Here is a 55,790-nt window from a genome sequence, read left to right as displayed (position 1 = left end):
TAGCCTGGCAGGGCTTCGGGCGCTGGGTTTTCCGCACTTGTAATCGTATCCCCTACACGGGTGTCTCCGACGTTTTTGATTGCGGCCGTCAGGAATCCGACGTCGCCGACAGTCAGTTCGTCAACCGGAACAGCCTTCGGTGTGAAAACGCCGACTTCAGTGACTTCAAATTCTTTTCCCGTCGCCATCATCTTAATTTTTTGACCGGCTTTTACGGTACCTTGGACGACTCTGATATAGGCGACGACCCCGCGGTATGCGTCATACAGAGAGTCAAAGATCAGAGCCTGAAGCGGCGCTTCCGGATCTCCGCTTGGTGCGGGAACCTTTTCAACGATCTGCTCCAATATTTCTTCAATTCCGATGCCTGCTTTTGCTGAAGCAAGGACGGCGTCTGAAGCGTCAAGACCGATGACATCCTCGACTTCCTGGCGGACGCGTTCGGGTTCTGCGCTCGGAAGGTCGATTTTATTAATGACCGGCAGAATTTCAAGGTCGTTGTCAAGCGCAAGGTAAACGTTTGCCAGCGTTTGCGCCTCGATTCCCTGTGCGGCGTCGACGACGAGAATCGCGCCTTCGCATGCGGCAAGGCTTCTCGAAACCTCATACGTAAAATCGACGTGTCCCGGGGTATCGATCAGATGAAAAATATATTCCTCTCCGTCCTTTGCCTGATATTTCAGCTGTACGGAGTTCAGTTTAATGGTGATTCCTCTTTCACGTTCCAAATCCATCGAGTCGAGGAGCTGTTCTTTCATTTCCCTTTGAGTGATTGCCGCCGTTTTTTCCAGGATTCGATCCGCAAGCGTTGACTTGCCGTGGTCGATATGGGCGATAATAGAGAAATTTCGGATTCTCGACTGCCTTTGTAATCGTTTTTCTTTATCTGTCACACTAATCACTCCTACTATGAAACGCAATATGCGCTAGCTTAGATTATATCAATAGGGTTGTGAAGATTCAATGCTAAGTCACATATGCTTTCTAAACCCGAAAAAGAAAAAACGAGTCCTCCATCCGGCTCGTTTTTTCTTTTACTTATTCCGTTTTTTTCTTTATCCAGTCATACAATGAACGGGCTGTGTTTGTGACCGAATCGGCCAGGGCGCGGCCTGCCGAGGAAAAGAGGTTGAAAGCTTCCAGATGTTCCAGCTCTTTTTGTTTTTCCTCCAAATCGATTTGATGGCCGAGGACTGACGCCTCTTTCGCATCCCCTTCAGATATGCTGAGCGCCGCTTTTAAATCAGGGTCCTGATACCCTTTCATTTCAATCATTCCGTTGTTCGCCTGCTGCATGCCGAGAAGGACGCCGAAAAACATGACAGCGCAAGCCAATATGCATTTTCCCATAAAAGAAGCCACTTCCATCACCTGTCCTATTGTTTTTTCTTATCGTCTTCACCGGTGTCTGCATCAACTTTTTCAGCATTCCAATACATCTCGCTGAATACATCCGCCATCGCTTCTGCAGCCCGCTCCAGCTCTTCGCGGTTATTATCTACGCCGCCAAATTCGATTAAGACGGATCTTTCGTTTAAATCCTGATTATATATGCCATTATCCCCGGCAGCTCCCTTAGATATAACACCGCGGCTCAATCCGGGATATTTTTTTTCCAGCCGTTCATGCAGTTCTTTTGCCAGCTTTAAGTTCGATTCGAAATTAGAGCTCTTCTTGCCGAGCACAAATGCAACACGTGCATAGCTTTTTCCTTTGACAGTTGCGGTTGTCGCTTTCTTCCGCTGCGAATCCCTGTGAATATCGATAAAATACTGTAAATCTTTGTTTTGAGCCATCGCCTCTTTAACGACCGGCCTTGATTCATCATAGGAACGGGCATAAGCCCAGCCTTTTTTCCGCAAATTCGCCTGAAAGTCGGTTTTATCAACCATTGCCCCGACACCCTGCGACTTCATCGCATTTGCGAGCATATCGCTGACAAGCGTAACATTTGCTTTCGAATGAAGCGCCCGATTAGGTTCCGTCTCACCTTTTAAAAAGGGGAGATACGATTCCGTATTGTGCGTATTGTAGATAAATACGACTTTTCGGCCGCCCGTCGATTGTTCAGGGGGTTTTTCCTCCCCTGTTTTCTTTTTCTGCTTCCCTTCAAGCTCTGCAAGATTCGCTTCTCTCTCCTCTTTTAAGACCTCTGTCGGCGGCGGAGATTCTGACGGCATATTTGTGTAATCCGTCCCTTGCCCTGCAATGAGGATTTCCGAGTCAAAATGAGAGAAGCCCGGAAGCTCCCGTCCGAGAAAACTTCGCGGATCTTTCAAATTAATGCTGGTCGCCAGTTTCAAGACGATGGGAGAAAGCTCAAAACGTTTATTCGGTTCCGGCAATTCTGATGCAAAGTAGTGGTTTTCCATTCCCAAAATGAGCCCAAAGGTCTCGCCCGCCAGTTCATCAGTCACCCGGTACAACGATGAAGACGGCCTCAACTCAGGACGCAGCGATGTCAGCACGCCTGATAAAATAAAAACGAGCAGCAGGCTGACGATAAATAAGAATACTGTCTTAACCGCGTTTCTTCCATTTACAGCCAGCACAAACTGACGATTCCTGCCCCTTTTTCTCATCGCAAATCCCTCCAGAGCTTGTCTAGTAAATAGACTATGTACAAGATAGAGGAAGTAGAACAAGTTTCGGCAATGCTATAAGCACGAAAAAAAGCGGCCTGGTCAGCCGCCTTGATCTTAGTGGTTATACATTCCTTTATTGTCTTGCGAGACATTTTCATGAAGCGCTGTGTTCAGACCGTTCGCAATCACATTTGCCATATCATCGATAAAGGTATCGACCTCTTTAGGGGTCACCATTAAGTTATGGCCGAGCGGAGCGAGGACTTCATGGATCAGCTGCCTTTTTTCATCCTCTGCGAGGCCTCCGACTATACCGAGAAACGATTTGCGGTGCTCCTCATCGGGAAGGTCTTCTTCGGTGAGGACCTTTCTTTTCCCAAAGCTCATCCCCGCGGGAACGAGTGACCTGGACGGACTGTCATCTCTCATCTCTCTCCCAAAATGCTTCAGCATATAATCAATCGTATCACTCGTGATTGTGACGGCATCGACCACCGTCGGAACACCGATGGCGATGACCGGAATGCCAAGCGTATCCTTGCTTAATTCTTTTCTTTTATTCCCCACCCCAGACCCGGGGTGTATCCCGCTGTCTGAAATTTGAATGGTAGAATTCACACGCTCGATCCCCCTTGATGCCAGCGCATCAATGGCAATGACAAAGTCGGGCTTTGAGCGATCGATTACCCCTTGGATAATGTCGCTCGTTTCAATCCCGGTCAAGCCCATGACTCCCGGGGAAAGCGCGCTCACCGGACGGTAGCCATCCTCTACATTTTCGGGCTGCAGCTGAAAAAGGTGCCTCGTCACGAGAAGGTTCTCCGTCACTAGTGGGCCGAGCGAGTCGGGCGTGACATTCCAGTTGCCAAGCCCTACAATTAAGCAGCTGGCATCCCGCGGAATGTTCAAATAATCGAGAAATGCGGAAAATTCCTTCGCGAACACATTGACGACTTTTTCCTGCAAGACGGAATCCTGCTGCCTGATCCCTTGTGTTTCAAAGGTTAAATAGCGGCCGGCTTTTTTCCCCGACAGCTTCGCTCCTTCTTCATCAATGTCCATCGTCTGAATTTTGATCCCGTCTTTTTCGTATTCTTTGACTGTAAACCCTTTCAGCTCTTTCTTTGGAGAAGCTTCCTTTTCCTCTGCCAGATCCCTCGCTTCCACGGCTAAGTCTGTCCGGACTGCATATTGACTTAAATCAAGCTTCTTTTTCTCCATATTTGCATTCCCTCCAAAAACATAACTGGTGTTAGTGTGCCCACAAGGTCTGCAAACATTCCCACGAAGCGGCGCTTTCAAATAAAAATACTTTACATTTATATTGCAATCTAAGGGTGTGTTTGATAGAATACAATTTGTTCTATTGTTGAGATCTAACCTATAGAAAAGGAACAGAGGTTATGTCTTAGGAGGTGAAACACATTGCCAAACATTAAATCAGCGATCAAACGCACAAAAACAAACAACGAGCGCCGCGCGCACAACGCAACAATCAAATCTTCAATGCGTACTGCTATGAAACAAGTTGAAACTTTCGTAAGCAACAACGAAGCAGACAAAGCGAAAGCAGCTCTTTCTGCAGCAGCAAAGAAAATCGATAAAGCAGCTAAAAAAGGTCTTGTCCACAAAAACACCGCAGCTCGTTACAAATCAAACCTAGCGAAAAAAGTGAACGGACTTTCTGCATAATAGAAAGCTTGGCCATGCCAAGCTTTTTTGCTTGCCGTCATAAAAAACGGCTCTCTTAAATGAGAAGCCGTCAGACCGCAAAAATAGCGCGATTCAGGTCTGTGCCGACAGAGAGGAGCTTTCATGTCAGCCATGCTCCACTCGCACGGAGCTATTTTTTGAATGAGGCTGTCTTCGGACAGCTGTTTTCATTCAAACATATAATTATTGATTTTTATACAAAATGAGGGAACTTCCGAAAAAGGAAGTTCCCTTGCTATGTACAAGAATAATCATTCATGGAGTTTAACTTTTAAAAGATAACCCTTTTTCCTTCAAAGCCCCCCGTAATTTAGGCAAAGATGCCGGGCCCATACCGTGAAATTGCAAAATCTCTTTTTCGCTGTATTTTGACAGATCCTGCAAAGAAGTTATTCCATTGTGTTCCAAAGCTCGTCTGGCTGGCGCAGAGAGCAATGAAAGAAATCCGTTGTCAGGTTTGCGCTGTTGCTCACAAATCGGGCAAACAGGACAATCACTGCTTTTATCATACTCATGCCCTTTGCTGCAAGTCCTTAAATTCTTTGTCACTTTTACATGTCTCCCTTTCTCAATTATTTATTTTCACCCTTTTTACAGCCTGCAGACCTTCAATGTTTTCGGTTTTATCTTTCCTGCCCTTTCTCATTCCTCTTCATCACTTAATTTTTTCACAAAGTCGAGATGTTTATATCCCCAGCTGCACATATCGGTCAACACCGGCGCCAATGTTTTTCCGTGCCCGGTTAAACTATATTCGACCTTCGGAGGGATTTCCTGATAAACTTGCCGTTTGACGAGACCATCATGTTCGAGCTCCCGAAGCTGGTTGGTCAGCATCCCCTGTGTAACACCAGGGAGCATCCGCCTCAGCTCTCCGAAGCGTTTGGTGCCTTCATGAAGTAATACGAACAGGATCAGCGGCTTCCATTTTCCTCCTATGGCCGCCAAAGTTATGATTATACCTTCCGTCGTCTTCATTTCCTGTACTTTTGACTTCATCTTTGTCAACTCCCGATTCGGATTCGTGATATCAGTTACGTTACCATATCATTCTGATTCGCGGTAGTACTCTTATTTTACACACATAGTACGGTTTATCGTACTACCATAAAAAGTTCTTTCACCGCAATCGTACGATTTAAAGGACTTTGTACGAAAAAAAAGCGTACTTTGCAATGCCAAAAATATTCGTAATAATTGGGACGAACAAAAGTTCAAGGAAAACAACAAACAGTAAAGGAAGATCTTTATGAAAATAATGGTAATTGCGGCACATCCAAATCTGAGGGAGTCCAAATGGAACAGGGCACTAATGAACGAATTGAAAAATCATCCTGATGTCTTGATTCGTGATCTGTATCAGGAGTATCAAAATTGGAGTATCGATGTTGAAAAAGAACAGCGATTATTACTTGAATATGACCGGATCGTTTTTCAGTTCCCATTTTATTGGTTCAGCTGTCCGCCTCTTTTGAAAAAATGGTTTGATGATGTGCTGACATACGGCTGGGCGCACGGCCCCGGAGGCGAAAACTTGAAAGGCAAAGAATTCATGATTGCTACGACAACAGGCGGAGCGGAAGAGGAATATCGCGTTGGGGGCCGCAATATGTTCACTGTAAAAGAGTATTTACGGCCGATTGAGGGTACTATTATCCGATGTCACGGCACGTTTCTTCCGGCTTTTGCATCCCACAATCCTAATGACAATATCCTCAAAGCCGAAGCGAAGCAATATGCAAAGCATGTTCTATCACCTAAGGATGAAGCTTGCCGATTATGGAGGTAAACTGAAAAAGAAATAAGAACAACTGAAAAGACTGTCGAGGTTTTCTCGACAGTCTAACGGCTCTCTAATTTTAAGAGAGCCGTTTTTTCAATCGGACTGCAAAAGCTTGAGCAAAAACAGCTCAAGCAGGAGCTGCTTGTCTTTTTTGCCTGTCTTCATTTCATAATCCATAACGGCGAGATGCTCGATGATGCTTTTCAGCTCTTCTTCAGAAAACAGCCTCGCCTGGTCGATCGCGAGCTTCACCCTGAACGGGTGAACTTTGAGGTTTGAGGCGATTTGCTTTTGCCCGTACCCCTGCTGCGAAAAGTATTTTGTCTGCATCAAAAGCCTGAACTGGTTTGCGATCAGCGCCATCATTTTGATCGGTTCTTCATTTTGCTTTAACAGATCATAGAAAATCTGCAGCGCTTCTGTACGCTTCCGGTTCACAACCTTGTTGATCAATTCGAAAATGTTCTGCTCGAGACCTCTGGCAACGAGCTTTTTGACGTCTTCAAGCGTGATCGAATCCCGATCACCAATATATGTACTAAGCTTTTTCACCTCTCGGGCAATGGCCGACAGGCTGGCATTACACAGGATGACAAGCTCTTCCGCCGCTTCTCGTTCTATGAGCTTCCCCTCTGATTTTGCAAGCCCCGCGATAAAATCAGCCGTTTCCCGGCCGTTCAGTTCTTTTGCTTCAACCATTTGGGCGTGTTTTTTCAAGAGCTTGGTCAGCTTTTTCCTCTCATCAAGCTTTTCATAAGGAGCGAGCAGCACAAAAACGGAATAAGGCGCCGGCTGCGCAATATAATCCTCCAGGCTCCCGAGGTTATGCTCCGTTTTATCTTTCTTTTTTTCAGCTGTTAAAAAAGACGGGTTTTTCGCAACTACAAGACGCTTCTCCCCCATAAACGGAAAAGTTTCAGCATCTTCAACAGCAAGGTCTAATGCCTCTTCTTCCAAATCAAATACGGAAAGGTTGAAATCCTTCGTCTCTTCATCAACAACGGCTTGTCTGATCCTTTGAACCGTCTCCTGCAGAAGATACGTTTCTTTCCCGTATAAACAATAAACAGGATGAATATCGCCTTTTTTTAAGCTTTTCCAAATATCAAATACCGTCATCTGCACTTTCCCCTCTTTCATCCTTCCTTTCTATCCTAAAGCGTGTTTTGCAATTAGTAAAGAGAGAAGCGGAGTCACCCGCTCTCTCATTTATAATAAACGCCTTCCATAAACCCCCGGGTTAGTTTATAGAAGACGATGTTCATAAATTTTAGAAAACGGTTGCATGAAGCTCCTAGATTTTTGCAAAGAATTGAATTATACTGGATATCAATAGGAGGGGTAAATTGTGAATGAATTTGAAAAAGACGTGCAAAGCAAACGTAACGATCTTGTAGATTCAGGTGTCGGTTTCATCGTGTCTTTTGGCTTTTTCGCTACAATGTTTATTATCGCTACTGTTATACATCTGGCCGCTTAATCAAGCCAAGTCATGGACACCGCTTACTCTCCGTCAGGCAAGCGGCTTTTTGACGACTGCTGTTTTTCAGCAGTCTTTTTTTCTTGCGGGGAATGTACTTTATCATATGGGGGATGAAGCAAAAACGTTCCGTTCCCATCTCGAAATAGGTACTGAATCGAACCGTGCTGATCCGTTCTGAACACCTTCACATGGTGGCGGTTTAAGATATCCAGCACTTCCCTGTGGGGATGGCCGTAGCGGTTGTGCTCTCCCGCCGAAATGATGGCTGTTTTCGGCTCAATTTGCTTAATCAGATCTTCCCCCGTAGAACCTTTGCTTCCATGGTGACCGACTTTCAGAATATCCGCTTTAAGATTCGGATACACTTTCATGAACTCATTTTCACCTTCTTTCTCCAAATCGCCCGTTAACAGCCATGAAAATTCGCCCGCTTTCATCCACAATACGAGGGAACCGTTGTTTTTGCTGTTTTTGTCCGCCTCTTTCGGTGAAAGAACATAAAATTCAAGATTGCCAATATGAAGGATGTCACCTCTTTTGGCTACATGCACCTTGACGCCTTCTTTCAAGGCAAGGCGAAGCAGCTTTTCATCAGACGGTTCGGCTGCGAAGCCTTTCGGCACGATCAATTGCTTGACTTTATGTTTTTGGATCAGCACTTGAGCTTCACCAATATGATCCTGATCAGCATGAGTCAAAATTAAAGCATTGAGTTTCTTGACTCCTTTGGATGCCAGAAATGGCATTAATACGCTCTCTCCCAGGGAAAAATCCTTTTTCCGCTTTCTCCACTGCTCTTTCCGAAAGGATACGGTTCCTCCCGTATCAATGAAGACGGTGCCATTCTGACCGGGAGCGCTGACATACATGCTGTCACCTTGGCCGATATCAAGCATCGTGACCTCTCCTTCTCCTGCAAACTGAGGAAGACATAAGTGAATCGCAAACACAGCGGCAAGGAAGCCGGACGAAATCATAACTGCACGAAACGATATCTCTTTTTCAAGAAACAGCAAAAACAGAAAAATAGCTGCGAAGTAGAAAAACAACAAAATATCCGGCGGTTTAACCGCAGAAAAAACGAAAACATCTGCGGCAGACACCACTTTAACAGCCTGATGGCTCCACATAAGCAGACGGTCCAGCACACAGGCTGCCGCCTCCCCCAGGGGACGAAAACATATGAAAGCCAACAGACTTCCGAAAGACAGCGGCATGATGATAAAAATATAGAGAGGTATGAAAAGCAGATTCATCACTGTGCTGAGAAATGAAAACTCTTGAAAATGAATAAGCAGAATTGGAAGGGAAGCGAGCTGAGCCAAAAATGACCCCAATAGCAGCTGAGAGATTCGGCTTTTCGGTTTGATCAATATTTCTTTTGAAAGAATGAAAACGAAGGATACGGCAAAAGAAAGCTGAAATCCGGCTTGAAATAGCAGATAAGGATGATACAACAGCAGTCCGAGGCAGGCGATGCTGATCACATCGGCGCTTTTGAAGTTCTTATTAGACAGTGATGCCAGCAAATAGATTTCAGACATGAGAACCGCCCTCACTACCGATGGGGCGCCTCCGGTCAAAACTGCCGCAACGGGCAGCCCGAAAACGAGCAGCCATTTGGCGCATTCCCTCGTCAAACCGAAGCGAATAAATACGTGGAACAGAGCGGCCGACAACAGACCGACATGAAGCCCGGAAATCGCTAAAAGGTGAATGATCCCAAGGCGCTGATAGCCGTCCAGCACATCTTGTTCAATGAGAAACCGGTCACCGAAAGTAAGCGCTCTTACAATACCGGCAGCCGGGTTCGCCATATTTTCTTCTGTAAAATCAAGGCCCGCTTTTCGGATGTTCAATAGAAATGGCATAAGACCGCCGCCCGGCTTGCAGTTTTCAATAGACTGAACTGCAAATATCCAGTGAATCCCTTTTTGATACAAGGATTCTTTTTGATCAAAAGTTCCAGGAACCGTCTCTTTTTTCGGCGCTTTTAATTCACCTTGCATGACACAGATGCTTCCCGGCTGAAGAGCGGAGAGCGCCCGTTTTTCTTGCAGAGACCGGATCGTATAGCCCGCTTTCAAAGCTTCCCCCTTATCTGTTTCGGCTGTGAAAGAAAGCCGGTCTCCGTCTATTATGGGGATATCCCGAACAGAAGCGAACGTGTGAAATTTGCCTTCATGATAAATCGTTGTATTGAAATGATCGATCATGCAAAAAGAAGTGAAATATAAAATACAAATCGCTGCACATATGATGAAAAGGAGTATTTGTTTCTTGAAGAAACAGAGGATGAAGAACAGAAAAAAACCGACGGTGAGGAAGAGATAAAGAGAAGAGTGAGCGGAAGCGATTCCGGCTGCCGCTGAAATCGCTCCGCACGGGAAGATGCGATGTTTATCCATTGGATTACACGTAGCTTGTAAACAATTTGTTGGCCTCTGCGTGTATTTTCCTGATTTCCTCTTCCTCAAGACCTTTCTCAGCCAGCTGCTTGATCAGATCGGCCACAAACGATAACTTTTCCTGGTTTTTCAAGTCGATAATCATCTCATCGAGCTCTACCTGCTCCACTTTAACAGAAGCCTGATCGAAAAGTTCAACCGCGTAAGGATGGTTTTTGTAATCCTTCGCATAGTATATCGTTTTTATACCTGCCTGAATGATCGATTTACAGCATTGAATACACGGAAAATGCGTGACATATATTTCAGCACCTTCGGTCGGAACGCCGAATTTTGCACACTGAAGAATCGCGTTCATCTCGGCGTGAATCGTTCTGATGCAATGCCCGTCCACCATATAGCAGCCTTCATCCGCACAGTGAACACCTCCAGCGATCGATCCGTTGTAGCCTCCTGCGATAATTCGTTTATCCCTGACAATCGTCGCCCCTACAGCAAGCCTTGTACACGTGCTGCGAAGCGCCAGCAAATGGCTTTGCGCCATAAAATATTGATCCCAAGAAATCCGTTCCACTTGTTTTCCCTCCAAAAATACGATGTCGACTTCCCTAAGTTTACATATGTTTATCCACAAACGTCAATTTACTTTACTGTGATTGAAGATTTTATTCTTTCAAAAGACTTTTCTCCAATTCCCGAAACGTTTGTTATGTCTTCAATCGTCTGAAACATTCCGTTTTCCTCGCGGTATTCGATTACCGCTTCCGCTTTTGAAGGACCGATCCCGGGAATCGTCTGAAGCTCCTCAGAGGAAGCCGTATTGATATTGACGATATCACCTGAGCTGCCGTCTGCTCTTGAGTCCGCTTCCGAAAAAGAGCCAGCAGCCTCTTCCCCTTCAAATGGAATGTAAAGAACCATACCGTCCCGCAAAACGGCTGCCAGATTAATTTGCTTTTCGTCCGCTTTTTTCTCGGTGCCGCCTGCTTTTTTCAATGCATCGTGCACCCTGTCTCCCTCCTTCATTTGATAGACGCCCGGATTTTTCACAGCGCCTTTCAAATCGATGATAACCTCCTCTCTCCCCGCGTTTTTTTCCCGCTTCACCTCCTCTTTCTTCTCAAAAGTCTGTGCAGAAGCCTCTTCAGGAATGGAGAGGCCTGATGAAGTTTCACGCTTTCCGCTTAACAGCATGAAGGCAGCGCTGATGATCAAGACGAGTGCCACGCTTCCCGCCGCATGCCATTTATATTGTTTTAGCCAATCTGTCAAACTGCTCACCTGCTTTCATACATATTTTGACTGAAGTTTTCATATCGTTTAAAAGATACAGGTTCAAAGGAGGGGAGAACGATTGAATATCGGCTTTATCGGGACAGGAAATATGGGGACCATTTTAATTGAGGCGTTGATTGAATCCAGAGCGGTCATTCCCTCATCTTTAACTATTACTAACCGAACGATCGACAAAGCGTTAAACATAAAAAAACGATTCCCAGACATTCAGGTTGCAGAACGGCCGGAAGAAGTGATTACGGAAAGTGATGCCGTGTTTATCTGTGTCAAGCCGCTGGATATTTATCCTTTGCTAAAACGGCTCTCACCCGTCTTCACCCGCGATCAGATTGTGGTCACCATTACGAGTCCGGTGCAGGTCGAACAGCTGGAAGCCGTCGTCTCCTGCCAGGCGGCAAGAGTGATCCCGAGCATTACGAACAGAGCGTTGTCCGGCGTGTCATTATTGACTTACGGAGAAAGCTGCACAGCTGAGGCAAAAGAAAAATTGACGGCTTTAGTGAGCAAGATCTCAATCCCTCTTGAAATCGAAAGCGGGATTACGAGGGTCGCCTCAGACATTGTCAGCTGCGGCCCCGCCTTTATCAGTTATTTGGTTCAGGAGTTTATTCAGGCCGCTGTCGAAGAAACCTCCGTATCAAAAGAAGACGCGATTTTAATGACGACAGAAATGCTGGTAGGTTTGGGAAGGCTGCTCGAAACAGGGCATTACACATTGCCCGCCCTGCAGGAAAAGGTGTGCGTTAAAGGCGGTGTAACCGGTGAGGGAATTAAGGCGCTGGAAAGCGGTGTTCAGGATATGTTCCGCCAGATGTTCCGAAACACCCATTTGAAGTATGAAGAAGATATCGCTCTAGTCAAGAAGCAATTTTCCGTTTGATTCATTGTTTCACGAATGCGCTGAAATTTTCAACAAAGGAAAAATGCATTATGAAAAACCATCGTTACGATTAAACGATGGTTTTTGTTTTTTTCGCTGTATAAAAATGACGTTCCGACTCTGCGCCAGGCTCCAATTTTGAAAAATCGGCAGTCACGCACTGCACCTCAAATCCGGCTTGCCGCAATAAGCTGATATACTTTTCCGTCTGGAAAGTCCGCTGTTCATGCGATTCATCAAACCTTTCGTATACGCCTCCGCTTTCTACGAAAAAGGTCAAATCGTGAACAGCTGAATGAGGCTCATCCCCCGCATAGCTTTGCCAAATGACGCTCACTTCTTCATCCTGATCGGCATACGTACTTCCCGGAAAAATGACATCCATTTTGTAAATGGAATGAACATCAAACAGAAGAAGGCCGCCTTCTTTTAATAGAGAGAAAACGTTTTTAAAAGTATTGAAAACGTCTTTTTCGCCCTTTAGATAATTCAGCGAGTCACAGCAGATCACAACCGCGTCAAATTTTTGCCCGTGCCCGGCAAGCTCGCGCATATCCTGCTGAAAGAACTGAATGTCGAGCTGCCGGACGGCTGCTTTGTACTGAGCCTGCGCGAGCATATCTTCGCTGATATCGATTCCTGTGACATCGTAGCCTTTTTCAGCCAAGCGGACCGATATTTCACCCGTTCCGCACGCCAGATCAAGTATCCGTATACGTTCTTTTTGCTGTGCACCGATCGTTTTTTCAATCCAGCTGACCCACTCATCGTAAGGGGCGTGAGACATCAGCTTGTCATAAATACCGGAAAATCCTTTATAGATCATTCATTAACTCCGAACGAAAGGTCTTCAGTCGGCGCGTCTCCCCACAGCTTTTCAAGGTTGTAATAGCCTCGTTCCTCTTTGTGGAAAACGTGGACAACTACATCGCCCAAATCGATTAAAACCCATCTGGCTTCGTCAAAGCCCTCCATTTTCTTCACATCGATTCCATTTTCTTCAGCCTGATCCTTAATTTCCCGGGCAATGGCCTGAACCTGTTTGTCAGAATTCCCGTGGCAAATCAGAAAATAATCAGCCACGAGGGAAATCCCCTGCATATTTAAGGCGATAATTTCTTCCGCCCGTTTATCATCGCAGGCCTCTGCGGCAATTTTTAAAATTGAAGCTTGATCCATTCAGTAATTCCTCCTAATGTCTATCGTTTACTAAAGCATTATATGTGGCGACCGTTTCCGGATAAACGGCCTGATTTTTTGAAATTAAAAAGGTAATCGTATTTTTCAACGCCTGGATAAGGGCCGAATCCAAATCTTCTTCAGCGAGAGTCCGAACCTCTTCAACCCCTGGAAAACGGCGGCCCGGCTCAATATAATCCGCTACATAAATCACTTTCTCAAGAAGAGCCATATTCGGCCTTCCGGACGTATGGAATCGAATGGCTGACAGGATGTCTTCATCCGTAATTCCAACCTCTGTTTTGACAAGCGTTGCTCCTGCCGGCGCATGCCAAAGTTCATGATGAAAATCGAGCACTTCAAGCGGCCCGCCCCCGTTGAGGATGATTTGTTTCATTTCCTCTTTCGGGCGAAATTTGGCATAGTCATGAAATATCGCGGCGATTTCGGCTTTTTTCACATCTGCGCCAAACCGTTCGGCAAGTTTGACAGCCGTCTCCATTACGCCGACCGTATGGATGTAGCGTTGTTCTGTCAGCTGTTCTTGCACGCAGGCTAAGGCTTCCTCACGTTTCATATAGATGATTCTCCTTCACATAGACCTTCACTTCGTCAGGAATTAAATAATCTGTCGGCTGCTGATTTTTAATGCGGTCCCTAAGTAAAGATGATGACACTTCAAAAATAGGCACATCGACAAAAACGAGCGGATACGGCGTCTCAATTTGAAAGCCGGGCCGCTTCACTCCGACAAATTGAATCATGTTGACAAGCTTGTCAATGTTTGACCATTTCGGCAGGTATTCCACCATATCCGCGCCGATAATAAAGTAAAACTTATCGTTTGGATATCGGTCTTTCAGCAGGCGAATGGTATCAAATGTATAAGAAGGGCCTTCCCTTTCGAGTTCGATCGTCTCCAATTTAAATTGCTCTTTCCCCGAAATGGCGAGCTTCAGCATTTCCGCCCTGTGCATACTTAGCGAAAACGAGTTTTTTTGTTTATGCGGCGGAATTTGGTTGGGCATGAACCAAATTTCATCAAGATCCAGTTTATACAGGACTTCATTTGCCATTAATAAATGCCCGTTGTGCGGAGGATCAAATGTCCCTCCAAAAATCCCGATTTTCCTCATGATTACCACCTTTAAGCGTTAAGGAAGCTCAATTTTTTTATTTTCTTTCGACTCCTTATACAGCACGATAATGTTTCCGATCGTCTGCACCAGTTCGGCGCGTGCTCCGCCCGCCAGCGCTTCGGCTACTTCCTCTTTAGGCTGCTCGCAGTTTTGCAGCACGCTCACCTTGATCAATTCCCTGGCTTCAAGCGCTTCACTGATTTGTTTGACCATGTTTTCGTTGACTCCGCCTTTACCGACTTGAAAAATCGGTGACAGATGATGCGCTTCCCGGCGCAAATAGCGTTTTTGTTTTCCTGTTAGCATGATTTTCCTCCTAGTTGCTGCAACACAATTGATTTCATTTTTTCCATATTAGGCTCATGTCCGGTCCACAGCTCAAAAGCAAGGGCCGCCTGGCCGATGAACATGCCGACTCCGTCCAATGTATTCAAGCCTTTTGCTTCAGCCTCCTGCAGCAGGGCCGTTTTCAGCGGATTGTAGATAATATCGCATACAAGGCACGTTTCTTTCGCATTCGCCAATGAAAGCGGGGCAGCTTCGATGTTCGGGTGCATCCCGACCGACGTCGTTTGAATCACGATATCATATGCTGACAAGTCTGCTTCCGCTTCCTGCAACGACAAAGCACGTGCCTCTCCTTCAAAATGCCGAGTGAACGCTAGTGCCTTTTCAGGCGTACGATTCGCCACGTCCAGCTGCTTCGGCATCTCAGCTGCCAGAGTGGTAAATATCGCCCTCGCCGCACCGCCGGCTCCGATCAACAGTATCGAAAGCTCAGAAAGGGGGCGATCAAGGGATGGCTTCAGCGATTTAAGAAATCCTGCTCCATCTGTATTATATCCGACCAGCCCTTCTTTTTCTCTTCTGACAGTGTTGACCGCCCCGAGAGCTTCGGCGCTTTCATCAATACGGTCGAGATGCTTCATGATCGATACTTTATGGGGGACGGTCACATTAAACCCTTGAATGCCAAGGGCCCGCATACCTTTCACAGCATCTTCAAGATCTTCGTTTTCCACGCGAAAAGCGTGATAATACCCCTCTAAAGAAAGATCCTCCAAAGCCGCATTATGGATGTCCGGAGACATGGAATGAGCCACCGGATTGCCAATCAGTCCGTATATCGGTTTCATAACTCTCTCCCCTTAGCACTTATATTAGAGATTTGCGCAAAAACACGTGAACGCCTTTAGGCGCGTGGGCGACAATTTTTTGGTTCGCCTCTTGGACGGTTACCCAGCCGAGGCCAGAGAACACAACGTCCGTTTTCGGTTCTTTAATCGTAAACGTATGTTTGACAAGCTCCGGAAACGAGTCAAGATCTTCTTTTGCAGGAGGAGCAAGCATTTCCCCAGCGTGCTTTTCATACAGCTGATCCGCGTTTTCAAGCTTTGTTCTGTGGATGTTGAGTTCATTCGGCATATAGCATACAAACGAAGATCTGCCTCCGCTTGCATAATCAAACCGCGACAATCCGCCGAAAAACAGCGTCTGTTCTTCGTTCAGCTGAAAGGTGCGGGGTTTCAGCTCCTTCTTCGGCGTTAATATTTTCAGATCGCTTTTCGCGACATAGTGCGCCATTTGATGATGGTTGATGATTCCCGGCGTATCATACATCGCCGATCCGTCATCCAGAGGAATTTCAATCGCGTCAAGCGTCGTCCCCGGATATTGGGATGTCGTGATAATGTCGCCCTCTCCGGAAACCTCTTTAATAATCCGATTGATAAACGTTGATTTCCCTACGTTCGTACATCCGACGACATATACGTCTTTGCCTTGCCTGTAATGTTCGATCGCGTCGATCGCGTCTTTCATCCCCTGCCCGCGCCCGGCGCTGACGAGCAGCACATCAACAGGCCTTAAGCCGAGCTCTTTCGCTTCGCGTTTCATCCAGTTTACAAGGCGCTCGCGCTTGACTGATTTAGGGAGAATATCTGCTTTGTTTCCTATTAATAAGATCGGATTACCTCCGACAAAGCGGTTTAGTCCGTTGATCCAGCTTCCGTTGAAATCAAAGATGTCGACGATTTTCACAATAAGCGAATCCGTTTCCCCGATGCCGTGAAGGATTTTCAAAAAGTCATCGTCCGTCAGTGAAACATCCTGAATTTCGTTATAATTTTTCAATCTGAAGCAGCGCTGGCAGATGACATTGTCTTTTAACAGCGATGCTTCAGGCGCGTAGCCCAGTTTATTTTTATCTTCGGTTTGAATGGCGACTCCGCATCCGATACAAACTACCTTTTCCATTCTTTAATCCTCCCACTGAATATGGCCTTTCCGTTTTAAAGCGCTGAGAATTCTGCGTTCCACCTGGCGGTTGAAACGCGTAAAAAAGCCGTCGGAAGCAGCCACAGGCACGACAAGAATGGTATGAAACCCATTGCGGTTCCCTCCCAGCACATCTGTCATGAGCTGATCTCCTATGACGACGACGTCTTCTTTTTTAAGCCCCATATTTTTGACGGCTTTTCTAAAAGCTCTGCCCATCGGCTTTTTCGCTTTGTAAATAAACGGAATATTAAGCGGTTCAGAAAATATTTTGACGCGTTTTTCATTATTATTTGAGACAATTGTCACTTTAATGCCGTGCTCTTTCATCTCTTCAAACCACTCGATGAGACGCGGTGTCGCACTAGGCCTGTCCCATTCTACAAGCGTGTTGTCCAAATCCGTAATAATCCCTTTTACATTGCGCTCTTTTAGTTTTTCAGGGGTAATCTGAAAAATATTTTTTACAAATTCATCCGGCAAAAAGAACTTTTTTAACACAAAGCCGCACCCTTTCCTTTCAATTACTGCTTCTTTTTTCAATGTGTCGAATCAAATCTAAAAGTGTCTTAAAAAATCGGCTGTCCGAAAAGTTTTCGACATATAATAGGATTCTTCAACAGGTGTGGATAAAATTACACACAGTATCCACTCATATTTCATCGACCTTTTATTAAATTATAAACATGATACCCACAAGTTATCCACTTTTTGGTGTGGATAACAGAACGATTGTTCTCGCCCAATATTCATGATAGATTATAGGTACTTCAAACAAAGATCATATAACTTAACATTTTATGCTTATTCCAAACAGGTTATTCCAATTTTTATGAGGAGGTGTCTTTCCTATTAAATGGGTACCAAGTATGAAAAAGCTGTCTGATGAACTTTTAATAGAATCATACATTAAAGCAAATGAGATGAATTTAAACCGCGAATTCATCGAGCTGATTGAAACCGAAATCAAAAGAAGGTCGCTCGGTCATCTGCTTTCCGTCTCTTCATAGCTCAAGCACTCCCGGGCGCTCTTGCCGCTTTTTTTCACTTAGGTTGATATTATATCACTTGAATAATACGCTTACTACTGTTTTTCATGAAAAAACACCTCTCTAAAAGAGGTGCTATTTGAAGAATCCGTGAGGACTAAGCCAGTAGAACCCGCCAATGACGAGCAGGACGACTAAAAGGACGACAACGAACGCATATCCGTATGCGGCGCCTGCATATCCGGGATAAGCCGGGTACGAACACGGACCAGCGGGAAAAGGATATCCCATCGCATCATTCCTCCTTTAGACTGTTATAGTAACAGCCTATGAAGAAAAAGGAGAAATGGCTAGGCCTTTTACTTAAATCAAGAAGTTTTTATGACTTTACTTTCATTAATTCCTTCAAAAATAATTCGCGCGCCTTTTGGGGTTAAGTGATTTCCCGATGGGTCGATAAACCCCGAATGGATCAGCTTCTCATCTGTAGCTCCGCCTGCTTTTTTCACGATGTTTTTCCAGTTGTCGATTAGCGGCACATCAAGTTCACGCGCCGTTTCCCTTGTGACGTCATTATAGGAATCGTGCCATTTACGCGCCCCTCCGTATTTTTCAAACGAAGCAGCCCGGTATCTTGCATAATAAAAGATGTTGTCCCCGCTTCCTTCGACGATCGGCAGGCACGTCATTAGTATCGGCTCTATCCCGCGGCGGCGGCTTTCTTTAACAAAATAATAGAGGTTTTCTTTAAACCTTTTTTTGGATACGCGCGGCAGCCCTTTCGCAAGAATTGCTGCATCATTTGTTCCGAACATGATAAAAAGATATGCCGGCTCGTCATCCAGCACATCCTTCCTGAATCGAAGCCTGGCGTCTTCCGTTGTTTCTCCGCCTATTCCCGCATTATTTATTTTGTACTGCCCTTGAAGGGAAGTCTGAAGTAAATTGACCCATTTTTCCGCTTTTGGATAATCGCGAAATTGCCAATTTGAGCCGCGTGTATTGCTGTCTCCAAATGCTACGACTTTTCTGGGATCGTCCTCTCCGCAGCCTGCAAGCAGAAGCAGAAAGACGAGGACCATCACCAAGCTTTTTTTCATTCGTTCCACCTCCAAAAGCCAATACTACGATCATATAGGAGAGAAGCTGCACTTTCAATGGGAGAAATCTCTGCCATCCTGAAATTGTTCAGCCCTTACTATGCCTTTAACCTGTCCCCCCTGTTTAAAAACATTCGTATTGGTTCACGGTTTTCCGACAAACAATGAATATGTTTTGACAGGTCGAAAGCCTAATTTTTCAGCGAGGCGAATCGATGCAACGTTTTGCCGGTCGCAATCCCAGCGCGGTTTCAAGCGGTTCTCTATTGCATACGCGATAAAGGCGTCGGCGCAGCGGACTGCAAACCCACGTCCCCTGTAATCCGGGTGTGTTGCGATATCAACTTCAGCAAAGCGTTCCGAACAAAAAATGGTGACACATTCACTGGCGATCACACCTTCATGCGACACTTTAAATCCGAAACCGTTCTTCATAAAACGGTCTGGCCCTCCCCAATACTCAATCGCGTATTTGTCCGTAAAATTCGTGCTTTTTTGAAGGTCATCTTCAGAAAATCTTTCAACACCGGCAAATGCGGCGCTGCGAACACATTCCTCTTTTCCGAGGAAAAATGACACGCGCTCCATTTGCTGCAGAGGATCGCCAAGCCCCCCGATTAAAAAGGCGTCCCACTCTTCAGAAGCCGAAAACACGGTAAAGCGCGCTCCGTTCCTCTGTTCATTCAGATAATGAAGCCATTCGCTCCTTCCGCTGTCGGGGATATCTCCAGCGACATAATAAATCCCGGCAGCTGTTTGAAAAAGAACAGTGGCCGGTGCGAGGAAATCATCGATATAAACGTTTCCTTCGATAAGTCCTTCGGCTATCGCATGCGCGAATGTCGGACTTTCTTCTGTTAACAAAACCTTTGCTTTTCGTTTTTCACTCGATTTCAGTTCAATCATCATGACTCCTCCTCGAACTTGAGACCGATCGTCAAGCCCCGCTGGCTGATTCGGTGCCGTATTCAATATTGCGGTCAAAGATAAAAACAGACACCGCAATATCCTCCTGAATTTTGATGTCTGTAAAAAGGTGCTCGAGCTTCGCTCCGATGAGCTGCTCCATTCCTTCCGGCACGTGATTGGAGTAGTGTTTCTGAATCAGGGTCGTCCTTGCGGCATGGACCATTTCCCTTCCCTCCGACGTGCTTGCGATAAATTGCTCGCTCGCCGTCAAATTGCCGTAAAGCGTCGAAACTGCCATATTGTCGACAAAGACCGTGTGAATCCGTTCAGGCCCCTTGCCAAACAGCTCTTTTCGAAGCTTGCGGATCATATCGTTGAATTCGTGGATTTTTTTAGACATCATGCATACCCCTTCCGTTTAAACCTTCCATCTGTCTCGATGTCCCCTTAGACATTTCACTTGGTTAAAATTTTCCTATTCTATTGAATTATAATCAATATCACTTTATAATAAAAGCCGGGCTGATGGATTTGTAATACCGTCGTGTTATGAATCTATCGAATTCTGACAATATAGGATTGGTCTGTTAGTAAGCTTTGCTAGTAAACTATTCCGCCATGTATGTTTATACCGCTTTCCGCGCCAGGATTCGGTATATATGTACATGGCTTTTTTGATTTTGAAAAGATGATGGAGGGGAATAAAGATGGACGGAAAGCCAATCAGTGTCCGGATAGACGGCAAAGAAATTAAAGCAGCGGCCGGGGCAACCGTTTTAGACATATTGAACAAAAACGGGTTTGAACACCCTCAAATATGCCATGTTCCGGAGACGGATCCTATTCAAACGTGTGATACCTGTATTGTGGAAGCAGACGGAAAATTAAAGCGGGCATGCTCCCTGCGGGCAGAAGACGGAATGACGGTCAGCCTGTCTGGAGAACGGGTCAAAGCAGCACAAAAAGAAGCAATGGACCGCCTGCTCGAAAACCATTTGCTTTATTGTACGGTATGCGACAACAACAACGGCAACTGTACGCTACATAATACGGCAGAAATGATGGGAATCGAAGAGCAGAAATACCCTTACACGCCAAAAGAAGACCCGTCTTGCGCAGTCGATATGTCGCACCCCTTTTACCGCTATGATCCGAATCAGTGCATCGCATGCGGACAATGTGTTGAAGTGTGCCAAAACCTGCAGGTCAATGAGACGCTCTCAATTGACTGGGAGCGTGAACGGCCGCGGGTGATCTGGGATGAAGGCGTTTCAATCAACGAGTCATCATGCGTCAGCTGTGGGCAGTGTGTCACGGTTTGTCCGTGCAATGCGCTAATGGAAAAATCGATGCTTGGAAAAGCCGGGTTCATGACAGGTATCAAACCGGATGTCATGGAGCCGATGATCGACCTTGTCAAAGATGTAGAGCCGGGATACAGCAGCATCTTTGCCGTTTCAGAAGTCGAGGCGGTGATGCGTTCACAGCGGATCAAAAAGACAAAGACCGTCTGTACATTTTGCGGTGTCGGCTGTTCATATGAAGTATGGACAAAAGGCCGTGACATCTTAAAAATTCAGCCTGTGTCAGAAGCTCCTGTCAACGCCATTTCGACGTGTGTGAAAGGGAAATTCGGGTGGGATTTCGTAAATGCGGAAGAGCGTTTGACCAAACCGTTGATCCGCAAAAATGACGAATTTGTCGAGTCAACTTGGGAAGAAGCGCTTGACTACGTTGCCCGCAGATTAGGCTCAATTCGGGAGCAGAGCGGAAAAGACGCCGTCGGGTTTATTTCGTCTTCAAAAATCACGAATGAAGAAAATTACTTGATGCAAAAGCTGGCGCGGCAAGTATTTGGCACTAACAATGTCGACAACTGTTCGCGGTACTGCCAGTCTCCGGCAACGGACGGATTGTTCCGCACAGTCGGCATGGGCGGCGATGCCGGCACCATTCAAGACATCGCGAAAGCAGGCCTCGTCATCATCGTCGGCGCCAACCCGGCCGAAGGTCACCCGGTACTGGCAACCCGCGTGAAGCGCGCCCATAAGCTTCACGGACAAAAGCTGATCGTCGCCGACCTTCGCAAAAACGAAATGGCCGAACGCTCGGATCTGTTTATCAGACCGCAGCAAGGAACTGATCAAGTATGGCTGATGGCCGTGACGAAGTATATGATCGACCAAGGCTGGCACGATCAGGCGTTTATCAATGAAAACGTCAATTTCTTTGAAGAATATAAGCAATCGCTTGAGACATACACCCTTGAATATGCAGAAAAAATCACAGGCATCAATAAACAGACGCTGATCCAAATCGCTGAGATGATCCGCGATGCAGACGGCACGTGCGTTCTCTGGGGGATGGGAGTCACCCAAAACACAGGCGGTTCCGACACGTCCGCCGCAATTTCAAACCTGCTTTTAGCTACCGGTAATTACCGCCGCCAGGGCGCTGGGGCGTACCCGCTCCGCGGCCATAACAATGTCCAGGGCGCCTGCGACATGGGGACGCTTCCCGGCTGGCTTCCGGGATATCAGCACATTACAGATGACAAAGCGCGGAAAAAGTTCGAAAAAGCTTACGGCACAACAATCAACGAGAAACCCGGACTTGACAACATCGAAATGCTTCACGCCGTTGAAGAAGGCAAAATGAAAGCCATGTATATCGTCGGAGAAGATATGGCTTTAGTCGATTCAAACGCAAACCGGGTCCATGACATTTTATCAAGCCTTGATTTCCTTGTGGTTCAGGACATGTTCCTTTCGAAAACAGCCCAATACGCCGACGTTGTTCTGCCTGCGACAGCTTCACTTGAAAAAGATGGAACTTTCACAAACACGGAAAGACGCGTCCAGCGATTGTACCAGGCCCTTTCGCCGCTCGGAGACGCAAAGCCGGACTGGGTCATCATTCAAGAGATCGCAAACCGGCTTGGAGCTGACTGGCATTACAGCCACCCGGGAGACATTTTTTCAGAAATGGCAAGCCTGTCACCGCTGTTCGCAAAGGCGGATTATGACGCAATTGAAGGATGGAACAGCTTCCTGTGGGGCAGCCTGACCGGAGAAAGCACGCCTCTTTTATATGAAGACGGCTTTAACTTCCCTGACCGGAAAGCGCGCTTTGCCCTCGCAGACTGGACAGAGCCTGCCGAATTTCCTGAAGAGTACGACCTTCACATTAACAACGGCCGAATGCTGGAGCATTTTCACGAAGGAAACATGACGAACAAATCGGCAGGCATCCAGGCGAAAGTGCCGGACGTCTTTGTTGAGGTCTCGCCTGAGCTCGCCAAAGACAGGGGCATCTGCGACGGATCACAGGTCAGACTGATCTCGCCGTTTGGCGCCGTAAGATTAACCGCGCTTGTGACAGACCGAGTTAGAGCGAACGAATTGTATTTGCCGATGAACTCGACAGATAAAGAATCCGCGATCAATTTCTTGACAGGCCCTGCAGTAGATGCGCGTACCAATACACCTGCTTACAAGCAGACAAAGGTGCGTATGGAAGTGCTCGGCGGATGCGCAGAACCGCCGCTTCCGAAAACAAATCCGCGCAATAAGAAACGCCATCCGCAAAACGGAGCTGAAGTCGAGCGGAAATGGAAGCGTCCGGGGTATGTTCATTTAACAGACTAAATCAAAAGGAGGTCATCACACATGGCAGCTCCCATCACCGCCATCCGCAAAGAAGACAAATCTGAGGAGCAAATAAAGCTTGAAAAATTAGAAGAACTCAAAGCCCTTTTGGCTGAACAGGAAGCCGCCGTTTCAAAAACGATGAAGCTTCTCGGCGAACTGAACGGCCTCGGGGTCCTTGATGCCGCAGACAGCATGATCGGCGCAAAGGAAGATATCGCAAAAATCGTCCTCGGCCAGCTGTCCAAGGAACCGGCCAAAAACTTGATGAATACAGCCATTGCAGCAGGCGGCGCTCTCTCCAAAGCCGAACCGGAAGTCATGGGGAAACTGGTAGAAAGCATCGTCGCCGGCACAAAACAAGGAGAAGACTTTTTAAAAAGCGATAAAAAAACCGGGGTCCTCGATCTGCTGAAAGCCATGAACGACCCGGACATCAACCGAGCCGTCGGCTTCGGTCTGCAATTTTTAAAAGGCATGGGAAAAGCGCTGAAAGAATAACCAATAAGAAAACCGGCTCACCACTTTGAGCCGGTTTTCCTATTGGCGATAGAAGCAAACGCTTTCTACCGCCTCATTTGCTGTGTGTTTCATCTTTTTTATTCAGCGATTCTTTTAAAATATTAAAAACTGCCACCGCAATAACGACAGTCATTAACCCTGTCGTCAGCAGGTTTGGGAAGGTTTCCTGAACTCCAATCATGACCACGCTCAGTACAATTAACGAAAGGATGAAAAGACGTTTGTTTTTCATCTGTCGCACCGGACCGACTGGTTGATAGCGTTTACCCTATGGTGAACCGTCCGGCACCCTCACCTCCTTGCCTTTATTATCCCGCTATTGTTAACTTTTGTAAACGATTAAAAAATGGAAGCGGTTGCAAAAACAAGCGGCTGCATGCCGAACAGAACGCCGGAATATTTGGCAGTCCGGCAATTTTGCCGGGTACAGACACAGACATCCCCCCTCCAACATACATTTACATATAGGCTTCTGCCTACATACATTATGTGGAGGTGCCGATAATGACAGGTGTTTTTGCAGCGCTCGGTTATGTCATCAAGGAACTCGTTTTTTTAGTATCATATGTGAAAAACAATGCCTTTCCACAGCCGCTGTCAAGCAGTGACGAAAAAAAGTACTTGGAGCTGATGGCCCAGGGGGATGAACACGCGAGAAACATGCTGATCGAGCATAACCTCCGGCTGGTCGCCCACATCGTCAAAAAATTCGAAAACACAGGCGAAGATGCAGAAGACCTGATTTCCATCGGAACGATCGGGCTGATCAAAGCAATCGAAAGCTATTCAGCCGGAAAAGGAACAAAGCTCGCCACTTATGCGGCGCGTTGTATAGAAAACGAGATCCTCATGCATTTGCGCGCATTGAAAAAAACGAAAAAAGACGTCTCCCTCCATGACCCGATCGGCCAAGACAAAGAAGGTAACGAAATTTCTCTCCTCGATGTCCTGAAAGCGGAAAACGAAGACGTCATCGACACTATCCAGCTCAACATGGAGCTTGAAAAAGTCAAAAAATACATCGACATCTTGGACGGCAGAGAAAAAGAAGTCATCATCGGCAGATTTGGCCTTGATTTGAAGAAAGAGAAGACGCAGCGGGAAATCGCGAAGGAACTTGGGATTTCGCGGAGCTATGTGTCGCGGATTGAGAAACGCGCACTGATGAAGATGTTTCATGAGTTTTACCGGGCGGAGAAGGAGAAGCGGAAGCGTGCGAAGAGGAAATAAAATCAAATGAAGAGGCTCGGAATTTAAACCCGGCCTCTTTCTACTTTTTAGATACTTAATTTTTATATTCAATTTTAATTGTATGTTGTGATTTTTCAGCTACTAAAGTTCTCAAATAACTCATGCTTTAAAATGTTAACAGCAACCATTATCTCCTCCGCCTAATAAGGTTAGTTGGCCGCCTTGCTGATCCAAGGTCACGTCAGTTGTCATGTTTAGGATTCTTTTATCAAAAGCGACTTGAATGCCGTTAATCACTTTAATTTCATCATCAGCTTCAGGTGCATCTAGTGCAATTCCCAATTGAGGGCCACAGCATCCTTGGCCTGCGAAATAAAATCTTATTCCATCAGCATTCTGTTCTTTCATGATCCGGGTCAACATTTGTTTTGCCGATTCAGTAATCACCATTTTTATTCCTCCCTGATTTTAATAACATCACATCTGAAATCTTTTCATTTATTTTATATATTCTTTAAGCTGTTCATATCCGAATTTTTCTTGAGGTTCCCAAGGAATCAAAGCCGTTTTGGATGCCAATTCCTCACTTACTTTATCGATCCATGTTTTCTCGGAAAAGGCTTTGCTTGTTAGGATAGGATCTTTGGTGTGTGTCGCATACAGACTTTGATTTATAATCCACCATTTCGGCTCGATTTCCGCCCGTTTTAAATCCTCCTGGAGTCTTTTTGCTTCAAATACAGGCGTCGCTTCGGCCAAAGTAACAATGGCTACGCTGGTTTCCCGCGGATTGCGCAGCCTTGGAAGTAATTCTTTCACACTTTCCGGCACTTCTCCTGTAGTCCGTTTCAATTCTTTATGGTAGGATTGGGCAGCATCCAAAAGCAAGAGTGTATGGCCTGTTGGAGCTGTATCAATAATGACAATCTCATTTTTTGAGCGGTCGACAACTTCAGCGAACGCCCGAAATACTGCAATTTCTTCAGTGCACGGAGAATTCAAATCTTCTTCCAAGTATGCGAGGGCCTCGTCATCTAAATCAGGAGCTGCGGCTGCAATCATTTTTCTTTTATACGCTTCAACTTCAAACTTTGGGTCAATGCGGCTGATTGTTAAACGTTCCAGTTCGCCCTTTTGGAACATATAATCTAAATGAGCTGCCGGATCGGTCGTTGTGAGATGGACTTGATGTCCTTTTTCTGCAAGGCCGACAGCAAGAATAGAGGCAGCCGTTGTTTTTCCTACCCCCCCTTTTCCCATTGTCAAAATGATCCGGGCTCCGGAAGCCGAAAAGTCATCGATTACAGCTTGAACATTGTCTAATCTTGACTGCTGTAATGGCAATTCGTGTTGTTGATCTTTCGTTGATATCTGATGATCTGCGAATAATGTTCTAATATTACTGACACCTGTTAAAGAATAGGGCACATATGGCAGCATATAAATTTCAAGTTCGCGCAATAAAGATGGGATTTGTGCAATTGCTTTTTGCTGACGTTGATAAAATGCCTCCGATATTGGATCTCCTTCCGTTTTTTCTCGAAAGACTCCATTGATAACCAAGCATTGATTTTGAAGTCCGATGTCGTTCAATTCATCTGATGCTCTTTCTGCTTCCTTTAGTGAGGAAGTATCAGGACGCGACACCAGCACAAGCTTTGTTTTGTCAGGATTGGATAGAACATCTACTGTTCTAGCGTACATATCTTTCTTTTCATTCAATCCGGCTAAAGGACCTAAACAAGAAACTCCATGTGTGCTTTCCTCTAAATAACCGTTCCAAGCTGTCGGCAATTGAAGAAGGCGCAATGTATGTCCTGTTGGAGCTGTATCAAATAAAATGTGGTCAAATTTTTGTATAAACTCCTCATTAGACAAAATGCTCGTAAATTCATCAAATGCTGCGATTTCAACTGTACAAGCTCCAGACAGCTGCTCCTCCATTTGGTTTACCGCCACCTCCGGCAATTTTCCACGGTATGGCCCGATCATTTTTTCACGGTATGCCTCGGCAGCTTCTTCTGGGTCCAGATTGCAAGCATATAGACCTTTCACCCCTTTTATGGGCTGAGGTTTATTTGTCAATTCCATGCCGAATACATCCTGTAAATTAGATGCAGGGTCTGTGCTGACAATCAACACAATTTTTCCTTCATCCGCAAGAGAAACAGCAGTTGCACATGCGGTTGATGTTTTACCAACCCCTCCTTTTCCCGTAAAAAACAAGAAGGGAATTTGCCCAATTTGGGATGATTGAAATTTCAACATTATTCCACTTCCTTTGTATTCATGTGAATGACATTCAGTTTCTTCTTGGGTTCTTGTGCTTCTAACTCCTTTTCTTCAATTTGATATACCTCAGCGAATTCTTTATTTGTAGGATAGCCTCCCACTTTAAAAACTTCCCCATCCACCAAGACGACAGGCAAAGCATCTGTTCCTTGCTCGTGAAGAAGCTTGTTGACTGTTTCATTTTCTGCAAAGGCAGCTGGGTCGTTTGCCAAGTTATATCTTTTAATAGGCAGCCCCTTTTTTTCTAATGTATAAATGGCTGATGCTACCTTTGTTAATTCGGGATCTACACTTGGGCCGCAAACACCAGTCGAACAGCACATAGCAGGATCATAAATTTCAACTTTTTTCATTATATTTCACTCCTGTTATATAATCAGACTCTTATATATAAACTTAAAGCAAAGCTGAGTTTTCCCTGCCTCAGCTCATGTTATTTTACTTTCCGTTCTCTGCAAATCTCTTGATCCTTTCTCCGATTTCGTCGCGCACCCTTTGAAAAAACGCCCATTTTTCTTCCTCTGTTCCTTGTGCTTTGGCAGGATCATCAAAGCCCCAATGCTCGCGCTTTACATGCGGAGGAGTCATTGGACATTTATCCGCAGCATCGCCGCAAAGAGTAACGACTAAATCTGCATGGTTTAGAATAGCAGAATCGATGATGTCTGATGTTTGAGCGGAGATATCAATACCAGTTTCCTTCATGGCTTTAACGGCATTCGGGTTTAATCCATGCGCTTCTATTCCGGCGCTATAAACATTCCACTCCTCTCCAAGATATTTTTTAGCCCAACCTTCAGCAATCTGACTGCGGCAAGAGTTTCCGGTACATAAAAAGTAAATTGTTTTCTTCGCCATTTCCATCTTCTCCTTTAAACAAATTTAATGAATAATCAGCAGCCAAATATAAAGACCGGCAAGCGTAATGAAAAGGGTTGGAATCGTCAATATGATACCCGTTTTAAAATATGTTCCCCAAGAAATCTTCACACCCTTTTGAGAAAGAACGTGCAGCCATAAAAGTGTTGCAAGTGATCCAATCGGAGTAATTTTCGGACCCAAATCAGAGCCAATAACATTCGCATAGATCAGTGCTTCTTTCATGATGCCTTGAGCATCAGTACCCGCAATTGCCAATGCATCAATCATAACTGTCGGCATATTGTTCATCACCGAAGATAGAATGGCTGCGATAAATCCCATCCCTACGGTACCGGCAAACAGCCCTTGATCTGCTACTGTTTGAATGACATTTGAGAGGATATCTGTTAATCCGGCATTCCTTAATCCGTAAACGACAACATACATTCCGATGGAAAAGAACACAATCGCCCATGGAGCCCCTTTAAGCACCTGCTTTGTTTGAACTGCAGAGCTCTTTTGAGCCATGATGAGAAAAAAGATTGCGATGATACCGGCTATAATAGATACAGGTATTGAGAATAGCTCACTTATAAAATATCCAACCAAAAGTACTCCTAAAACGACCCAAGACATCCGAAACATCTTGTGATCTTTAATTGCTTCAGCAGGCCTTTTAACATCTGTCATATCATAATGCCGAGGAATGCTTTTTCTAAAGAAAAGATAAAGAACGATGATGCTCGCAGCTAGAGAGAACAGGTTAGGAACAATCATTCTGGAAGCATACTCAATAAATCCAATGTTAAAGAAATCTGCTGATACGATGTTTACCAGGTTACTGACAACCAACGGCAATGAGGTGGTATCAGCAATAAATCCACTCGCTATAATAAAAGGGAAAACAAGTTTTTCTTGAAAATTTAAAGCACGCACCATTGCGAGCACGATCGGCGTTAAAATCAAAGCTGCCCCATCGTTGGCAAACAGAGCAGCAACGATTGCTCCTAATACAGATACATAGACAAACATAAGAATACCGTTTCCTTTTGCAGCCTTTGCCATATGAAGAGCCGCCCATTCGAAGAAGCCTATCTTATCAAGGATAAGGGAAATGATGATGATCGCTACGAAAGCTAGGGTAGCATTCCAGACGATCCCTGTAACTGTAATGACATCCTGAAAATTCACAACTCCTGCAATTAAAGCTAAAACGGCTCCTCCACAGGCTGACCAGCCAATCGATAAATTCTTTGGCTGCCATATCACCAATACTAAAGTTAATAAAAAAATCACGCACGCTAAAATAGCTGAAACCAATTGAATACCCTCCTGCTAACAAGAAACTTGAGTTTCTTTTTGTTTGATGCTTTTTAAAAGTTCATCCTCCTCATCAATTTTATTTAAGATATGCTCGATTGTCTCAAATTCAGGACATGATCTGTTGATCGAATAAAAACGCCACTGGCCTTTCCTGTCCTCCTTTAGAAAACCTGCGTGTTTCAATTTTCGTAAATGCTGGCTGATTGAAGGTTGGCTCATTTCAAACATATCTACCAATTGACATACACAATATTCTTTATCAAGAAACAGCTTCATCATCATCAGTCTTGTTTGATCGCTAAGTGTTTTTAAGCAGCGCAACATGGCAGCGCCCCCTAATTTAGTTCCTACAGTCAATTTAATCCCTCCTTTCATTACAGTATATAAGTGAAATTTTATATATGTGCATATGACTTAGAGCTTGTTGCAAATATTAATTCTTTATATAACTTTGAAAGTTTTTATTCCCACCAGAAAGGTTGTAAACTTCTTTTACTCCCATATTGATCAAAATATTTTGAGCTGCATTTCCTGTTACCCCACTATTGCAATAGGTTATGGTCGGGAGATCGGGATTAAGATTCTTGGCACTTCCTCTAAGTTCCGACAAAGGAATATTCAAGGCACCAGGTACGTGTGATACTTTAAATTGCTTTTCAACCCTAGTATCTATGATTTGCAATTCTTCTCCGTTTTCCATTCTTTCAATTAATTCCCTTGGCGTTATTAATCGATTTTTATTTTGAATTGAGTTATGAAGGGCCATACCGGTATACATTACAGGATCTTTAGTTGTACTAAACGGCGGAGCATAAGCTAAATCCAAATGGAATAAATCTTCAGCCTTGGCTTTAAACGTGATGGCTGTAGCAAAAACATCAATGCGCTTATCGACACCTTCTTCTCCGACAATTTGCACACCTAGAATACTTCCTGAATCTCTATCAGCAACAGCCTTTATCACTAATTCTTTTCCGCCTAAATACTCTGCTTTGGCAGGTTTAATGTTATATAAAATTTCCGTATTATAGCCGTATTCTTTCGCCTCTTTTTCGGTAAGGCCGGTTTGACCTACAGCTAAGTTAAACACTCTTAAAATGCCTGTTCCTAAAATCCCGCGGTGGGCCAAATCGCCACCGGTAATGACATCCCCGGCGATACGCCCCATTTTATTTGCTGTTGATCCCAACGGTCTGTATAAAGGTTTACCTGTAATGATTGAAAAACTTTCGGCCACATCACCAACTGCATATATATCATGTAAATTTGTCTGCATTTTGGCATTGACAGCTATAGCTCCTGTGGGCCCCAGCTTAATACCTGCTTCTTCAGCTAAATTTGTATTTGGGCGAACTCCAGTTGCTAAGATCACAATATCTGATTGAATCGACTGTCCAGACTTTGTCGTTACTGACCTATCTTCTATCGATGTTGCTTCTTCATTTAATAATAATTGAACCCCCTGTCTTCGAAGTTCTTCTTCAACTCTGAATGCCATATCTTTATCCAAGTTCGGCATCACTTGATTGCCGCGTTGAATCATTGTTACTTCCAAGCCTTTATGAGTAAGCTGTTCGGCTATTTCAAGACCAATATAACCTGCGCCGATTATCGTTGCTTTTTGAGGATTTTCTTTCTTCATATATTGATCAATTTTAGACGTATTTTGTATGGTTCTTACTTGAAATACATGCTCTTTGTTGACGCCGGGAATATTTGGGGTAGCCGGAGAAGCCCCGGTTGCCAAAACTAAAACATCATAAGTATCAATTTTTGTTTTTCCAGTTTCAAGATCCTTAACAGCTATTTCTTTTTGATCAGTATTTATCTGAGTAACCTCATGACGAGTGAAAATGTCAACGTTATAGCGACCTTTAAACCATGCAGCACTTCTTGGTGTTAAGGAACTTAGGTTCTCTACCTCCCCCCCTAAAAAGTAAGGGATGCCACAAATAGAGTAAGAAATGTCATAGTCAGCATTATAGACTGTAATATCGATATTTTCGTCATTTCTACGTGCTTTAGCTGCAGCTGAAGTACCTGCTGCAACCGAACCAATTATTATCATTTTCATTTTTAAATAAGCCTCCTTTATGAGTCGAGCTAATCCCATAAATAAGTTTTTAGTTATATTACAATTTCAAGTCTTCCCTAACTTTAAACAAGTATAAGAAAAACAAATCTGAGCCACTGTCCATGCCTTCTTCACGGCATAGTTACACACAGATCATAACAATTACTTCATCGAATTATATTACAACGTCATTATATAATTATTTATTTATATAATCAATAACTTATTTTCAAGTCATTACATCAGGCTGCTATTCTCCTTCGTTAATTTTTTCTTGTTTCTTATTGATAATGAATAGGCTTCAAGTATGGTACTGAACAACAAAACTGCTCTGCTTACTCCCACACACACCGAATACGTTCCAAAGACAGACAAAGTTGAAACAGCAAAATTTTCATAAAAAATCATTTGCATTTTGCAAATAAATAAGGTATAAATAAATCAGAGGTGAATGACAATGGAAAATCTTCGAGAACTATTTCAGGTTATGACAAGACGCTTTGGTTTTTTAAATAAGAACTGCTGCACTGCGGGCAGTTATGAAATTTCTCTCATTCAAAGCCATATCTTATATGAGATTGATCGTCATCATAAACCTTCAATACAGCAGATTGCGGGAACATTAGGGACAGACATAACAACGTTTAGCCGCCAGGTTCAATCACTGGTGAAAATGAATATGGTAAAGAAAACACCAGACCCAGATGATCGACGAATCCATATTCTTTCCTTAACAACAGAAGGAAAATATGTTGCGACAATGATTGATCAACAAATGAATACTTTTTTGAACGAGGTCTTCTCACATATGAACGATGCAGAAAAAGAAACGGTCATTCGTTCAATTAAGCTGTTGAATGACGCTATGGCAAAGTCGAAAAATTGCTGTACAACTCCTTTGGGGTAGTTCCCTTTCTTTCATTACTTGCAAAATGCAAACAAATAATAAGGAGGTTTCCTATAACAAAGGGCTGGGATGCTATAGTCATTGGTCGAGGTCAGGCCGATCTTGCCCTAGGCTATCATTTGCAAAAGAAAGATTTGCAATTTTTGATCTTGGAAGCAAACAATCAAGCACTCGGTTTATACCTTAGTATTATGACAGCCTAAAATTATTCTCTCTAGCACGCTTTTCGTCGTTACCCGGCATGAAATTCCCTGGATCACCTGATCATTATCCGTTGAGAGGTGAACTGATGCACAACTTGCGGTTCGAAAACTATTGCATCATCTAAAACCCGAACTACTTTAATAACGGTCATTTGTTCTCGACCGCTTTAAGCAAGTACGAAATGTTTTTCCCGGTCAAATACTTGCAAATTGCAAATTATTATCGAGGTGATAAAATTGATAGTTGATGTTTTAAAGAGCTTTTTTTCAATTGCGTTAGAATTAACGGTTTTATTTATTGGAATTTCTTTTCTTGTCAGTCTCATTCAAGGGTTTATCCCATACGACAAATTAAATAAATACCTGGAAGGCAAAAATGTTTTTGTTGGAGCTGCGATTGCACTTGTTATCGCATTTGTAACTCCATTCTGCTCATGTTCCACCATTCCGGTTGTCGTTAACTTGTTAAATAAAAAGATCCGATTCGGAATCGTGATGGTGTTCTTGTTTTCTTCTCCAGTATTGGATCCAACCATCATCACATTAATGGGAGCATTATTAGGTGTTAAAGTAGCCGCAGCCTATACAGTGATTACATCAGTACTGTCTGTAGTCATTGGATTGACCCTGGAGAAAATGGGGTTTGTGAAAGCTGTAAAACATGTCGTTATGAGCGGGTACGAAGAAAAACAAACAACATTCAGCATTAAAGCTGCCTTGCGAGAAACACTTGCACTTATGAAATCTGTCTATCCTTTCTTAATCATTGGGGCAGCCATTGGCTCTGTTATTCATGGATTTGTGCCAACTGAATGGATTTCATCAACCTTTGGCGGCAATCAATGGTGGTTAGTACCGATTGCAGCTATTATCGGGATACCGCTATATATCCGGCTTTCCACCATGATTCCACTTTCACAAATTCTAATGGTTAAAGGCATGGCAATTGCTCCAGTAATGGCATTAATGATCAGTTCTGCCGGGGCGAGTCTGCCGGAGTTAACGTTATTAAACAGTATTTTTCAAAAACGGTTAGTGATGGCCTTCGTCATTTCCGTAATTGCAATGTCCACGATTTCAGGCTTTCTCTTCTACATCATTTAAACTTGAAAGGAGGTGAAAATAATGGGGTTGTTCGATAAAATATTTAAAAAAGACAATTCTTGCTGCGGCGTGAAAATTAACGAGGTAAAAGCTGATAAAAAAGACTGTTGCAATATTACTTATGAGGAAGTTAAAGAAAACAACGATACTTGCCGCACTCAAAAATAAGTACTTTTATGGGGGAAGCTCATGGATAACATAGACATTCGAAAAGCTGCTCATAACGATTTGCCATTTATCTTGAACATTTATAATCAGGGCATTGAAGATCGGATTGCGACTCTGGACCAAGATTTAAAAACAATGAACGAAATTGAAATATGGTTTCAGGAACATCAAGGGCGCTATTCTGTCCTTGTGGCTGAATCAAAAGGAAAAATTGCGGGTTGGGCTTCCTTAAACCCTTACTCACATCGCTGTGCTTATCAAGGCGTTGCTGATCTTTCGGTCTATGTTGATCGTTCATTTCGTAGTAAAGGAGTAGGCAGTTTTCTTCTTCAAAGTCTTGAAAAAACAGCTAAAGAAAATGAATTTTATAAAATCGTTCTGTATACGTTTCCCTTTAATGAACTTGGACAGAGTTTATACAAAAAAATGGGATACAGAAAAGTTGGCACCTTTAAAAATCAAGGAATTTTAGATGAACAATATGTTGATGTGATGGCAATGGAGAAATTGCTATAGACAAAAAACCGTTGGGAAAAATAGGACGGAAGATAAAAATCCGATTGTCAATTTATTCTGTATTTTTGATGAAAAAGCAGACGATGAGGCACTTTTCCAAGTCCAATTCGCCAGCTTTTTCAGATTCATGGCAGCAAAAACAAGCCTGGCCTCTGCTTGGGCAATTTTTTCTTATCCCGCGGGGGTGTCCACCGCAGACCATGCTTGTATTTTAAATCTGCAAAAAACCGTTCGATCGCTTCTTTACGTTTGGTGTAGATTTGTTTATTCTACTTCGTATGTAGAAGATGATTAGCCAGTTTCACTTTTAACAGTAAAGCTTATCGATTAAGACGTATTTTATGACTTTGTTGACAAGCTTTTTTGTTTTACAGGTTTTTTTGCAAGCAGGGCACAAATAAAACCTGCACCAGGCAATATCAGCATTAGTAGCAAAACTTGTGTGTAGCTGTGGAACATGTCGTATCCCATACCAAGCGGCAGCGGGCCAAATGCGGAGCCCGCAACCATAACAGCCATTGCCACCCCGTTTATACTGCCGATATGACGGCGGCCAAAGTAGTTTGGCCAAATAATATTCAGTGTAATCCGTTCCAAGCCGCTTGCCATTCCCCATACAACGCCGAACAGAATGGCGGTCTCTATGCTTTTTGTCACCAAAAGAAGCAACAGTAAAATCATTTCCATCATAAAAATAAATGCAAGCAACAAGTTTGTTTTTATTTTTTCTAATATAAATCCAGAAACCATGGTAATCGGAAATCCGATTATGGCCATCAAGCTTAGGACGGTGGCTGCAACTTGAGAAGACAGATTGTTTTCTCCTAAAATAGATAGGAGGTGAAAGGTGATGCCTGTATTGACTAACGCAGGAATGCCCACACATATCAGAACATACCAGAAGGAAGCCGTTTTTGTTGCTTCTTTTAATGTCCAATCCACTTCAGAAATGGGCTGACTTGGACGTATTGAAATATTTTGATTTGCCTCTCCATCACCCTTTTCACCATCAGGCAGCAGCCCGATATCCTCTGGTCGGTTTCTGACACAGAAAAATGCTAGAGGGACGAAGAAAAACACTAACAGCCACCCCCACACCTGCCATGTAAATTGCCAATTCCATTTTTCAATCATCCAGGCATTCAACACAGGGAATAAGGCTGCACTCGCAAAACTGCCGACAGCCATAAAGCTCATTGCTCTGCCTCTTTTTTTAATAAACCATTGCGGAACTAGTGTATTGGGAAGAAGTGTCATACTCCCCTGCCCGAATAAGCGGATCAGAAAGAACCCTGCGGCAACCATCCAAATATTCACCGCAAAGCTGTTAAAAAAACAAGCCGCCCCCAGCACTAAACCGACAACCACCATCATTTTCCGCTGACCCAGTTTATCTACAAACCTGCCGACAAACATCATCAAGATCCCCGCACATAAAGTGGCAGCAGAATATATACCGGATACTTCAGACCGCGACCATCCAAAATGTTGAATATATTCGTCAATGAAAATAGAGTTAGAATAGGTTTGACCGGGGCCTGAGAAAAAAACAGCCAAGGCTGAAATCAACACAATCGTCCACCCGTAATAAAACGGCAATCGCTGGATTTTCTCTTTCATGTCAGATTCCTCCGCGTTTATTAATATAAAAAACCGATTTCCTCACTTTTGGAGGAAAATCGGCTCTGGCTATAGGCTCTACTTGATAATCATAACCGGGCAGTTCACACGTTTGGCTACTTTGTGGCTGACGCTTCCCAGCACCATTTCCTGCAAAGAATTCAATCCTCTGCTCCCTACAATTACCATGTCAAAGCCGTGGTCATTGGCATAGGAAACGATGGTTGGCCCCGGTTCACCATGTTTCATTGAAACCTGATAAGATACGCCCGCAGTTTTAAATTTTTCTTCTATATTTTTAAGTTTATTCCGTCGGACGTTTTCTAATTCTTCTAAACTCGCACTATGCAAAACTTCGCTTTTTGATTTGGAATAGTCCAACACATAAATGAGCTCCACTTCGGCTTCCGGCACAAGTTTAGCCATATTAATGGCATGATCAGCTGATCTTTCCGAGTGAGCTGATCCGTCAACAGCGAGCAGGATTTTCTTGTACATCATTCTCCCCTCCAATTTTAGTGTTCTGGTACTTTTGCATTCGACTGATCGTAAGTAGCCAGCCTTTGAATCAGCCGGCGGCTTGACTCATTTAAACCAGCCAGCTTGACATCTGCATTTTTTTCTTTGAATTTTAACACCACTTTGTCGATAGCAGCCACGGCTGAATCATCCCAAATATGTGCGTCTGCAAAATTCAATACCACTTTTTCTTTTGCCTCGTGGAAAGAAAATGATTGAACAAATTCTTGCACTGAAGCAAAGAAAATTTGTCCTTTTATATCATAAACGGTTTCCCTTTCCGAAGCGGCCTCTGAAGCCTCTACCCTTACTTTTGATATCTTCGCGACAAAGAAAATAGCGCTCAAAATAATTCCAGCGAACACACCTTTTGATAAATCGTGAGTTGCCACCACCGTCACAACTGTTACAATCATAACGATCGAATCTGACAGCGGCACTTTTGTGAGCGTTCGAAGCGAAGACCAGTCAAATGTTCCGATCGACACCATAATCATGACGCCGACTAAGGCTGCCATCGGAATCTGCACGACCCAGTCGCCCAGCACCATGATCAAAAACATCAGGAAAACGCCAGCGACAAGAGTTGATAATCGGCCTCTTCCTCCAGATTTCACATTGATCACAGACTGGCCGATCATTGCACATCCCGCCATACCACCGAAAAATCCGGCAACGATGTTGGCGATTCCCTGTCCGCGACTTTCCTTGTTTTTATCACTTTCCGTATCTGTCATATCGTCTACGATAGAAGCCGTTAACAAAGATTCTAATAGCCCGACAATAGACAGAGCCAATGCTGTCGGAAAAATAATCGACAAGGTTTCAAAATTAAAAGGAATATCTGGCACCATAAATGCAGGCAAAGAACTTGTAATTTGGCCCAAATCTCCAACAGTGCGAAGATCAAGATGGCCGAATATTGCCAGAACGGTCATCGACACAATTGCGATAAGTGGAGCGGGAACAGCCTTAATAAAACGAGGAAGGATATAAATAATCAACAAAGTAATACCGACCACAACATACGTCATATTGGAAATTCCAACAAAATGAGGAACCTGAGCCATAAAGATTAAAATGGCCAGCGCATTTACGAAACCTACCATAACCGACCGCGGAATAAATTTCATAAATCGCGCTATTTTCAGTACCCCAAATATGAATTGGAGAATCCCAGTTAAAATCGTCGCCGCAAATAAATACTGGATACCGTGATCCTTCACCAAAGTAACCATTAAAAGAGCCATCGCTCCGGTCGCGGCAGATATCATCGCGGGACGGCCTCCTATAAACGAAATGACGACTGCAATACAAAATGAAGCATATAGACCGACCATCGGATCGACACCCGCTATCACCGAGAAAGCAATGGCCTCTGGGATGAGGGCGAGGGCAACGACTATTCCGGCTAAAATGTCCCCTTTCACATTCGAAAACCATTCATTATTTAGTTTTGTTAATATCAAACCAAAAACACCTCTCTATATTTATTTGAGTGACTTCTAACTCTCATAGAAGTCAGGGCCGTTTGCAACATATTTAAATTTAACAGACCATCAATCAAATGTCTACGATTTTTTGTTCCAAAAACGATCTTTTTTGGAACAGGCATTAGGTATGACAAAGGCTCTAACGATATTTTGGTATAATGGCCTAAAGGACACTTCTTGGAGATGATAAAGTGATATTTGGTTATGTACGTCCATTTAGTCAAGACACGGATCTTAAGCTACAGATCAACGCCATTGAAAAACATGGCTGTGTCAAAATCTATAAAGAACAGACAAGTTCCGCAAAAAATCGACCGGAACTAGAACGCATGCTTAATACCCTTAATAGTGGTGATCAAGTGATCGTTTACAAGCTGTATAGCATAGCTGACTCAACTCGGCATTTAATTGACTTGGTTCATTTGATGAAGCGAAAAAATGTTGATTTTATCTCAATTATTGACCAGGTAGATACTTCAACAGACAAAGGAAAAATATTTTTTAAACTGATGGAGAGGGTTGGGGATTTTCAGCATGATGTACTAAGTGAAAGTACCAAAACAGGGATCTCCGAAGCAAAACTGAAGGGAAAGACCGGGGGCCGGCCGAGAAAACCGGATCATAATGTCAGACGTGCCTTGGACATGTATCAAAGCAAAAAATACAGCATTGCCCAAATTACTGCAGAGACAGGAATCAGCAAAACAACTTTATATCGTTATTTGGAGGATAGAATGGATAATGATAAAACATAAAAAGGAACACGTCTACTTGATTTATTGTCTGCTGATGATTAACCTTAGCAAAAACAGTCGATTCTTTAACACTTTAATGCAACAAAAATAGATAACCTACGAGTGGCATTGAAATCAGTTTGATTGATGTCCTCAAATCGGAAAACGAAGACGTCATCGACACCATCCAGCTCAACATGGAGCTTGAAAAAGTGAAAAAATACATCGACATCCTGGACGGCAGAGAAAAAGAAGTCATCGTCGGCCGCTTCGGCCTTGATTTGAAGAAAGAAAAGACGCAGCGGGAGATTGCGAAGGAGCTTGGGATTTCGCGGAGCTATGTGTCGCGGATTGAGAAGCGCGCGCTGATGAAGATGTTTCATGAGTTTTATCGGGCGGAGAAGGAGAAGCGGAAGAAGGCGAAGGGGAAGGGGAAGTGATGCCGAAGAAAAGGCCGGAGAATAAAATCCGGCCTCTTTTTATGGATTGAATAAATCCGATTACTAATACAAAAAAACTATTTTATTTAACTATGTTAATTACTTTTGTGGAAGAAAAGAATAAACATATGTATCATATACCTTTCCGTTTTGATACATATATCTTTTTAAAATACCCTCTTTTTGAAATCCCATCTTTGTCAATAACTTGTTTGAAGCTGTATTTTCAGTAAACACAACCGCACCTATTCTTGTTAAACCTAAAGTTTCAGAGGCATGTGAAAGGATTTTGGATAATGCCTCAGACATATATCCCTTTCTCCAGTAATTCGGGTGAATTTCATAACCTATTTCAGCACGTTTGTGTTTTGGAGACCACGCGTTTAATCCAATTGTCCCAATCAACCCTCTTTCGCCTTTTCTTTCAATTCCCCAACGAATTCCTTTTTTCTCTTCAAAGTTTTTAGCGAAAAAATCCACAAAACCTCTTGCTTGATCAATAGTTCCCAACGAGTCTTGGCCATAAAAACGTGTGACATTATGATTCGAAAAACAAGCAAAAATCTCCTCTGCATCATCATAAGTTATTTCTCTTAAAATTAGCCTTTCTGTTTCTAAAGTAGGAAACATAACCTTCCTCCTATCTATCCTATATCAAACCTTTAACTAACACAGTCTCATATTCCAAAATTATAACAAAAACGAACAATAATTACTTTTATTAATGAAAGAAGGCTCAGTAAAAAACGGATAACCTGTGAGTGGCATTGAAATTTCGCTCATCGATGTCCTCAAATCGGAAAACGAAGACGTCATCGACACCATCCAGCTCAACATGGAGCTTGAAAAAGTCAAAAAATACATCGATATCCTTGACGGCAGAGAAAAAGAAGTCATCGTCGGCAGGTTTGGCCTTGATTTGAAGAAAGAGAAAACGCAGCGCGAGATTGCGAAAGAACTCGGGATTTCGCGGAGTTATGTGTCCCGGATTGAGAAGCGGGCGCTGATGAAGATGTTTCATGAGTTTTACCGGGCTGAGAAGGAGAAGCGGAAGAAGGCGAAGGGGAAGTAAGTCATTAGAAGCCGGTCTAAAATTCCGGCTTCTTTTCATTTGCCACGTTCACTTGGCTGCCCATAAAACTTTGTTTTTTACTTTCCTCAAAATTACTACTTTTTCATTTTCATAACCTCTTTTCAACCATGATATAACGTTATACCCTTATGTAAAACCATTTTAAGATTCTTGTGTTTATTATTTTATGAAGACGTTTCCCTAAATTATGGTATACAAATTTAAGATCATACCGGCTATTCGCATAAAGATATAATTACCTCATCAATTCTTTATTTTTAATATTTATAAATTTCAAATCACCTGATTTCTTACATCTAGATGGTGGCATGTTTATTAGACCTTAATATAACTAAAAATATTAGAAGATGCATTCAAAATAAAATACAAAATAAGGTCTATTGAACAGCACTAGTACAATAAGGGTTACTCGATCGTTACTAATATATCAAAAAATTTTGGACTTGTCGGTCCGAAAATGTTATTCTCATTTTATAAAAAGGAGGGATTGCATTGGGACGTAGAAAGGAGTTCGTTCGCGAAGAAGCGCTCAGATCTGCGATGAGGACCTTTTGGAGTAAAGGGTATGATGGTACCAGTATTCCCGATTTGATGCACAGCATGTGTATTAGCCGGTCGAGCCTCTATGAGACCTTTGGAGATAAACAATCATTGCTGAATGAAGCCGTAAAATACTATTCTGAATTAATTGGTGAGAAAAAACGGGGCATTTTGGCGAACGCTAAATCCGCTAAGCAGGGATTAACTGACTATTTCCGTTATCACATGGAAGCAGGTTTGGCGGAAAACGGCCCAGGCGGCTGTTTGATTACAAATTTATCCATCTTCTATGATTACTTGGGTGATGAGACCAAGACACTTATAGAGGAAAGAATTGAGACGCTGGAAGAGGCCTTTTACAACCTCCTCGAGAAAGGAAAGGAAAACGGTGAACTTGCATCTACAGTGAATAGTAGGAAAACGGCCCGTCTACTGTTAGCAATGAATCATGGCATGAACGTGCTCTCGCGCGTCAAAGGAAATTCTTGCATCATGAAGGATATTTCAGAGAGCATACCCCACCTATTAACTTAACAGGTGGTTCCTTGCAATATTTCCGGACTGATAAGTCCAAAAATATTGCCAAACGTACTTTATAAGACAGCTCAATAAACTAAAGGGTTTCACGTTTATTTTTTTACTATTTTTGAACTGAACAGTCCAATATTAAATGACCACAAAAGTGGAAATGCATAAGGACAAGACGGAAAATTTGACTGCACAAAGATGTTAATGCTTTGTCCAATCTATTGCTAAATTATAATCGTAAATGGATATAGTATCCAAGGTGCAGAACGACAAAAATATAACTATATGACATGATAAACGTTATTAAAAATTATCGGTACGTTCGTTCTAACAATAATGGCTTACTAGATAAAAACAGGAGGGCTAACGATGAGTTCAATTGAAAATCAAAAAAATGAGAATAAGCAAATTGCAGAGTATGAGCCTGCTAAAACTGAGGCTGGGAATAGGACGATTGACGCCTCTCCAACACTTCGACTCGATCCTGCATTGATTGGATTTAGTCACCAATTTCAGACTGTAGACGGCGTAAGACTTCATTACGTAGTCGGGGGGAAGGAGGACGGTGAAATAATTGTTCTCCTCGCTGGATTTCCGGAGAGTTGGTACGCATGGCGTAAGGTGATGCCGCTTCTCGCTCCAACCTACAAACTCATTGCACTGGATCTGCCTGGACAGGGGGATTCCGATCGGCCAGCGGTCGGATATGACACGAAGACCCTAGCAATCACTGTGCACAAATTCCTTGAACAGCTCGGCATAAAACGATATTATCTCGCTGCTCACGATGTTGGTGCGTGGGTCGCCTTTCCCTATACAGCATTGTTCAGCCACGAGGTTCAGCGTTTAGTTCTTATGGACGCAGGAATACCAGGCATCACATTGCCGGACGCACTGCCAACCGCTCCCGAGCAAGCATGGCGTACCTGGCATTTCGCATTTCACACAGTCTCGGACCTGCCGGAAATACTGATCGCCGGACGAGAACGTGAATATCTGGAATGGTTCCTGCGCCGAAAAGCTGCAAATCCGGAAGTGTTTTCAGAGGTAGACATCGAGGAATACCTGCGGGTTTTCAAAAAAGCCGGTGGGTTGCGTGCTGGTCTCGCCTATTACCGTGAGGCATCCTTGTCCGCTCAACAAAACCGCAAATTAATCACCAAGGGGAAACTTAGGACACCCGTTCTTGCTCTGGGCGCTGATCAAGGTTCCATCACAGATATGGTCACTCCTCTCAAAGCCTTTGTGCAAGATGTACAGGGTGGCAGTATAAGCTTCTGTGGACACTTCCTCCCTGAAGAGCAACCAGAAGTGATAGCTGGAGAACTGACAGCTTTTTTTCAGTCTCGACTTTAGGATTCGACTAGTGGTGAAGACGAGTGCCACCAGCATTTTGACCATAAAACCCACCCTAATACATTTATTGGAACATCAATAAAGTTTAACAAAGTAAAAAGGAAGATTTCATAAGGAACGAGTATTGGAAATAAATCGTGAACATAAAACTATCACTTGCAACTGGTACCATTTGTTAGAATCCCCAATCTAGAGTTATTAAAGTTTAAAGAAGGGAGTAAGTCCCTTCTTTATCCCGATTTTGACTAGTCCCAAATTAAAGGCCTATCAACTCCAGCATTTCTAAAATAGTCTATAAGTTGACCAGTATGTACTGACTCATGATAAGCGATTCTTAATAACATGTCCCCTAGTTCGCGAACATATCCAACCTCAGCCCTGTCTATCTTTATATTTGTTAAATCAGTTTCGTTTAAAGATTTTATGGATTCCAAGAACTTTGCTCGAAATGGTTTTGCAAATTCTAATTCTTCGGTTACTGTGGTAAAAGTTTTTGATTCATAAGGGTTACGAGATTCCTCTGAAGGCTCATTCATATGTTTTATTAAAATTTGATGATAATGAAATTCTCCTTTAATACATGTCTTATCATTTCCTTACACGACAGTGCTTCGGAATCTGAGCGCCAATCCGTTGTTTCCTTAGGTATTGCTGTCCATAACTTGATGCTTCGTCGCCTCTCCTTCTTCCCTGGAAAACCTTCACGAGTTGCTTCTTAAAAAGTCCGATTTTTTTAATTAGTTGAGTTTCCCATCAAGTAAAAACATATTAACTAATAAACCTAACCGGTAACAGTAAGCTCCAAACCAGTTAATCCTTTATCGCTTTAACACAAAAAAACGGATAACCTCTGGGAGTCAATGAAATTTCGCTCATCGATGTCTTAAAATCAGAAAACGAAGACGTCATCGACACCATCCAGCTCAACATGGAGCTTGAAAAAGTCAAAAAATACATCGATATCCTTGACGGCAGAGAAAAAGAAGTCATCGTCGGCAGGTTTGGCCTTGATTTGAAGAAAGAGAAAACGCAGCGCGAGATCGCGAAGGAGCTTGGGATTTCGCGGAGTTATGTGTCCCGGATTTGAGAAGCGGACGCTGATGAAGATGTTTCATGAGTTTTACCGGGCTGAGAAGGAGAAGCGGAAGAAGGCGAAGGGGAAATAATTTAGCAAAGGCCGGATCGGACATTTAAGCTCTATGAGAAAGACAATCTGGATCATAGCAGATAACTTGATTATGAGTTCTTTAATCGCATCGTCCCTGCTTTCTTTATACAGGCCTCGATCTGGGTGTGGTTGCTCGATCCATACCCTTATATACATTGCCATCACTCTGGATCTACTTCCTATCAAGTTTTATTAAAAATGAGAGGAATCGTTCATGCATTTGTCAGCTTGCGATCCCTCGATGAGCATCACCTTCATAAATGCATCACACCTTGGGTAATGCTATGTAATAACTGTTTGTCCTAATAAGGTCATTTTCAGTATGAAAAACAAATAAAAAACCGATGGCTTGAACCATCGATCTGTATTCTATATTACTAGGCCCTCAATATAGTAAATCTATCTCATTTTTAAAATAAAGAAGCGATTTTCATTTCCAGACAGTTAATGCTATGTCATCGGGATATGTCTGTTAAAGTAGCCAAAAAGTACATTCAGATATCCACTTACAACCACAATCCACTTTGATCCACTATAGATTTCTGAACTGACATTAAACAGCTAGACTTATAAATACCGATTATCAATTTTTTTTATTCTGTTCCAGTTCCCATTCACAATTAGGACATTTCGGCGGCGTATCGGCATAAAGTGAACTAATTTATTAATGTTCAACAACAGAATTTCGTCTATTGGCAATAAAGAATCCACAAATCATTGCAAGAATGGCCATCGCCCACCAGAACGTTGAGATCGCCTGATCATGATCGATGATAATCAAACGAATGACAGCTGTGATGCCAATATAAATGAAGTAGCGAAGCGGGAAATGAAAGTCTGATTTGAAGTATTTGATAATCAAAGCAATGAACTCAAAGTACATGAAGAATATAAGCAGTTCTCCAAGCATCCCATAATAGCTGTCCACTTTGTTGAACAGTGACTTGTATACGAATTGCACAATGTACCATGTCTCGCTGATCAGAAGTGCGCTTAAGGCTATCGCCAGGAAGAACAAACAGATATTGAGAAGCGCTTGTAACAGGTAAGGTACCTTTTGGAATTTGTTGGAAAATCTCATCATGTTGTCTCCTATTTCAATATATTCGTGGTTTTTATTCTCAGCCTACATCTTGGTGTTCCAAAATCGTAGCACAATGTAGTACTTAGAATTCTTTTGTATACTGTGAAACTGTCCCTGCATGCGGGACATCATTCGCGCAATGCTCCTTTCACCGAGTCCATTGCTTTCCGGTGTTATATCCGCAAGTTTAATCGTATTGCTAACATGGATCTCAAATATCTCTTGATCCGATACAAACGTGATGCTGATTTCTTCTTCCGGATCTGCGTATTTAAATAAGTTTGACATCACATTATCAAATACACGACCAAGATCCTCCAAATTCACGTTAATATAGGTTTCCGGCAGCTCGCCTGAAATACGGACCTGAAAATGCTTCTGATGAAGGATAGCAACCTGATCTGATATTAGATCGTAGATCACTTCTTTCACTGCAACGGTCTCCAGATCGGCCTCATATTCCTTGTCCAGCAGGAAATACGCAAACAGATTGTCAGACAAGCTTTTTAATTGCAGTGCTTTACCATAAGCATTGGCTACATACCGATCTTTGCTGGTACCCGCTTCGCCTCCCGCTTTTTTGGCAAACTCCAGATTCATGATCAGCGACGTCAGCGGTGTGCGCATATCGTGCGACATTTCGGTAACCAGGCTGCGGCTCTCAGCTTGCAATTCCTCGATAGCTTTAAGTTTGTCCAGGAAAGCTTTCCGCAGATCCTCAAGGCTCTTTGCAATCATCGCTAATTCATCATGCCCTTTTATCGTCATCTCGTAGTCCAGTTCGCCCCCTTCAAGAATATGAATCTCTTGGTGAATCGTTTTAAGGTAGCGAAGACTTTGGCGAATGCCGAAGAGAACAATGATTAAAAAGACGAGGGTTGCCCCGAGCAAATCCAATGTAAAGGCCAGGCTATAATATCGGGAAGAGTAGAAACCGTCGATAATAACTCGTCCTTCACCATCGCTAAACTTGACAGGATGTGAATGATTTTGAGCGTACTGAGTCAGCTTTTCCTTTCCATAATCCGATTCGGAATAAATGGAATCATATTGCAGCTCCTGATCCTTGAATATGGTGAGGTTAATGTAATTTTCTTTTTTGACCCACTCACCAAACGCTTTTCTATCTGATGTAGACAACTCATTTTCTGAAACGTACTTGCTGAATTTTTGAATGTATCTTGCTGACTCCTCGTGATAATACTCATCCGAACTCAGATATCCCTCGATCAGATCATCTGTGATCTTTTGCAACGTTAGAAAGATCACACCACTCACAATCGCAGCAACCATGATCAGCAAAGCCAGTTTTTTGGTTAGCGTAAATTTACGATGCGCCAAAACGATATCCTCTTCCCCATTCAGTTCTTATATAAACCGGACGTGCCGGATCATCCTCAATTTTAGAGCGCAGCTTCCGAATATGCACCATCACCGTATTGTTGGAACAGTAAAAGTAAGGCTGTCCCCACACACTCTCATATATATTTTGGGCAGAAAATATTTTGTTGCGTTTGCTCATCAGAAGTTTCAGGATACGATATTCCAGATCTGACAACTTGATTTGCTGCTCCTCTTTCCAGACCTCATTAAATTCTTCGCTCACTCTTAGTTTGCCCCCGATAAGAAATGTTTCTTCCTGTTCCTTCTTTTCCTGATAGATAGTATATCTGCGTAATTGAGCAATCACTCTAGCATAAAGTTCCTCTTCCGAGAATGGTTTAGTCATATAATCATCGCCGCCGGCGAGTAATCCCTCAGTTTTATCGAATGTACTCGATCTGGCCGTCAGAAACAGAATCGGGACGTTAGAGGATTTCCTGATGTGCTGACATGTTTCAATTCCCGAAATGCCTGGCATCATAATATCCAAAATAACCAAATCAAGCGAGTCATTCACAAGTTGCAATGCTCGCTTTCCATCCTTGGCTCTTAGCACCTCGTAGCCTGCACGCGTAAGGGATTCCTCCAAAAGATCACCAATATCCTGATCATCCTCTACGACTAATATTCGATGGGTCATGTCTCTCTCACCTCATGATTCTTGATGTTATTTCTCGTGTGTCCTTACTATAGTTCATAGTTAAGTACGTTATAAGATACTACGTAAATCTTAACAATTTATGAAAGCTGATGCCCGCCACAAATTTGTCACATTTTCTAAAAAAATGATGACTCTTCATAAATTGTTAAGATTCGGTCTTTATATTTATCCATTGTAAGGCTCAGGTTTTTCAGATCCGAGCCACACATTGCGATGATAAATGGAAAAGGAGCATTGATATGACTGTACAAAAAGAAGGACACGGGCAACCGGTGAGTCTGCGGGAACGGGTTCATTTTCTGGACATCGTACGCGGATTTGCCTTACTGGGCATTATTATTGTCAATTATTTTCTGATCGTAGATTCAGTAAAGGGATTCGAAATGACCTACGATGACGTACTGCACAATCTGGTTTCCTGGTTTGCCGAAGGGAAATTCGTTACGCTATTCTCCTTCCTGTTCGGGGTTGGGTTTATGATCTTTATGGATCGAGCCGCGCAGAAGGTAGATAGTCCCAATAAGCTGTTTGCCCGTAGGTTATCTATCCTGTTGGGATTTGGCATTTTGCACATCACATTTGTTTGGGTCGGTGACATATTGACCTTTTATGCCGTAAGCGGCTTCCTGTTACTCGCCTTCTATAAACGCACAGCCAAAACGGTGCTTAGATGGATTATCGCACTTATCGTGTTTCAATTCCTGACTCCTGTTTTCACAATGTTGTACAATGTCATCAATACTGCAGGGTCAAAAAACCCGAATTTTTCAGAGTTTACTTTGTTTAGCCACAGCAGCCTTACCTACATGGAATCCATCAGCACTCGGTGGACAGATATGGTCACGATGGCTGCTAGCTCTTTCTCTATGATCTATTCCATGTTTCTCATGTTTCTGCTGGGCGTGTACTTTGTTAAGATGGAATTTTTCAAAGACATGGAAGCGAAAAAGCCTATATGGAAGCGTATCTGGATCATTAGCACAATCGCTTTTCTAATAACACAAAGCAGTATATTGCTAGACATGTTTAATTTTTCGGACATTTCCTCTGTCTTGGGTCAAAATGGCGGCTTAACCGGAAGTATGTTTTATATGAGCACTTTTGCAATGCTGTTTCTGTACGTTCCTCAGCTGCGAGGCCCTATGATGATATTCACCAAAGTCGGACGGATGTCATTGACCTGTTATCTGCTTCACTCTATCATTGGAACAGTTCTGTTCCTCAGGTACGGATTCGGGCTTGCGGATCATATTCAATCTGCCGGCACGTTCATGTTCAGCCTGGCCGTCTATTTCGTGCTTATGATCTTTAGTACATTGTGGTTGAGACGGTTTAAGTACGGTCCGATGGAATTGATATGGCGCAAGCTGACGTATGGCAAATTAAACGAGCGCTCCAATGCAACTCCACATGCGGCAAAATCAATTCAGAAATAACCCCTTTTCCCAGATTGCACGGACTTCAAATTAGTTGTTGACGGAAGTGGGTATTAAACGGACAGATTTGATTAGTATGGATTGGTTATTTTTATATCATTTAGTGCTTCTTTGGGCTAACCCAGACAGAAAATTCGCCAGAGTTTACTCAATGTGCATAGCTCGTGATCGAATCTAAAATGAATCTTTTGCGCATGCCTATAGTCAAGGGCAATACATTCGACTATTTTATGTGATTTGCGATTGGAAAAATTTGAAAATAATGACTAATCCCGCGTAAGACACTTAATACGCTAGTGAACGATAGTAAATAAGGGTTACTTGCAGCTTGTTTTCCAAGGAAACAAAGAAAAAAATAGTACAAAAAGACAGGAACAAGCTTTTGCAGCAAGTATTTTAACGCCAAATTTACTGCGGAAGAAAAAGCGACGGGATCACTTTTTGTGAAAAGGGCTCGTAGAACAGCTGGAATGTTTCTACTGAACGACTGGACTCGATATTTCAGCAAATGAAGGAGTGAGCAATCATGAAAACAAAAAAGGAACCAAAAGTTATTCTGGAACTAGCAAAGGAGTCTGATCTGCCAGAATTCCAAAAAAAATTACAAGAAGCATTTGCGATCGCCGTGATTGAAACATTCGGTGATTGCGAAGATGGACCGATTCCATCGGACAATGATGTTCAGGAGTCTTTCAATGCTCCCGGAGCAGTGGTATATCATATTCTTCAGGATGGTAAGAAGGTCGGTGGTGCAGTAGTACGTATCAACAGCCAAACACATCATAATTCGCTAGATTTATTCTATGTATCTCCAGAATATCACAGCCAAGGGATTGGTCTTTCTGCTTGGAAAGCCATTGAAGCACAGTATCCGGATACTGTGCTTTGGGAAACCGTGACACCTTATTTCGAAAAGCGAAATATCAACTTCTATGTGAATAAGTGTGGATTCCATATCGTAGAGTTTTACAATGAACATCACTCTGATCCGCATATGCATCGCAATGGACGCGAAGATGACAAGCCCCTGCCGGATGATGATGACTTTTTCAGATTTGTAAAGATTATGAAAAAAAGACTAAACAATTGAACACGGCGAGATGCCGCAGAGAGTTGCTGGTAACTTTTTTAGAGAAATGTATTAATGCTGTCTAACAATAAAAAAAGCTTTATCCTAGAAATAGGATAGAGCTTTTTCTCCTTTTAACTCAATTGTCAATTTTAAACTAATCCAATACATAAATAAAAAACCTCTATTAAGAGGGTTTAATCAGTTTTCATGTTTGATTTCGGTCAGAAAGTTGATGATATGCTTCACTTTGCTCTACAGTAAAAGTAATACCGAGACCTAAAATAACTGCACTAAGTATAATGATTACGCCTTTTTTAAAATCCATACAGGCATTCTCGCCTCTGAATTTGTTTTTGCGTTTCAAGCATTTTTTGATGGTAAACATAAGATATTTCATATTCCTTTGATTTTGCAAAAACTTCAGCCATATCAATTGTGATATTCTCCACATACGCATAATTCTTATTTCTTTCTAAGTAATCAATCGTTTTTTTGATTCCCGCTTGTTCTACTGCATTAATATAAAGTGCTTCCAAGTACTTTTGCAGTGACACAAAAAGTATATCACCTTGGGATATCGCAGCGGATAAACCTTTTTTACTCATTTTTATTTCTTCACTTGTTTTCCCCTGCTTAAAAAGAAATTTAGCGTATGTAGACAGAGAATGTGGTAAATTGCTCAACTTAGCACTTTCTGATACCCTGGCAGCCTCATTTAAGAAATAATCTACTTTATCATTTATTCCTAAATGTGCGTAATTCTTTCCGAGATTGTAGTAAGCCGAGCTAAGTAGCCTATCATTGCCGATCTAATTGTTACTTATAAAGATCTATTGATTTTAAATGTCCATTGCCTGTTTACTGGAACTGTCTTCGAGTTTTTAATTTCCTTATGCAGCTGTCGTTATCCGTTAGTTTAATTAGAATTCATATAATCCAAGACACGGTCAACTCTTTCATTGACTGAGTGATCGCCTTCAATTATTAACACTGGACATGATAAATCTGCCATCCAATGTTCGTGTAAAGCTTTACTTCTAATTTCCATTCCAGCATTATCATATAAAGAAGCCCACTCTAAAAATGTTTTTGATTGTTCATATTTACTGCACCAGAAAGAATCCATTTCTCATTAATAAGCTATATAATTCGCTTAAAAAATCAGGACTTTCTAACATAAATGCCAAAGTTTTAGCATATTGGACAACCATTGCAATTAAATCGTTTTAAAATTATTCATAATATAATAGGAGATAAATATATATGAAAAATAAAAAGAGAATAGCTTCAGTGGTTCTAAGCGCCACGCTTCTTACATCTTTCTTAGGCACATCAGGTGCATTAGCATCTGAAAAAACAGCGTCATCTACTCCTGTTGCTATGAAAGTGACTGTTCATAAAGGGGTACAAAACGCTATCAAGTCACAGAATGTACCTGTTAAAACAGTAGCTACTGCTAATGGGAATTTTCAAACTCAAGGCGCAGTGTCATGGACTTATAAAGCCTTTAAATTAGCTCTCCGCTCAGGAGGTTGGGTTTTATCGCAAATGCTTAGACCTTTGTCTCCAAAGACCGCCGCATGGGTTAGAAAAAACTCTGCTAAAGTAGCTAAGTTGATGGATAAAGGCGAAAAATGGACAGAGAATCAGTTTTATAATGGACTGAGAGGTATTGGCTGTCCGCCTGATGTGGCAAGAGCATTGGCAAAATTCATTATTACGCTGATTTAACGAATAAAAAATTTAAGAAAGTGCTGTTAGTTCCCCACTAATGGCACTTTTCTAATGGAGGTCAAAGATGACAATCTTTACAGCAATAACTCTAGCTATACTTTCATGTTTGGTTATTTCCTGTGTTTTGTTTTTACTTTTGATTAAAAAGGGGGTTATAGATAATCCCCCAAACACCTTGGCGTTCATATCTTTTATCCTCCTCATAGGCTTTTGTTTATTCTTTGCCATGGCTGTTCCTAGCCTAATTATTTATTTTGTTTCTTTAGGTGTTAATCATTTCTTAGGCGACTATGTAAATTATAGCTCTAGATCTGATTTATACATATTTTCTTTATCAGTAAGCGCATTAGCACTTGTTTACATGCTTATACTTATGGCAGTTATAAAAGGACTCTCAATATTTCTCAGAATTCCTAAGTGGATAACTTATATATTTGAATTTGCTGTTGCGTGGATAGCCGTTTATTTCTCCATAGAGTATGTTACAAATAGCCATCTAAGTAATGTATCCATATTTCAAGGTGGAGAGTTACTTTTATCCTTTTTTATTACATTTCTATTCTTAGGGTGTGACATTCTTTTTTCTAACCTAGATGAGATATCAAGGGAAAAGTTAGGATAGGCACAGTAAAAAATACTGTGTCTATTTAAATTTTTAGAGAAGGAGAGATCAGAATTTTTCAGTAGGGAGAAGAAAATGGGGTAAGTAGTGCATGTGGGGCTAGGTGTAGACACTTCCCCTCTTGCACAAGGAAAGGCTGCAGGTGTGTAGAAAAAGCTCTTTGGTGCATCATCTACAACATCAAAAGAGCTGGGAGCAATTTAGATAGAGTAATGGACATTATCATTCAGCAGAAGAATGTAAGTGGATATAGACGAAGGAGTATCAGTGACCGTATAAACTACACGACTCCATTTTAGAAAGGTCATTAAAAATGATATGACAACCAACCGGCTTTTTCACTTTATCAAGACTTTCATGATATTCTTTGAGCAATTCAACGTGTTCCGGTAACATCATTGACACCCATTTGATACTTCCTCTGTCCCGCAGCATACACAATTTTCCTTTCTAGCTTTAATCTCAATCGTGCGGTTCCGGCGTTTGTATAAGAAACTTCGTGTAGAAGTGCTGACGAGCCGTACCGTTCTCTGAAACCGTCCATAACGTACCCAAGTATTCGCTTTTTTCTTGATCAGGGCGAAATAGATTGAGCTAGATTAAATTGTCTCCCGAATATTGGAAAGAGAAACTGAAATTTCTTTGTTTTCACATCTCGGCATGCCCAAAAACTCGTGTCAAGACAAAGTTTTGCCAGCAGCGTATTCGGTTCAATTCCAACAGTTCATGGCAAACCAAATTATCTTTTCATGTCATCTTTAATTTTCATTGCAATTGTTTGTGCGTCTCCCCACATATTTTCAAGACCGTTACTTTCATACGTGTGAATAGCATCATGGGGGACATACCAAATACGTATGTATGTTTCTTTTTTAAATAACGTTAAACTTAAAAATTCTTTATTACTTTAATACAACAAAAACGGATAACCTCTAGGAGTCAACGAAATCAGCCTCATCGATGTCCTCAAATCGGAAAACGAAGACGTCATCGACACCATCCAGCTCAACATGGAGCTTGAAAAAGTCAAAAAATACATCGACATCCTGGACGGCAGAGAAAAAGAAGTCATCGTCGGCCGCTTCGGCCATGATTTGAAGAAAGAGAAAACGCAGCGCGAAATTGCGAAAGAGCTTGGGATCTCGCGGAGCTATGTGTCGCGGATTGAAAAGCGCGCGCTGATGAAGATGTTTCATGAGTTTTACCGGGCGGAGAAGGAGAAGCGGAAGAAGGCGAAGGGGAAGTAATGTCATAGAAGCCGGTCTAAAACTCCGGCTTCTTTTCATTCCATTAGGCCCTCAACATAGTGAATCCATATCATTGGTTATGAAAGCTTATTCTCATTACACTCGTATATTCACTTTGCACCATTTCTATATGTTTATATGAATTATGGTTAAAAAATGGAGAGCCAAAAATGTGGTTCAAGACCTGAAATTGATGCCATGTCTGTTAGAATCACCATTAAAAAATCTACATCTTCTTTATGTTAGATAAAAGCAATAGCCAAGAGTTTCCCTCTCGGCTATTTAAATTTTATTCACCTGTTTCAGCAAATCGTTTTATTCGTTCTCCAATTTCATCACGAACTCGTTGAAAAGTACTCCATTTTTGCTTTTCGGTTCCTTCTGCTTTTGCCGGATCATCAAAACCCCAATGCTCACGTTTTACATGTGGAGGCGTCATCGGGCATTTATCAGCAGCATCACCACAAAGCGTAACAACTAAATCAGCATTGTTCAGAATATCAGAGTCGATGATATCTGACGTTTGATTAGAGATATCTATACCAACTTCATTCATCGTTTTAACAGCATTCGGATTTAATCCATGTGCCTCTATCCCCGCGCTATATACTTTCCACTCATCACCTAAATATTGTTTAGCCCATCCCTCAGCCATTTGACTTCGGCAAGAGTTCCCTGTACACAAAAAGTAAATAATTTTATTCTTCATATATTCCACCTCTACATCGAGTGACTTCGAAAGTATTTTCGTTGAAACCATAAAGCAACCTTAACGAGTGCAATCATGACCGGTACTTCTACAAGCGGACCAATTACGGCGGCAAATGCTGCACCCGAATGAATTCCAAACACACCAACAGCTACAGCAATCGCTAATTCAAAGTTATTGCTTCCTGCTGTAAAAGCTAAAGTAGTGGTTACAGCGTAGTTTGCCCCGATTTTCTTTCCTAAAAAGAAGGAAACAAAGAACATTAAAACAAAGTAAATCAATAATGGAATCGCAACTCGAACAACATCTAACGGCAAGCTAACAATTACATCACCTTTTAAGGAAAACATGACGATAATTGTAAATAGCAAAGCAATTAACGTAATTGGGCTAATTTTAGGAATGAACACTTTTTCATACCATTCTTTGCCCTTTACTTTTAGAAAAATATAACGTGTCACCATTCCTGCAATAAAAGGAACTCCAAGGTAAATGAATACTGATTTTGCGACTTCTGCCATCGTAATATTCACTACTGCTCCTTCCATCTCTAACCATTGCGGAATAACTGTTACAAAAATGTAAGCATAGACCGAAAAAAAAGCATTTGGAAAATTGAGTTGAAAGCAACTAACCCTGCCGCGTATTCTGTATCACCTTTTGATAAGTCATTCCAAACAATAACCATCGCAATAGCCAATCCAATCATAATAAGCCCAATCATATACTCCGGTTTATCTGGCAAAAAGATGATAGCCAAAATAAACATGAGAGTCGGTCCGATGATCCAGTTTTGCACTAAAGACAACATTAATACTTTAATATCTTTAAATACCCGTCCAATTTCTTCATAGCGACCCTTGCTAGTGGTGGATACATCATTAATACTAATCCAATAGCTAAAGGGATAGATGTAGTTCCAACTTGTAATTTGTTTAGTCCACCAACAAAACTCGGAAATATAAAACCTAATCCTATCCCCAATGACATCGCAAGAAAAATCCAGATGGTTAAATAACGGTCTAAAAAAGATAAACGTTTCATTACTTTATCCTCACCTTTTTATTAACAGCAAGAGTTCGTTGTACTATCACTTGGCGGTGTTACACAACAAGAGGAGGAATCTTGTTTTTGAACCTCGCTGTTCGATTTGGTATAGAAAAATTCCCACTCGTTCCCATCTGGATCAGTAATCCAAAATTTATCTTGGACTGCATAACAACAAGTCGTATCCATTTCTTCACGTGCAAAAAACCCTTCTTTTTCAAGCCTTTCCTTGTGTTTCAAAACTTCTTCCAAACTATCTACTTGGAATCCAAAATGATTCACTTGATTTCCCTTCACCTCATCTGCGACATTTAAAGTGAAGTTCAGTCCAGGAGTCTCTAATAAAAACTTTGCATAGTCTGTTTTTACTTTTACAGCCTTCACTCCAAAAACTTTTTCATAAAAATTGATCGATTTCTCTAAACTGACAACGTTAACCCCTACATGAACATATTTCATTTTAATTCCCCCTCTTATATATTAATCAAAAATTTTTGATTTAATGCCCAAAAATTTTTTAGCAACAATCTCCTTCACCTTTTTTTCTAAATACACAACAAAGCTCTTCTGATAATAACCCATTTACTTCCTCATCATTTAGATCATAATAACTCCATGTTCCCTTTGTCTCTTTCGTTATTAAGTTGGCATCCAATAAAATTTTAAGATGATAAGAAAGTTTAGATTGTGTCACCTCAAAAATCTTAGTCAGATCACAAACACAGGTTTTTCCCCTTTGACAAAGTTCATACATG

The 55,790-nt window shown here is 42.5% G+C and carries 60 protein-coding genes and 11 pseudogenes (2 of these 71 only partly in view); 24 read left to right on the top strand and 47 right to left on the bottom strand.

Going from position 1 to position 55,790, the window contains the following annotated elements; genetic code table 11:
• The 4 genes from lepA to gpr form a co-directional block, all read right to left on the bottom strand.
• On the bottom strand, positions 1–893 hold the 5' end (the start) of the coding sequence (lepA, locus tag QMZ64_RS04595; RefSeq protein ID WP_059231276.1) for a translation elongation factor 4. The gene continues 946 nt to the left of window position 1, outside the view; 893 of the gene's 1,839 nt are visible here — the first part of the coding sequence; it begins with the start codon at positions 891–893; the stop codon falls past the left edge of the window.
• Positions 894–1,038: 145 nt separating this feature from the next.
• Entirely contained in the window at positions 1,039–1,362 is a 324-nt protein-coding gene (locus QMZ64_RS04590) for a YqxA family protein (protein WP_265626269.1), read from the bottom strand.
• A gap of 14 nt (positions 1,363–1,376) precedes the next feature.
• Entirely contained in the window at positions 1,377–2,582 is a 1,206-nt protein-coding gene (gene spoIIP, locus QMZ64_RS04585) for a stage II sporulation protein P (RefSeq protein WP_265626268.1), read from the bottom strand.
• Positions 2,583–2,699: 117 nt separating this feature from the next.
• Positions 2,700–3,806 (bottom strand): GPR endopeptidase, encoded by a 1,107-nt coding sequence (gene gpr, locus QMZ64_RS04580; RefSeq protein WP_050820711.1) that lies wholly within the window; start codon positions 3,804–3,806, stop codon positions 2,700–2,702.
• 204 nt (positions 3,807–4,010) lie between these two features.
• On the opposite strand from gpr, the gene rpsT reads away from it, so the two are divergent.
• On the top strand, positions 4,011–4,277 hold the full coding sequence (gene rpsT, locus QMZ64_RS04575) for a 30S ribosomal protein S20 (protein ID WP_020452267.1): 267 nt from the start codon (positions 4,011–4,013) through the stop codon (positions 4,275–4,277).
• Positions 4,278–4,562: 285 nt separating this feature from the next.
• Here rpsT and QMZ64_RS04570 read toward each other — a convergent pair whose 3' ends face one another.
• Both QMZ64_RS04570 and QMZ64_RS04565 read right to left on the bottom strand, forming a co-directional pair.
• Complete coding sequence (locus tag QMZ64_RS04570; RefSeq protein ID WP_265626266.1) at positions 4,563–4,847, bottom strand: RNA polymerase alpha subunit C-terminal domain-containing protein; 285 nt, start codon at positions 4,845–4,847, stop codon at positions 4,563–4,565.
• Between the two features lie 93 nt (positions 4,848–4,940).
• Positions 4,941–5,297, bottom strand: coding sequence for a winged helix-turn-helix transcriptional regulator (locus QMZ64_RS04565; protein ID WP_265626265.1), 357 nt, complete (start codon positions 5,295–5,297; stop codon positions 4,941–4,943).
• A 250-nt stretch (positions 5,298–5,547) separates the two neighbouring features.
• Between QMZ64_RS04565 and QMZ64_RS04560 the strand changes: the two genes are divergently transcribed.
• The gene (locus tag QMZ64_RS04560; RefSeq protein ID WP_265626264.1) at positions 5,548–6,087 is read left to right on the top strand and encodes an NAD(P)H-dependent oxidoreductase; all 540 of its coding nucleotides are present in this window, start codon (positions 5,548–5,550) and stop codon (positions 6,085–6,087) included.
• Between the two features lie 87 nt (positions 6,088–6,174).
• Here the strand turns inward: QMZ64_RS04560 and holA are convergent, their stop codons facing one another.
• A complete protein-coding gene (holA, locus tag QMZ64_RS04555; RefSeq protein WP_265626262.1) occupies positions 6,175–7,200 on the bottom strand; it encodes a DNA polymerase III subunit delta in 1,026 nt (341 codons plus the stop codon).
• Positions 7,201–7,429: 229 nt separating this feature from the next.
• Between holA and QMZ64_RS04550 the strand changes: the two genes are divergently transcribed.
• The gene (locus QMZ64_RS04550; protein WP_003183686.1) at positions 7,430–7,561 is read left to right on the top strand and encodes a YqzM family protein; all 132 of its coding nucleotides are present in this window, start codon (positions 7,430–7,432) and stop codon (positions 7,559–7,561) included.
• Positions 7,562–7,584: 23 nt separating this feature from the next.
• Here QMZ64_RS04550 and QMZ64_RS04545 read toward each other — a convergent pair whose 3' ends face one another.
• The 3 genes from QMZ64_RS04545 to QMZ64_RS04535 form a co-directional block, all read right to left on the bottom strand.
• The gene (locus QMZ64_RS04545; RefSeq protein ID WP_265626259.1) at positions 7,585–9,972 is read right to left on the bottom strand and encodes a DNA internalization-related competence protein ComEC/Rec2; all 2,388 of its coding nucleotides are present in this window, start codon (positions 9,970–9,972) and stop codon (positions 7,585–7,587) included.
• A gap of 4 nt (positions 9,973–9,976) precedes the next feature.
• On the bottom strand, positions 9,977–10,546 hold the full coding sequence (locus QMZ64_RS04540; protein ID WP_243943042.1) for a ComE operon protein 2: 570 nt from the start codon (positions 10,544–10,546) through the stop codon (positions 9,977–9,979).
• A gap of 68 nt (positions 10,547–10,614) precedes the next feature.
• The gene (locus QMZ64_RS04535) at positions 10,615–11,244 is read right to left on the bottom strand and encodes a helix-hairpin-helix domain-containing protein (protein WP_301441141.1); all 630 of its coding nucleotides are present in this window, start codon (positions 11,242–11,244) and stop codon (positions 10,615–10,617) included.
• A gap of 82 nt (positions 11,245–11,326) precedes the next feature.
• On the opposite strand from QMZ64_RS04535, the gene comER reads away from it, so the two are divergent.
• The gene (gene comER, locus QMZ64_RS04530; protein WP_265626257.1) at positions 11,327–12,148 is read left to right on the top strand and encodes a late competence protein ComER; all 822 of its coding nucleotides are present in this window, start codon (positions 11,327–11,329) and stop codon (positions 12,146–12,148) included.
• Between the two features lie 70 nt (positions 12,149–12,218).
• Here comER and QMZ64_RS04525 read toward each other — a convergent pair whose 3' ends face one another.
• From QMZ64_RS04525 to QMZ64_RS04490, 8 genes are read right to left on the bottom strand one after another with little or no spacing between them, the layout of a single operon-like run.
• Positions 12,219–12,974, bottom strand: a complete 756-nt coding sequence (locus QMZ64_RS04525) for a class I SAM-dependent DNA methyltransferase (protein ID WP_265626256.1) — start codon at positions 12,972–12,974, stop codon at positions 12,219–12,221.
• Complete coding sequence (gene rsfS / locus QMZ64_RS04520; protein WP_059231259.1) at positions 12,971–13,327, bottom strand: ribosome silencing factor; 357 nt, start codon at positions 13,325–13,327, stop codon at positions 12,971–12,973. Before rsfS ends, QMZ64_RS04525 begins: the two co-directional genes overlap by 4 nt.
• A 13-nt stretch (positions 13,328–13,340) precedes the next feature.
• Entirely contained in the window at positions 13,341–13,904 is a 564-nt protein-coding gene (gene yqeK, locus QMZ64_RS04515) for a bis(5'-nucleosyl)-tetraphosphatase (symmetrical) YqeK (RefSeq protein WP_243943039.1), read from the bottom strand.
• Positions 13,894–14,463 carry a nicotinate-nucleotide adenylyltransferase gene (locus tag QMZ64_RS04510; RefSeq protein WP_243943038.1) on the bottom strand — a complete coding sequence of 190 codons (570 nt, stop codon included), beginning with the start codon at positions 14,461–14,463 and terminating at the stop codon, positions 13,894–13,896. The genes yqeK and QMZ64_RS04510 overlap by 11 nt, the downstream gene beginning before the upstream one ends.
• An 18-nt stretch (positions 14,464–14,481) precedes the next feature.
• The gene (gene yhbY, locus QMZ64_RS04505) at positions 14,482–14,772 is read right to left on the bottom strand and encodes a ribosome assembly RNA-binding protein YhbY (protein ID WP_003183704.1); all 291 of its coding nucleotides are present in this window, start codon (positions 14,770–14,772) and stop codon (positions 14,482–14,484) included.
• Positions 14,766–15,602 (bottom strand): shikimate dehydrogenase, encoded by an 837-nt coding sequence (gene aroE, locus QMZ64_RS04500; RefSeq protein ID WP_243943036.1) that lies wholly within the window; start codon positions 15,600–15,602, stop codon positions 14,766–14,768. Before aroE ends, yhbY begins: the two co-directional genes overlap by 7 nt.
• Before the next feature lie 19 nt (positions 15,603–15,621).
• On the bottom strand, positions 15,622–16,722 hold the full coding sequence (gene yqeH / locus QMZ64_RS04495) for a ribosome biogenesis GTPase YqeH (protein WP_265626253.1): 1,101 nt from the start codon (positions 16,720–16,722) through the stop codon (positions 15,622–15,624).
• Positions 16,723–16,725: 3 nt separating this feature from the next.
• Entirely contained in the window at positions 16,726–17,244 is a 519-nt protein-coding gene (locus QMZ64_RS04490) for a YqeG family HAD IIIA-type phosphatase (protein ID WP_265626251.1), read from the bottom strand.
• Between the two features lie 368 nt (positions 17,245–17,612).
• On the opposite strand from QMZ64_RS04490, the gene sda reads away from it, so the two are divergent.
• A complete protein-coding gene (gene sda / locus QMZ64_RS04485) occupies positions 17,613–17,753 on the top strand; it encodes a sporulation histidine kinase inhibitor Sda (protein ID WP_003183713.1) in 141 nt (46 codons plus the stop codon).
• 114 nt (positions 17,754–17,867) lie between these two features.
• Here the strand turns inward: sda and QMZ64_RS04480 are convergent, their stop codons facing one another.
• The 4 genes from QMZ64_RS04480 to QMZ64_RS04465 all read right to left on the bottom strand — a co-directional run bounded on the left by QMZ64_RS04480 (position 17,868) and on the right by QMZ64_RS04465 (position 20,141).
• Positions 17,868–18,023 (bottom strand): hypothetical protein, encoded by a 156-nt coding sequence (locus QMZ64_RS04480; protein WP_023855260.1) that lies wholly within the window; start codon positions 18,021–18,023, stop codon positions 17,868–17,870.
• 77 nt (positions 18,024–18,100) lie between these two features.
• On the bottom strand, positions 18,101–18,832 hold the full coding sequence (locus QMZ64_RS04475; protein WP_075752221.1) for an SGNH/GDSL hydrolase family protein: 732 nt from the start codon (positions 18,830–18,832) through the stop codon (positions 18,101–18,103).
• Between the two features lie 144 nt (positions 18,833–18,976).
• The gene (locus tag QMZ64_RS04470; RefSeq protein ID WP_301441140.1) at positions 18,977–19,741 is read right to left on the bottom strand and encodes a GNAT family N-acetyltransferase; all 765 of its coding nucleotides are present in this window, start codon (positions 19,739–19,741) and stop codon (positions 18,977–18,979) included.
• A gap of 28 nt (positions 19,742–19,769) precedes the next feature.
• Complete coding sequence (locus tag QMZ64_RS04465) at positions 19,770–20,141, bottom strand: Na-translocating system protein MpsC family protein (protein WP_025811122.1); 372 nt, start codon at positions 20,139–20,141, stop codon at positions 19,770–19,772.
• Between the two features lie 307 nt (positions 20,142–20,448).
• On the opposite strand from QMZ64_RS04465, the gene fdhF reads away from it, so the two are divergent.
• Positions 20,449–23,388, top strand: a complete 2,940-nt coding sequence (gene fdhF, locus QMZ64_RS04460) for a formate dehydrogenase subunit alpha (protein WP_265626249.1) — start codon at positions 20,449–20,451, stop codon at positions 23,386–23,388.
• Between the two features lie 21 nt (positions 23,389–23,409).
• Positions 23,410–23,889 (top strand): helical membrane plugin domain-containing protein, encoded by a 480-nt coding sequence (locus tag QMZ64_RS04455; RefSeq protein ID WP_265626248.1) that lies wholly within the window; start codon positions 23,410–23,412, stop codon positions 23,887–23,889.
• 73 nt (positions 23,890–23,962) lie between these two features.
• Here the strand turns inward: QMZ64_RS04455 and QMZ64_RS04450 are convergent, their stop codons facing one another.
• Entirely contained in the window at positions 23,963–24,142 is a 180-nt protein-coding gene (locus QMZ64_RS04450) for a hypothetical protein (RefSeq protein ID WP_023855265.1), read from the bottom strand.
• 272 nt (positions 24,143–24,414) lie between these two features.
• Between QMZ64_RS04450 and sigK the strand changes: the two genes are divergently transcribed.
• Positions 24,415–25,140: an RNA polymerase sporulation sigma factor SigK gene (sigK, locus tag QMZ64_RS04445; RefSeq protein ID WP_301441139.1), complete on the top strand. Its 726-nt coding sequence runs from the start codon at positions 24,415–24,417 to the stop codon at positions 25,138–25,140.
• Between the two features lie 135 nt (positions 25,141–25,275).
• Here sigK and QMZ64_RS04440 read toward each other — a convergent pair whose 3' ends face one another.
• The 7 genes from QMZ64_RS04440 to QMZ64_RS04410 all read right to left on the bottom strand — a co-directional run bounded on the left by QMZ64_RS04440 (position 25,276) and on the right by QMZ64_RS04410 (position 31,651).
• Positions 25,276–25,551: an adhesin gene (locus QMZ64_RS04440; RefSeq protein WP_044822619.1), complete on the bottom strand. Its 276-nt coding sequence runs from the start codon at positions 25,549–25,551 to the stop codon at positions 25,276–25,278.
• Between the two features lie 48 nt (positions 25,552–25,599).
• Positions 25,600–27,369, bottom strand: coding sequence for an arsenical pump-driving ATPase (arsA, locus tag QMZ64_RS04435; RefSeq protein WP_044822618.1), 1,770 nt, complete (start codon positions 27,367–27,369; stop codon positions 25,600–25,602).
• Positions 27,369–27,746: an arsenite efflux transporter metallochaperone ArsD gene (gene arsD / locus QMZ64_RS04430; RefSeq protein WP_044822617.1), complete on the bottom strand. Its 378-nt coding sequence runs from the start codon at positions 27,744–27,746 to the stop codon at positions 27,369–27,371. The genes arsA and arsD overlap by 1 nt, the downstream gene beginning before the upstream one ends.
• Positions 27,747–27,831: 85 nt before the next feature.
• Complete coding sequence (arsC, locus tag QMZ64_RS04425) at positions 27,832–28,251, bottom strand: arsenate reductase (thioredoxin) (protein WP_044822616.1); 420 nt, start codon at positions 28,249–28,251, stop codon at positions 27,832–27,834.
• A gap of 24 nt (positions 28,252–28,275) precedes the next feature.
• On the bottom strand, positions 28,276–29,574 hold the full coding sequence (locus QMZ64_RS04420; RefSeq protein WP_044822615.1) for an arsenic transporter: 1,299 nt from the start codon (positions 29,572–29,574) through the stop codon (positions 28,276–28,278).
• 15 nt (positions 29,575–29,589) lie between these two features.
• Positions 29,590–29,901 carry a metal-responsive transcriptional regulator AseR gene (locus tag QMZ64_RS04415; protein WP_301441154.1) on the bottom strand — a complete coding sequence of 104 codons (312 nt, stop codon included), beginning with the start codon at positions 29,899–29,901 and terminating at the stop codon, positions 29,590–29,592.
• 109 nt (positions 29,902–30,010) lie between these two features.
• Entirely contained in the window at positions 30,011–31,651 is a 1,641-nt protein-coding gene (locus QMZ64_RS04410; protein WP_044822613.1) for an FAD-dependent oxidoreductase, read from the bottom strand.
• Positions 31,652–32,108: 457 nt separating this feature from the next.
• Between QMZ64_RS04410 and QMZ64_RS04405 the strand changes: the two genes are divergently transcribed.
• From QMZ64_RS04405 to QMZ64_RS04385, 5 genes and pseudogenes are all read left to right on the top strand, one after another.
• Positions 32,109–32,558, top strand: coding sequence for a MarR family winged helix-turn-helix transcriptional regulator (locus tag QMZ64_RS04405; protein WP_044822612.1), 450 nt, complete (start codon positions 32,109–32,111; stop codon positions 32,556–32,558).
• 53 nt (positions 32,559–32,611) lie between these two features.
• A pseudogene (locus QMZ64_RS04400) lies at positions 32,612–32,874 on the top strand (monooxygenase); the annotation flags it as partial.
• Between the two features lie 124 nt (positions 32,875–32,998).
• Positions 32,999–33,865, top strand: a complete 867-nt coding sequence (locus QMZ64_RS04395; RefSeq protein WP_044822611.1) for a permease — start codon at positions 32,999–33,001, stop codon at positions 33,863–33,865.
• Positions 33,866–33,886: 21 nt separating this feature from the next.
• Positions 33,887–34,033, top strand: coding sequence for a hypothetical protein (locus tag QMZ64_RS04390; RefSeq protein ID WP_187444615.1), 147 nt, complete (start codon positions 33,887–33,889; stop codon positions 34,031–34,033).
• Positions 34,034–34,054: 21 nt separating this feature from the next.
• Positions 34,055–34,549 (top strand): arsinothricin resistance N-acetyltransferase ArsN1 family A, encoded by a 495-nt coding sequence (locus QMZ64_RS04385; protein WP_044822610.1) that lies wholly within the window; start codon positions 34,055–34,057, stop codon positions 34,547–34,549.
• On the opposite strand, the pseudogene QMZ64_RS04380 reads toward QMZ64_RS04385, so the two are convergent.
• From QMZ64_RS04380 to QMZ64_RS04365, 4 genes and pseudogenes are all read right to left on the bottom strand, one after another.
• Positions 34,544–34,818, bottom strand: a pseudogene (locus QMZ64_RS04380) (transposase); the annotation flags it as partial. The gene QMZ64_RS04385 and the pseudogene QMZ64_RS04380 overlap by 6 nt on opposite strands.
• A 70-nt stretch (positions 34,819–34,888) precedes the next feature.
• Positions 34,889–36,169 carry an MFS transporter gene (locus QMZ64_RS04375; RefSeq protein ID WP_044822609.1) on the bottom strand — a complete coding sequence of 427 codons (1,281 nt, stop codon included), beginning with the start codon at positions 36,167–36,169 and terminating at the stop codon, positions 34,889–34,891.
• Positions 36,170–36,247: 78 nt separating this feature from the next.
• Positions 36,248–36,667 (bottom strand): universal stress protein, encoded by a 420-nt coding sequence (locus QMZ64_RS04370; protein ID WP_044822608.1) that lies wholly within the window; start codon positions 36,665–36,667, stop codon positions 36,248–36,250.
• A 17-nt stretch (positions 36,668–36,684) separates the two neighbouring features.
• A complete protein-coding gene (locus tag QMZ64_RS04365) occupies positions 36,685–38,154 on the bottom strand; it encodes a SulP family inorganic anion transporter (RefSeq protein ID WP_301441153.1) in 1,470 nt (489 codons plus the stop codon).
• Between the two features lie 218 nt (positions 38,155–38,372).
• Here QMZ64_RS04365 and QMZ64_RS04360 point away from each other — a divergent pair, with 218 nt between their 5' ends.
• Together QMZ64_RS04360 and QMZ64_RS04355 are read left to right on the top strand one after the other, a co-directional pair.
• Positions 38,373–38,936 (top strand): recombinase family protein, encoded by a 564-nt coding sequence (locus QMZ64_RS04360; protein ID WP_044822606.1) that lies wholly within the window; start codon positions 38,373–38,375, stop codon positions 38,934–38,936.
• 104 nt (positions 38,937–39,040) lie between these two features.
• Positions 39,041–39,355: pseudogene (locus tag QMZ64_RS04355) on the top strand (sigma-70 family RNA polymerase sigma factor); the annotation flags it as partial.
• A gap of 99 nt (positions 39,356–39,454) precedes the next feature.
• Here the strand turns inward: QMZ64_RS04355 and QMZ64_RS04350 are convergent.
• Positions 39,455–39,985, bottom strand: a complete 531-nt coding sequence (locus tag QMZ64_RS04350) for a GNAT family N-acetyltransferase (protein WP_044822298.1) — start codon at positions 39,983–39,985, stop codon at positions 39,455–39,457.
• Positions 39,986–40,118: 133 nt separating this feature from the next.
• On the opposite strand from QMZ64_RS04350, the pseudogene QMZ64_RS04345 reads away from it, so the two are divergent.
• From QMZ64_RS04345 to QMZ64_RS04335, 3 genes and pseudogenes are all read left to right on the top strand, one after another.
• Positions 40,119–40,427: pseudogene (locus tag QMZ64_RS04345) on the top strand (sigma-70 family RNA polymerase sigma factor); the annotation flags it as partial.
• Between the two features lie 513 nt (positions 40,428–40,940).
• Positions 40,941–41,522, top strand: coding sequence for a TetR/AcrR family transcriptional regulator (locus tag QMZ64_RS04340; RefSeq protein ID WP_214485438.1), 582 nt, complete (start codon positions 40,941–40,943; stop codon positions 41,520–41,522).
• 363 nt (positions 41,523–41,885) lie between these two features.
• A complete protein-coding gene (locus QMZ64_RS04335) occupies positions 41,886–42,872 on the top strand; it encodes an alpha/beta fold hydrolase (protein WP_214485439.1) in 987 nt (328 codons plus the stop codon).
• Between the two features lie 245 nt (positions 42,873–43,117).
• Here the strand turns inward: QMZ64_RS04335 and QMZ64_RS04330 are convergent.
• A pseudogene (locus tag QMZ64_RS04330) lies at positions 43,118–43,539 on the bottom strand (DinB family protein).
• Between the two features lie 192 nt (positions 43,540–43,731).
• Here QMZ64_RS04330 and QMZ64_RS04325 point away from each other — a divergent pair.
• Positions 43,732–44,038 (top strand): annotated as a pseudogene (locus tag QMZ64_RS04325) (sigma-70 family RNA polymerase sigma factor); the annotation flags it as partial.
• 666 nt (positions 44,039–44,704) lie between these two features.
• Here the strand turns inward: QMZ64_RS04325 and psiE are convergent.
• The 3 genes from psiE to yrkP are packed head-to-tail and all read right to left on the bottom strand — an operon-like array spanning position 44,705 to position 47,147.
• Positions 44,705–45,121, bottom strand: a complete 417-nt coding sequence (gene psiE, locus QMZ64_RS04320) for a phosphate-starvation-inducible protein PsiE (protein ID WP_265626221.1) — start codon at positions 45,119–45,121, stop codon at positions 44,705–44,707.
• Positions 45,122–45,166: 45 nt separating this feature from the next.
• Positions 45,167–46,465 carry a two-component system sensor histidine kinase YrkQ gene (gene yrkQ / locus QMZ64_RS04315; RefSeq protein ID WP_265626220.1) on the bottom strand — a complete coding sequence of 433 codons (1,299 nt, stop codon included), beginning with the start codon at positions 46,463–46,465 and terminating at the stop codon, positions 45,167–45,169.
• Positions 46,452–47,147 carry a two-component response regulator YrkP gene (gene yrkP, locus QMZ64_RS04310; protein ID WP_265626219.1) on the bottom strand — a complete coding sequence of 232 codons (696 nt, stop codon included), beginning with the start codon at positions 47,145–47,147 and terminating at the stop codon, positions 46,452–46,454. Before yrkP ends, yrkQ begins: the two co-directional genes overlap by 14 nt.
• Positions 47,148–47,407: 260 nt before the next feature.
• Here yrkP and QMZ64_RS04305 point away from each other — a divergent pair, with 260 nt between their 5' ends.
• Entirely contained in the window at positions 47,408–48,604 is a 1,197-nt protein-coding gene (locus QMZ64_RS04305; protein ID WP_265626218.1) for a DUF418 domain-containing protein, read from the top strand.
• 526 nt (positions 48,605–49,130) lie between these two features.
• A complete protein-coding gene (locus QMZ64_RS04300) occupies positions 49,131–49,694 on the top strand; it encodes a GNAT family N-acetyltransferase (RefSeq protein ID WP_265626216.1) in 564 nt (187 codons plus the stop codon).
• Positions 49,695–49,990: 296 nt separating this feature from the next.
• Here the strand turns inward: QMZ64_RS04300 and QMZ64_RS04295 are convergent, their stop codons facing one another.
• Both QMZ64_RS04295 and QMZ64_RS04290 read right to left on the bottom strand, forming a co-directional pair.
• The gene (locus QMZ64_RS04295; protein WP_265626214.1) at positions 49,991–50,359 is read right to left on the bottom strand and encodes a hypothetical protein; all 369 of its coding nucleotides are present in this window, start codon (positions 50,357–50,359) and stop codon (positions 49,991–49,993) included.
• 233 nt (positions 50,360–50,592) lie between these two features.
• Positions 50,593–50,784: pseudogene (locus QMZ64_RS04290) on the bottom strand (hypothetical protein); the annotation flags it as partial.
• Positions 50,785–50,939: 155 nt separating this feature from the next.
• Between QMZ64_RS04290 and QMZ64_RS04285 the strand changes: the two are divergent.
• Positions 50,940–51,407 (top strand): hypothetical protein, encoded by a 468-nt coding sequence (locus QMZ64_RS04285; protein WP_265626213.1) that lies wholly within the window; start codon positions 50,940–50,942, stop codon positions 51,405–51,407.
• Between the two features lie 67 nt (positions 51,408–51,474).
• A complete protein-coding gene (locus tag QMZ64_RS04280; RefSeq protein WP_265626211.1) occupies positions 51,475–52,032 on the top strand; it encodes a hypothetical protein in 558 nt (185 codons plus the stop codon).
• Positions 52,033–52,359: 327 nt separating this feature from the next.
• Here QMZ64_RS04280 and QMZ64_RS04275 read toward each other — a convergent pair.
• Together QMZ64_RS04275 and QMZ64_RS23265 are read right to left on the bottom strand one after the other, a co-directional pair.
• Positions 52,360–52,431 (bottom strand): annotated as a pseudogene (locus QMZ64_RS04275) (YolD-like family protein); the annotation flags it as partial.
• Positions 52,409–52,585, bottom strand: a pseudogene (locus QMZ64_RS23265) (hypothetical protein); the annotation flags it as partial. The pseudogenes QMZ64_RS23265 and QMZ64_RS04275, both read right to left, overlap by 23 nt.
• A gap of 388 nt (positions 52,586–52,973) precedes the next feature.
• Between QMZ64_RS23265 and QMZ64_RS04270 the strand changes: the two are divergent.
• Positions 52,974–53,279, top strand: a pseudogene (locus QMZ64_RS04270) (sigma-70 family RNA polymerase sigma factor); the annotation flags it as partial.
• 289 nt (positions 53,280–53,568) lie between these two features.
• Here the strand turns inward: QMZ64_RS04270 and arsC (QMZ64_RS04265) are convergent.
• The 4 genes and pseudogenes from arsC (QMZ64_RS04265) to arsR form a co-directional block, all read right to left on the bottom strand.
• Entirely contained in the window at positions 53,569–53,988 is a 420-nt protein-coding gene (gene arsC / locus QMZ64_RS04265) for an arsenate reductase (thioredoxin) (protein WP_265626210.1), read from the bottom strand.
• Between the two features lie 11 nt (positions 53,989–53,999).
• Positions 54,000–55,032 (bottom strand): annotated as a pseudogene (gene acr3, locus QMZ64_RS04260) (arsenite efflux transporter Acr3).
• Between the two features lie 21 nt (positions 55,033–55,053).
• On the bottom strand, positions 55,054–55,494 hold the full coding sequence (locus tag QMZ64_RS04255; protein ID WP_071581822.1) for an ArsI/CadI family heavy metal resistance metalloenzyme: 441 nt from the start codon (positions 55,492–55,494) through the stop codon (positions 55,054–55,056).
• A 58-nt stretch (positions 55,495–55,552) separates the two neighbouring features.
• Positions 55,553–55,790: the 3' portion of an arsenical resistance operon transcriptional regulator ArsR gene (arsR, locus tag QMZ64_RS04250; protein ID WP_265626208.1), read on the bottom strand. 80 nt of this gene lie beyond the right edge of the window; only the last 238 of its 318 coding nucleotides appear in the window; its start codon lies beyond the right edge, outside the window; the stop codon is at positions 55,553–55,555.

Origin of the sequence: Bacillus sp. LB7, assembly GCF_030449715.1 — a bacterium.
GTDB lineage: Bacteria > Bacillota > Bacilli > Bacillales > Bacillaceae > Bacillus > Bacillus paralicheniformis.
The sequence above is the reverse complement of the archived record's forward strand: the minus strand, read 5'-3'. Positions and strand labels throughout refer to the sequence as shown.

Bases quoted from the DNA above. Each gene is read 5' to 3' on its own strand.
- QMZ64_RS04350 (WP_044822298.1), bottom strand. From the start codon at position 39,985: ATGTTTCCTACTTTAGAAACAGAAAGGCTAATTTTAAGAGAAATAACT.
- QMZ64_RS04455 (WP_265626248.1), top strand. From the start codon at position 23,410: ATGGCAGCTCCCATCACCGCCATCCGCAAAGAAGACAAATCTGAGGAG.
- QMZ64_RS04335 (WP_214485439.1), top strand. From the start codon at position 41,886: ATGAGTTCAATTGAAAATCAAAAAAATGAGAATAAGCAAATTGCAGAG.
- QMZ64_RS04450 (WP_023855265.1), bottom strand. From the start codon at position 24,142: ATGAAAAACAAACGTCTTTTCATCCTTTCGTTAATTGTACTGAGCGTG.
- QMZ64_RS04545 (WP_265626259.1), bottom strand. From the start codon at position 9,972: ATGGATAAACATCGCATCTTCCCGTGCGGAGCGATTTCAGCGGCAGCC.
- arsC (WP_265626210.1), bottom strand. From the start codon at position 53,988: ATGAAGAATAAAATTATTTACTTTTTGTGTACAGGGAACTCTTGCCGA.
- QMZ64_RS04565 (WP_265626265.1), bottom strand. From the start codon at position 5,297: ATGAAGTCAAAAGTACAGGAAATGAAGACGACGGAAGGTATAATCATA.
- QMZ64_RS04300 (WP_265626216.1), top strand. From the start codon at position 49,131: ATGAAAACAAAAAAGGAACCAAAAGTTATTCTGGAACTAGCAAAGGAG.
- QMZ64_RS04480 (WP_023855260.1), bottom strand. From the start codon at position 18,023: ATGGGATATCCTTTTCCCGCTGGTCCGTGTTCGTACCCGGCTTATCCC.
- psiE (WP_265626221.1), bottom strand. From the start codon at position 45,121: ATGAGATTTTCCAACAAATTCCAAAAGGTACCTTACCTGTTACAAGCG.
- fdhF (WP_265626249.1), top strand. From the start codon at position 20,449: ATGGACGGAAAGCCAATCAGTGTCCGGATAGACGGCAAAGAAATTAAA.
- sda (WP_003183713.1), top strand. From the start codon at position 17,613: ATGAAAAAGCTGTCTGATGAACTTTTAATAGAATCATACATTAAAGCA.
- QMZ64_RS04510 (WP_243943038.1), bottom strand. From the start codon at position 14,463: ATGAGGAAAATCGGGATTTTTGGAGGGACATTTGATCCTCCGCACAAC.
- arsA (WP_044822618.1), bottom strand. From the start codon at position 27,369: ATGTTGAAATTTCAATCATCCCAAATTGGGCAAATTCCCTTCTTGTTT.
- QMZ64_RS04560 (WP_265626264.1), top strand. From the start codon at position 5,548: ATGAAAATAATGGTAATTGCGGCACATCCAAATCTGAGGGAGTCCAAA.
- yrkP (WP_265626219.1), bottom strand. From the start codon at position 47,147: ATGACCCATCGAATATTAGTCGTAGAGGATGATCAGGATATTGGTGAT.
- QMZ64_RS04440 (WP_044822619.1), bottom strand. From the start codon at position 25,551: ATGGTGATTACTGAATCGGCAAAACAAATGTTGACCCGGATCATGAAA.
- holA (WP_265626262.1), bottom strand. From the start codon at position 7,200: ATGACGGTATTTGATATTTGGAAAAGCTTAAAAAAAGGCGATATTCAT.
- QMZ64_RS04375 (WP_044822609.1), bottom strand. From the start codon at position 36,169: ATGAAAGAGAAAATCCAGCGATTGCCGTTTTATTACGGGTGGACGATT.
- yqeK (WP_243943039.1), bottom strand. From the start codon at position 13,904: ATGAAACGTGAGGAAGCCTTAGCCTGCGTGCAAGAACAGCTGACAGAA.
- arsC (WP_044822616.1), bottom strand. From the start codon at position 28,251: ATGGCGAAGAAAACAATTTACTTTTTATGTACCGGAAACTCTTGCCGC.
- QMZ64_RS04280 (WP_265626211.1), top strand. From the start codon at position 51,475: ATGACAATCTTTACAGCAATAACTCTAGCTATACTTTCATGTTTGGTT.
- QMZ64_RS04390 (WP_187444615.1), top strand. From the start codon at position 33,887: ATGGGGTTGTTCGATAAAATATTTAAAAAAGACAATTCTTGCTGCGGC.
- QMZ64_RS04525 (WP_265626256.1), bottom strand. From the start codon at position 12,974: ATGATCTATAAAGGATTTTCCGGTATTTATGACAAGCTGATGTCTCAC.
- yhbY (WP_003183704.1), bottom strand. From the start codon at position 14,772: ATGCTAACAGGAAAACAAAAACGCTATTTGCGCCGGGAAGCGCATCAT.
- QMZ64_RS04415 (WP_301441154.1), bottom strand. From the start codon at position 29,901: ATGTTGCGCTGCTTAAAAACACTTAGCGATCAAACAAGACTGATGATG.
- QMZ64_RS04405 (WP_044822612.1), top strand. From the start codon at position 32,109: ATGGAAAATCTTCGAGAACTATTTCAGGTTATGACAAGACGCTTTGGT.
- arsD (WP_044822617.1), bottom strand. From the start codon at position 27,746: ATGAAAAAAGTTGAAATTTATGATCCTGCTATGTGCTGTTCGACTGGT.
- QMZ64_RS04305 (WP_265626218.1), top strand. From the start codon at position 47,408: ATGACTGTACAAAAAGAAGGACACGGGCAACCGGTGAGTCTGCGGGAA.
- QMZ64_RS04470 (WP_301441140.1), bottom strand. From the start codon at position 19,741: ATGATGATTGAACTGAAATCGAGTGAAAAACGAAAAGCAAAGGTTTTG.
- sigK (WP_301441139.1), top strand. From the start codon at position 24,415: ATGACAGGTGTTTTTGCAGCGCTCGGTTATGTCATCAAGGAACTCGTT.
- QMZ64_RS04285 (WP_265626213.1), top strand. From the start codon at position 50,940: ATGAAAAATAAAAAGAGAATAGCTTCAGTGGTTCTAAGCGCCACGCTT.
- QMZ64_RS04385 (WP_044822610.1), top strand. From the start codon at position 34,055: ATGGATAACATAGACATTCGAAAAGCTGCTCATAACGATTTGCCATTT.
- QMZ64_RS04475 (WP_075752221.1), bottom strand. From the start codon at position 18,832: ATGAAAAAAAGCTTGGTGATGGTCCTCGTCTTTCTGCTTCTGCTTGCA.
- spoIIP (WP_265626268.1), bottom strand. From the start codon at position 2,582: ATGAGAAAAAGGGGCAGGAATCGTCAGTTTGTGCTGGCTGTAAATGGA.
- QMZ64_RS04255 (WP_071581822.1), bottom strand. From the start codon at position 55,494: ATGAAATATGTTCATGTAGGGGTTAACGTTGTCAGTTTAGAGAAATCG.
- rsfS (WP_059231259.1), bottom strand. From the start codon at position 13,327: ATGGATCAAGCTTCAATTTTAAAAATTGCCGCAGAGGCCTGCGATGAT.
- QMZ64_RS04410 (WP_044822613.1), bottom strand. From the start codon at position 31,651: ATGAAAATGATAATAATTGGTTCGGTTGCAGCAGGTACTTCAGCTGCA.
- QMZ64_RS04465 (WP_025811122.1), bottom strand. From the start codon at position 20,141: ATGTCTAAAAAAATCCACGAATTCAACGATATGATCCGCAAGCTTCGA.
- gpr (WP_050820711.1), bottom strand. From the start codon at position 3,806: ATGGAGAAAAAGAAGCTTGATTTAAGTCAATATGCAGTCCGGACAGAC.
- aroE (WP_243943036.1), bottom strand. From the start codon at position 15,602: ATGAAACCGATATACGGACTGATTGGCAATCCGGTGGCTCATTCCATG.
- QMZ64_RS04370 (WP_044822608.1), bottom strand. From the start codon at position 36,667: ATGTACAAGAAAATCCTGCTCGCTGTTGACGGATCAGCTCACTCGGAA.
- yqeH (WP_265626253.1), bottom strand. From the start codon at position 16,722: ATGGAAAAGGTAGTTTGTATCGGATGCGGAGTCGCCATTCAAACCGAA.